The 57,671-nt window shown below is 32.8% G+C and carries 55 protein-coding genes, 3 pseudogenes and 2 riboswitches (1 of these 60 running past the window's edge); of the genes and pseudogenes, 10 read left to right on the top strand and 48 right to left on the bottom strand.

What is annotated here, in order from left to right; all coding sequences use genetic code 11:
- The 12 genes and pseudogenes from E2558_RS09945 to E2558_RS09890 form a co-directional block, all read right to left on the bottom strand.
- A protein-coding gene (locus tag E2558_RS09945) for a sulfite exporter TauE/SafE family protein (protein WP_126565686.1) crosses the window boundary here: on the bottom strand, positions 1 to 251 show its start. Its footprint begins 625 nt before the window's first position; the window shows 251 of its 876 coding nt (coding positions 1-251); the start codon lies at positions 249 to 251; its stop codon lies off the left edge, out of view.
- Between the two features lie 20 nt (positions 252 to 271).
- A complete protein-coding gene (locus E2558_RS09940; RefSeq protein WP_126565687.1) occupies positions 272 to 883 on the bottom strand; it encodes an NAD(P)-binding protein in 612 nt (203 codons plus the stop codon).
- A gap of 54 nt (positions 884 to 937) precedes the next feature.
- Positions 938 to 1,702, bottom strand: a complete 765-nt coding sequence (gene cobA / locus E2558_RS09935; RefSeq protein WP_126565688.1) for a uroporphyrinogen-III C-methyltransferase — start codon at positions 1,700 to 1,702, stop codon at positions 938 to 940.
- Positions 1,703 to 1,735: 33 nt separating this feature from the next.
- Positions 1,736 to 3,457 carry an assimilatory sulfite reductase (NADPH) hemoprotein subunit gene (gene cysI / locus E2558_RS09930; RefSeq protein ID WP_126565689.1) on the bottom strand — a complete coding sequence of 574 codons (1,722 nt, stop codon included), beginning with the start codon at positions 3,455 to 3,457 and terminating at the stop codon, positions 1,736 to 1,738.
- Between the two features lie 17 nt (positions 3,458 to 3,474).
- Positions 3,475 to 5,352 carry an assimilatory sulfite reductase (NADPH) flavoprotein subunit gene (locus tag E2558_RS09925; RefSeq protein ID WP_126565690.1) on the bottom strand — a complete coding sequence of 626 codons (1,878 nt, stop codon included), beginning with the start codon at positions 5,350 to 5,352 and terminating at the stop codon, positions 3,475 to 3,477.
- A gap of 168 nt (positions 5,353 to 5,520) precedes the next feature.
- A complete protein-coding gene (locus tag E2558_RS09920; protein WP_126565691.1) occupies positions 5,521 to 6,252 on the bottom strand; it encodes a phosphoadenylyl-sulfate reductase in 732 nt (243 codons plus the stop codon).
- 192 nt (positions 6,253 to 6,444) lie between these two features.
- Positions 6,445 to 6,720 (bottom strand): hypothetical protein, encoded by a 276-nt coding sequence (locus E2558_RS09915; RefSeq protein ID WP_126565692.1) that lies wholly within the window; start codon positions 6,718 to 6,720, stop codon positions 6,445 to 6,447.
- Between the two features lie 30 nt (positions 6,721 to 6,750).
- Positions 6,751 to 7,245 carry a zinc ribbon domain-containing protein gene (locus E2558_RS09910; RefSeq protein ID WP_126565693.1) on the bottom strand — a complete coding sequence of 165 codons (495 nt, stop codon included), beginning with the start codon at positions 7,243 to 7,245 and terminating at the stop codon, positions 6,751 to 6,753.
- A gap of 90 nt (positions 7,246 to 7,335) precedes the next feature.
- Positions 7,336 to 8,121, bottom strand: coding sequence for a zinc-ribbon domain-containing protein (locus E2558_RS09905; protein WP_168210244.1), 786 nt, complete (start codon positions 8,119 to 8,121; stop codon positions 7,336 to 7,338).
- 223 nt (positions 8,122 to 8,344) lie between these two features.
- Positions 8,345 to 9,460 (bottom strand): MFS transporter, encoded by a 1,116-nt coding sequence (locus E2558_RS09900; protein ID WP_126565695.1) that lies wholly within the window; start codon positions 9,458 to 9,460, stop codon positions 8,345 to 8,347.
- A complete protein-coding gene (locus E2558_RS09895; RefSeq protein ID WP_126565696.1) occupies positions 9,457 to 10,662 on the bottom strand; it encodes a 5,10-methylene-tetrahydrofolate dehydrogenase in 1,206 nt (401 codons plus the stop codon). The genes E2558_RS09900 and E2558_RS09895 overlap by 4 nt, the downstream gene beginning before the upstream one ends.
- A 96-nt stretch (positions 10,663 to 10,758) precedes the next feature.
- Positions 10,759 to 12,351: pseudogene (locus E2558_RS09890) on the bottom strand (solute:sodium symporter family transporter).
- A gap of 391 nt (positions 12,352 to 12,742) precedes the next feature.
- Positions 12,743 to 12,844: riboswitch (TPP riboswitch) on the top strand.
- Positions 12,845 to 12,972: 128 nt separating this feature from the next.
- On the opposite strand from E2558_RS09890, the gene E2558_RS09885 reads away from it, so the two are divergent.
- Together E2558_RS09885 and E2558_RS09880 are read left to right on the top strand one after the other, a co-directional pair.
- Positions 12,973 to 13,722, top strand: coding sequence for a 3-oxoacyl-ACP reductase (locus E2558_RS09885; RefSeq protein ID WP_126565697.1), 750 nt, complete (start codon positions 12,973 to 12,975; stop codon positions 13,720 to 13,722).
- Between the two features lie 93 nt (positions 13,723 to 13,815).
- A complete protein-coding gene (locus tag E2558_RS09880; protein ID WP_126565698.1) occupies positions 13,816 to 15,117 on the top strand; it encodes an LLM class flavin-dependent oxidoreductase in 1,302 nt (433 codons plus the stop codon).
- A 197-nt stretch (positions 15,118 to 15,314) separates the two neighbouring features.
- Here the strand turns inward: E2558_RS09880 and E2558_RS09875 are convergent, their stop codons facing one another.
- The 7 genes and pseudogenes from E2558_RS09875 to E2558_RS12370 form a co-directional block, all read right to left on the bottom strand.
- On the bottom strand, positions 15,315 to 16,640 hold the full coding sequence (locus E2558_RS09875; protein ID WP_126565699.1) for a DUF4064 domain-containing protein: 1,326 nt from the start codon (positions 16,638 to 16,640) through the stop codon (positions 15,315 to 15,317).
- Positions 16,641 to 16,730: 90 nt separating this feature from the next.
- Entirely contained in the window at positions 16,731 to 18,722 is a 1,992-nt protein-coding gene (locus E2558_RS09870; protein ID WP_126565700.1) for an FtsX-like permease family protein, read from the bottom strand.
- A gap of 1 nt (position 18,723) precedes the next feature.
- Positions 18,724 to 19,473: an ABC transporter ATP-binding protein gene (locus E2558_RS09865; protein WP_126565701.1), complete on the bottom strand. Its 750-nt coding sequence runs from the start codon at positions 19,471 to 19,473 to the stop codon at positions 18,724 to 18,726.
- Between the two features lie 421 nt (positions 19,474 to 19,894).
- A complete protein-coding gene (locus E2558_RS09860) occupies positions 19,895 to 20,791 on the bottom strand; it encodes a sensor histidine kinase (protein ID WP_126565702.1) in 897 nt (298 codons plus the stop codon).
- Positions 20,792 to 20,796: 5 nt separating this feature from the next.
- Positions 20,797 to 21,461, bottom strand: a pseudogene (locus tag E2558_RS09855) (response regulator transcription factor).
- 41 nt (positions 21,462 to 21,502) lie between these two features.
- On the bottom strand, positions 21,503 to 21,667 hold the full coding sequence (locus E2558_RS12375) for a hypothetical protein (protein WP_168210243.1): 165 nt from the start codon (positions 21,665 to 21,667) through the stop codon (positions 21,503 to 21,505).
- A 141-nt stretch (positions 21,668 to 21,808) separates the two neighbouring features.
- Complete coding sequence (locus E2558_RS12370) at positions 21,809 to 21,979, bottom strand: hypothetical protein (RefSeq protein ID WP_168210242.1); 171 nt, start codon at positions 21,977 to 21,979, stop codon at positions 21,809 to 21,811.
- Between the two features lie 73 nt (positions 21,980 to 22,052).
- A riboswitch (SAM riboswitch) is annotated at positions 22,053 to 22,153 on the bottom strand.
- A 215-nt stretch (positions 22,154 to 22,368) separates the two neighbouring features.
- On the opposite strand from E2558_RS12370, the gene E2558_RS09850 reads away from it, so the two are divergent.
- Entirely contained in the window at positions 22,369 to 23,838 is a 1,470-nt protein-coding gene (locus E2558_RS09850) for an alkaline phosphatase (RefSeq protein ID WP_126565704.1), read from the top strand.
- A gap of 106 nt (positions 23,839 to 23,944) precedes the next feature.
- Here E2558_RS09850 and E2558_RS09845 read toward each other — a convergent pair whose 3' ends face one another.
- The 19 genes from E2558_RS09845 to E2558_RS09755 form a co-directional block, all read right to left on the bottom strand.
- Positions 23,945 to 24,889 carry an LCP family protein gene (locus E2558_RS09845; protein ID WP_126565705.1) on the bottom strand — a complete coding sequence of 315 codons (945 nt, stop codon included), beginning with the start codon at positions 24,887 to 24,889 and terminating at the stop codon, positions 23,945 to 23,947.
- Positions 24,890 to 24,904: 15 nt separating this feature from the next.
- A complete protein-coding gene (locus tag E2558_RS09840; protein ID WP_126565706.1) occupies positions 24,905 to 26,035 on the bottom strand; it encodes a DegT/DnrJ/EryC1/StrS family aminotransferase in 1,131 nt (376 codons plus the stop codon).
- A 76-nt stretch (positions 26,036 to 26,111) separates the two neighbouring features.
- Positions 26,112 to 26,735, bottom strand: a complete 624-nt coding sequence (locus E2558_RS09835; RefSeq protein ID WP_126565707.1) for an acetyltransferase — start codon at positions 26,733 to 26,735, stop codon at positions 26,112 to 26,114.
- A complete protein-coding gene (locus E2558_RS09830; RefSeq protein WP_126565708.1) occupies positions 26,732 to 27,328 on the bottom strand; it encodes a sugar transferase in 597 nt (198 codons plus the stop codon). Before E2558_RS09830 ends, E2558_RS09835 begins: the two co-directional genes overlap by 4 nt.
- An 18-nt stretch (positions 27,329 to 27,346) precedes the next feature.
- The gene (locus E2558_RS09825) at positions 27,347 to 28,552 is read right to left on the bottom strand and encodes a glycosyltransferase family 4 protein (protein WP_168210241.1); all 1,206 of its coding nucleotides are present in this window, start codon (positions 28,550 to 28,552) and stop codon (positions 27,347 to 27,349) included.
- A gap of 73 nt (positions 28,553 to 28,625) precedes the next feature.
- On the bottom strand, positions 28,626 to 29,753 hold the full coding sequence (gene wecB / locus E2558_RS09820) for a non-hydrolyzing UDP-N-acetylglucosamine 2-epimerase (protein WP_126565710.1): 1,128 nt from the start codon (positions 29,751 to 29,753) through the stop codon (positions 28,626 to 28,628).
- A gap of 43 nt (positions 29,754 to 29,796) precedes the next feature.
- Positions 29,797 to 31,068 carry a nucleotide sugar dehydrogenase gene (locus tag E2558_RS09815; protein ID WP_126565711.1) on the bottom strand — a complete coding sequence of 424 codons (1,272 nt, stop codon included), beginning with the start codon at positions 31,066 to 31,068 and terminating at the stop codon, positions 29,797 to 29,799.
- Between the two features lie 68 nt (positions 31,069 to 31,136).
- Positions 31,137 to 32,333, bottom strand: coding sequence for a capsular biosynthesis protein (locus E2558_RS09810; protein WP_126565712.1), 1,197 nt, complete (start codon positions 32,331 to 32,333; stop codon positions 31,137 to 31,139).
- The gene (locus tag E2558_RS09805; protein WP_126565713.1) at positions 32,326 to 33,486 is read right to left on the bottom strand and encodes an O-antigen ligase family protein; all 1,161 of its coding nucleotides are present in this window, start codon (positions 33,484 to 33,486) and stop codon (positions 32,326 to 32,328) included. Before E2558_RS09805 ends, E2558_RS09810 begins: the two co-directional genes overlap by 8 nt.
- 16 nt (positions 33,487 to 33,502) lie before the next feature.
- Positions 33,503 to 34,615: a glycosyltransferase gene (locus tag E2558_RS09800; protein WP_126565714.1), complete on the bottom strand. Its 1,113-nt coding sequence runs from the start codon at positions 34,613 to 34,615 to the stop codon at positions 33,503 to 33,505.
- 10 nt (positions 34,616 to 34,625) lie between these two features.
- Entirely contained in the window at positions 34,626 to 35,249 is a 624-nt protein-coding gene (locus tag E2558_RS09795) for a CatB-related O-acetyltransferase (protein WP_126565715.1), read from the bottom strand.
- Positions 35,246 to 36,373 carry a non-hydrolyzing UDP-N-acetylglucosamine 2-epimerase gene (wecB, locus tag E2558_RS09790; protein WP_126565716.1) on the bottom strand — a complete coding sequence of 376 codons (1,128 nt, stop codon included), beginning with the start codon at positions 36,371 to 36,373 and terminating at the stop codon, positions 35,246 to 35,248. Before wecB (E2558_RS09790) ends, E2558_RS09795 begins: the two co-directional genes overlap by 4 nt.
- A gap of 3 nt (positions 36,374 to 36,376) precedes the next feature.
- Complete coding sequence (locus tag E2558_RS09785; RefSeq protein WP_126565717.1) at positions 36,377 to 37,486, bottom strand: polysaccharide biosynthesis C-terminal domain-containing protein; 1,110 nt, start codon at positions 37,484 to 37,486, stop codon at positions 36,377 to 36,379.
- A gap of 11 nt (positions 37,487 to 37,497) precedes the next feature.
- Positions 37,498 to 38,520: a nucleoside-diphosphate sugar epimerase/dehydratase gene (locus E2558_RS09780; RefSeq protein WP_126565718.1), complete on the bottom strand. Its 1,023-nt coding sequence runs from the start codon at positions 38,518 to 38,520 to the stop codon at positions 37,498 to 37,500.
- A gap of 10 nt (positions 38,521 to 38,530) precedes the next feature.
- Positions 38,531 to 40,330, bottom strand: a complete 1,800-nt coding sequence (locus E2558_RS09775; RefSeq protein ID WP_126565719.1) for a polysaccharide biosynthesis protein — start codon at positions 40,328 to 40,330, stop codon at positions 38,531 to 38,533.
- A 33-nt stretch (positions 40,331 to 40,363) separates the two neighbouring features.
- A complete protein-coding gene (locus E2558_RS09770; RefSeq protein WP_126565720.1) occupies positions 40,364 to 41,131 on the bottom strand; it encodes a tyrosine-protein phosphatase in 768 nt (255 codons plus the stop codon).
- A gap of 1 nt (position 41,132) precedes the next feature.
- Positions 41,133 to 41,831, bottom strand: a complete 699-nt coding sequence (locus E2558_RS09765) for a polysaccharide biosynthesis tyrosine autokinase (RefSeq protein ID WP_126565721.1) — start codon at positions 41,829 to 41,831, stop codon at positions 41,133 to 41,135.
- An 11-nt stretch (positions 41,832 to 41,842) separates the two neighbouring features.
- A complete protein-coding gene (locus E2558_RS09760; protein WP_126565722.1) occupies positions 41,843 to 42,505 on the bottom strand; it encodes a Wzz/FepE/Etk N-terminal domain-containing protein in 663 nt (220 codons plus the stop codon).
- Positions 42,506 to 43,032: 527 nt separating this feature from the next.
- A complete protein-coding gene (locus E2558_RS09755) occupies positions 43,033 to 43,134 on the bottom strand; it encodes an SE2200 family small protein (protein ID WP_126565723.1) in 102 nt (33 codons plus the stop codon).
- A gap of 221 nt (positions 43,135 to 43,355) precedes the next feature.
- Between E2558_RS09755 and E2558_RS09750 the strand changes: the two genes are divergently transcribed.
- Positions 43,356 to 43,982, top strand: coding sequence for an FMN-dependent NADH-azoreductase (locus E2558_RS09750; protein ID WP_126565724.1), 627 nt, complete (start codon positions 43,356 to 43,358; stop codon positions 43,980 to 43,982).
- Between the two features lie 73 nt (positions 43,983 to 44,055).
- On the opposite strand, the gene E2558_RS09745 is transcribed toward E2558_RS09750, so the two are convergent.
- The gene (locus E2558_RS09745) at positions 44,056 to 44,505 is read right to left on the bottom strand and encodes a MarR family winged helix-turn-helix transcriptional regulator (protein ID WP_126565725.1); all 450 of its coding nucleotides are present in this window, start codon (positions 44,503 to 44,505) and stop codon (positions 44,056 to 44,058) included.
- 148 nt (positions 44,506 to 44,653) lie between these two features.
- Between E2558_RS09745 and E2558_RS09740 the strand changes: the two genes are divergently transcribed.
- Entirely contained in the window at positions 44,654 to 46,294 is a 1,641-nt protein-coding gene (locus tag E2558_RS09740) for an alpha-keto acid decarboxylase family protein (RefSeq protein ID WP_126565726.1), read from the top strand.
- Positions 46,295 to 46,412: 118 nt separating this feature from the next.
- On the opposite strand, the gene E2558_RS09735 is transcribed toward E2558_RS09740, so the two are convergent.
- Positions 46,413 to 47,504 (bottom strand): CapA family protein, encoded by a 1,092-nt coding sequence (locus tag E2558_RS09735; RefSeq protein ID WP_413470813.1) that lies wholly within the window; start codon positions 47,502 to 47,504, stop codon positions 46,413 to 46,415.
- A gap of 236 nt (positions 47,505 to 47,740) precedes the next feature.
- Between E2558_RS09735 and E2558_RS09730 the strand changes: the two genes are divergently transcribed.
- Complete coding sequence (locus E2558_RS09730) at positions 47,741 to 48,040, top strand: SdpI family protein (RefSeq protein WP_126565728.1); 300 nt, start codon at positions 47,741 to 47,743, stop codon at positions 48,038 to 48,040.
- Positions 48,041 to 48,088: 48 nt separating this feature from the next.
- Here the strand turns inward: E2558_RS09730 and E2558_RS09725 are convergent, their stop codons facing one another.
- The 4 genes from E2558_RS09725 to E2558_RS12510 all read right to left on the bottom strand — a co-directional run bounded on the left by E2558_RS09725 (position 48,089) and on the right by E2558_RS12510 (position 50,342).
- The gene (locus E2558_RS09725) at positions 48,089 to 48,904 is read right to left on the bottom strand and encodes a poly-gamma-glutamate hydrolase family protein (RefSeq protein WP_226386165.1); all 816 of its coding nucleotides are present in this window, start codon (positions 48,902 to 48,904) and stop codon (positions 48,089 to 48,091) included.
- Positions 48,905 to 49,167: 263 nt separating this feature from the next.
- The gene (locus tag E2558_RS12365) at positions 49,168 to 49,320 is read right to left on the bottom strand and encodes a hypothetical protein (RefSeq protein ID WP_168210240.1); all 153 of its coding nucleotides are present in this window, start codon (positions 49,318 to 49,320) and stop codon (positions 49,168 to 49,170) included.
- Positions 49,321 to 49,382: 62 nt separating this feature from the next.
- Entirely contained in the window at positions 49,383 to 50,162 is a 780-nt protein-coding gene (locus tag E2558_RS09720) for a helix-turn-helix transcriptional regulator (RefSeq protein WP_229716417.1), read from the bottom strand.
- A gap of 21 nt (positions 50,163 to 50,183) precedes the next feature.
- Positions 50,184 to 50,342 (bottom strand): hypothetical protein, encoded by a 159-nt coding sequence (locus E2558_RS12510; protein WP_226386163.1) that lies wholly within the window; start codon positions 50,340 to 50,342, stop codon positions 50,184 to 50,186.
- Between the two features lie 256 nt (positions 50,343 to 50,598).
- Between E2558_RS12510 and E2558_RS12505 the strand changes: the two genes are divergently transcribed.
- A complete protein-coding gene (locus E2558_RS12505; RefSeq protein WP_226386278.1) occupies positions 50,599 to 50,880 on the top strand; it encodes a DUF4870 domain-containing protein in 282 nt (93 codons plus the stop codon).
- 55 nt (positions 50,881 to 50,935) lie between these two features.
- Here E2558_RS12505 and E2558_RS09710 read toward each other — a convergent pair whose 3' ends face one another.
- Positions 50,936 to 51,697 carry an alpha/beta hydrolase gene (locus tag E2558_RS09710; RefSeq protein WP_126565729.1) on the bottom strand — a complete coding sequence of 254 codons (762 nt, stop codon included), beginning with the start codon at positions 51,695 to 51,697 and terminating at the stop codon, positions 50,936 to 50,938.
- A gap of 349 nt (positions 51,698 to 52,046) precedes the next feature.
- Positions 52,047 to 53,282: pseudogene (gene arcA / locus E2558_RS09705) on the bottom strand (arginine deiminase).
- A 603-nt stretch (positions 53,283 to 53,885) separates the two neighbouring features.
- Here arcA and E2558_RS09700 point away from each other — a divergent pair.
- A complete protein-coding gene (locus tag E2558_RS09700) occupies positions 53,886 to 54,758 on the top strand; it encodes a hypothetical protein (RefSeq protein WP_126565730.1) in 873 nt (290 codons plus the stop codon).
- A gap of 93 nt (positions 54,759 to 54,851) precedes the next feature.
- Here E2558_RS09700 and isaB (E2558_RS09695) read toward each other — a convergent pair whose 3' ends face one another.
- Complete coding sequence (gene isaB / locus E2558_RS09695) at positions 54,852 to 55,379, bottom strand: immunodominant staphylococcal antigen IsaB family protein (protein ID WP_126565731.1); 528 nt, start codon at positions 55,377 to 55,379, stop codon at positions 54,852 to 54,854.
- 386 nt (positions 55,380 to 55,765) lie between these two features.
- On the opposite strand from isaB (E2558_RS09695), the gene E2558_RS09690 reads away from it, so the two are divergent.
- The gene (locus E2558_RS09690) at positions 55,766 to 56,164 is read left to right on the top strand and encodes a YolD-like family protein (protein WP_126565735.1); all 399 of its coding nucleotides are present in this window, start codon (positions 55,766 to 55,768) and stop codon (positions 56,162 to 56,164) included.
- An 80-nt stretch (positions 56,165 to 56,244) separates the two neighbouring features.
- Here E2558_RS09690 and isaB (E2558_RS09685) read toward each other — a convergent pair whose 3' ends face one another.
- Complete coding sequence (gene isaB / locus E2558_RS09685) at positions 56,245 to 56,766, bottom strand: immunodominant staphylococcal antigen IsaB family protein (RefSeq protein WP_126565732.1); 522 nt, start codon at positions 56,764 to 56,766, stop codon at positions 56,245 to 56,247.
- Positions 56,767 to 56,964: 198 nt separating this feature from the next.
- On the opposite strand from isaB (E2558_RS09685), the gene E2558_RS09680 reads away from it, so the two are divergent.
- Positions 56,965 to 57,546, top strand: coding sequence for a hypothetical protein (locus E2558_RS09680; protein ID WP_126565733.1), 582 nt, complete (start codon positions 56,965 to 56,967; stop codon positions 57,544 to 57,546).
- Positions 57,547 to 57,671 lie beyond the last annotated feature (125 nt).

Here is a 57,671-nt window from a genome sequence, read left to right as displayed (position 1 = left end):
CCACTGATTGCACCAGGAATCGCTAGCTTTAACATGGTCGGTTTATGTACATTTTCAAATTTCCAATGCGATGTCCCTGAAGCTGCTGTCGTTGCAATTTCAGAAAAGTGCACAGTGGCTGATACAATCGCAGGTGCAATACCATACGTTAACAAAATAGATGATGATGAGGCCCCGAAACCCATTCCGAGTGATCCATCAACAAGTTGGGCTAAAAATCCAGCTAATGCAAATATAAATAATTTCCTCATATATCACACGCCTCTTCATATTAAACTTGTGATTGGAGCCATCGCATGAATTCTCGTTGCTGATCTTCGTTTAAATATGTTTCAGATAATATCTGTTGTAATAAGTTTTGTTTTTCAGATGGCTCAATTGATAAAGCTTTAATGCGCTGTCTGCTTTGATACAAAAATTCTATATAGGTGTCATAACGTTCATCGTACATCTCACTTAATGTAGAGATGATGTGCGCCCCTAGTTTAGGACTTGCGCCGTTCGTTGAAACACTCATCGTCAGTCGTCCACGTTTTAAAATACTAGGAAATGTGACATCTCCTGCCTGTGCGTCTGCTGCATGATTAAGTAAGACGCCTTTAGGCAAACTTTCTTTCACTTGGGTGTTCACTTTAGGCTCATTTGTCGCAACGACTACAAGGTAAGCGCCCTCTAAGTCGCTTGGTTCAAAGGCTTTCTTACTCCATGAAATGCGATCTTCAGTCACTAAAGTATGTAAGGCTGGTGTAAGTGAAGGACTCACAATATGAATATTAGGACAATACGCTATTAATGTAGTGGCCCGTCTTGTTGCAACTTTTCCGCCACCAACAATAACAATATGTTTATCAGTTAAATCAATCATGAGTGGCATACTATTCATACTGTTTCCCCCATTCACTTCGCCTCTATGCCGATTTACTTACCTACATTATAACTAAGGTAAGGTCATTTCTAATTCAGCAACTTGTTCTTTAAACCAGCTAATCTTCTGTCTCATTTGCACTACATCGCCAATCACAATCATCGCCGGATTCTTGATTGAAGATGCTTGTTCGACGATGGTGCCTAATGTGCCGGTAACAGTCTTCTGGGAAGTAGTCGTTCCTAAATGTACTAACGCAACAGGTGTATCTATCGATTTACCATGACGGATAAGCAATTCACAAATTTCAGGTAAACGTTTCACACCCATATAAACGCATAATGTTTCTGGTCCATGTGCAAGATGTTCCCAGTACGCTTCCTTCGACATACCAGGCTTATTCACCGCCGTGACAAACGCCACGGAAGAGCTATAATCTCTATGCGTAACTGGAATGCCCGCATATGCTGGTGCTGCAATACCTGATGTGATACCGGGGACGATTTCAAACGGGATTTGGTGTTGCGCTAAGATTTCCGCTTCTTCACCACCACGACCGAAGACAAACGGGTCGCCCCCTTTTAGACGCGTAATCGTATGTCCTTTCTTAGCTAAACTGACTAACATTCGATTCGTTTCCTCTTGCGGTAAGGAATATTTATTCGGGTCTTTACCACAATAGAAGAATTTCGTTGATGGTTTCGCTAATTCTAAGATTTCTTTGTTCACTAAACGATCATACAGAATCACGTCTGCCGCTTGAATCGCCTTCATACCTTTAATCGTCAATAAATCAGGATCACCAGGTCCTGCGCCTACTAGATAAACATTTCCCATCCTGTCACCCCCCGTTTTTTCTTTTTTTGAAAATTAACTATGGAAATCTTGGCCACCATGAACCTTAGCTACTACACCAGAGCGAATCACGAAGTCGCCGAAATGTTCACCTTCAAGGCGTTCTTTACCATAATCAATAAGAATAGGACGTAAGCTTTCAAGAATTTCTTGTTCGCCAATATTCTCTTTATACAATTTATTTAAGCGTTCACCTTTAAAACCGCCACCTAAATACATGTTGTATTTACCAGGCGCTTTACCGATAAATGCAATTTCAGCAAGTGCTGGTCTAGCACAGCCATTTGGACAACCTGTCATACGAATCGTAATTTCCTCATCATTAAGACCCGCTTCATCCAATAAATCTTCAATCTTAGTAATTAATGATGGTAGGTAACGTTCTGATTCTGCCATGGCTAAGCCACATGTTGGAAAGGCTACACAAGCCATTGAATTACGTCGTAAGCCTGTATAATTCTTGCCATCTGTTAAACCATATTGGTCAATAAGACTTTGGATTTCTTCTTTTTTCTCAGAAGTTACATTTGCAATAATTAAATTTTGGTTTGGAGATAATCTGAAGTCGCCCGTATGTGTTTCTGCGATTTTTCGCAATGCCGTTTTTAATTGATAATCTTCGGTATCTTTGACGCGTCCATTTTGAATAAATAGCGCATAATTCCAAACGCCTTCTTCGCCTTCAATCCAACCTAAACGGTCGCCGTTATGTTCAAATTCAAAGTCACGTGCCTCTTCAATGTCCCATCCTAAGCGTGAATTAAGTTCTTCAACTACCTTTTCTACACCTAAGCGGTCCACAGTATATTTGAAACGTGCATTTTTACGATTCTCACGGTTACCGTAGTCACGTTGAATCGTTAAAATTTTCTCACAAACGTCAACAGCTTTATCTTTAGGGATAAATCCAGCTAAGCGTCCTACTTGAGGATACGTATCAGGATTACCATGCGTCATACCCATACCGCCACCAATTGTGACATTGAATCCGATAAGTTCTTCGTTCTCAACAATAGCGATAAGACCAATATCTTGAGAGTAGACGTCAATGTCATTTGAAGGTGGAACTGCGATACCAATTTTAAATTTACGTGGTAAATATTTCTTACCGTACATTGGTTCCACTTCTTCAGCTGAATCTAAAACTTTCTCTCCATCTAACCAAATTTCATGATAAGCATTTGTTTTAGGTAATAAATGATCACTAATTGCTGTCGCATAATCATTAATTTCTTTATGAATACTTGATTGATATGGGTTAGGGTTACACATCGTATTACGATTGACGTCCCCACACGCTGCAATTGTATCAAGTACTGCTTCATTAATCTTTTGCATTGAAGTTTTTAAATTACGTTTTAAAATACCATGGAATTGGAACGTTTGACGTGTCGTTAATTTCAACGTTTGATTGCCATAACGCTCTGAAATGTCATCCATTGCTAACCATTGTTCCGGTGTCGCTTTACCTCCTGGTAGACGAACACGAATCATAAAGCTGTATGCCGGTTCAAGCTTCTGTTTACGACGTTCGTCACGTATATCTCTATCGTCTTGTTGATAGCTACCATGGAACTTTAATAATTTCGTATCATCGTCAGAAATAGCACCAGTTAAAGGATCTGCTAAGCCTTGTTCAATCGTTCCACGTAAATAATTACTATCGTCTTTGAGATATTCTAAGGCATCAAGCTTTTGGTTTAATTCATCAGATAATTGCTTATTAGTTTTAGCCATTAAATACCACCCCTTCTTTAGTACACATCACGTTGATAACGTTTTTCTTTTTTCATTTGTTTAAGATATGCTTCAGCGTCTTCTTCAGATAAGTTTTGTTCTTTAATTAAGACGTTGCGAATCGCTTGATGTACGTCTTTAGCCATGTTTTTTTCATCGCCACAAATATAAATTGAAGCGCCATTTTGTAGCCATTCATTAAACTGTGCACTATGTTCTGAAATACGATGTTGCACATAAACTTTTTCATCTGTATCGCGTGAGAATGCGACATCCATCTTGCCTAATGTACCGTCTTTCAACCATTCTTGCCATTCAGTTTGATATAAGAAATCAGTTGTAAAGTGCTGATCGCCAAAGAATAACCAAGTATTGCCTTTATAGCCATTTTCTTCGCGTTCTTGCATATAAGCTCTAAATGGCGCAACACCTGTACCAGGACCAATCATAATCACTGGTGTGTCACCATCTGTTGGGAACTTAAAGTTTGGATTACGTTTTAAATAAATCGGTACTGTATCGCCTGGTTGAATACGTTCAGCGAATTGTACAGAACATACGCCCGAGCGATCACGGCCATGCGCATTGTATCTCACAGCACCTACTGTAATATGTACTTCATCTGGCAAAGCTTTATAACTACTTGAAATTGAGTATTCTCTTGGTGGTAATTTTCTAAGTAATTGATATAGATTTTCTGGTTGTAATTCTGTTGTATCGAAATCATTTAATAAGTCGATTAAGTCACGACCTTCGATATAACTTTGAACCCATTCGTTATCTTCTACTTTTTCTTTTAACTCATCATTATCAAATAATGTAGCTGCATTAATAAGTAGTGGTTTGGTTAATTTTGTGATTTCAAAATGAGTTGTTAAGGCATCTTCAAGTGATAAAGTATCACCTTCATCAGAAATTTGTACTTGGTCTTCTGGGTCCCAGCCTAATGTACTGATAAGTAAATCAACTAAAGCTGGATCGTTTTGTGGTAAGACGACTAAACAATCCCCTACTTCATATTCTTCACCAAAGTTATCTAATAAGAATTCAATATGACGTGTTTCTTTATTAGAACCTCGACCATTTAAGTTAATATTTTCTAATACTTCTGCTTGATACGGATTTGATTTTGAGAATTTCTTCTCTTTTGCCGATTTAATAGATTCACTTACAACTTGTTCATTTTGTGTGCCGTCTGGTGCTGTATCGATAGCATTAATAACGTTAGCCATCCACTTTTCAGCGTCTTCTTCATAATCAACATCGCAGTCTACACGATCATAAATTCTTTCAGCACCTAATTCGCCAAGCTTTCTATCAAAGTCACGACCTGTTTGACAGAAGAATTCATAAGTTTGATCACCAAGCGCTAATACAGAGAAGCGCACGCCTTCAAGCTTCGGTGCTTTGCGCCCATGAAGGAACTCATGAAGTTCAGCTGCGTTATCTGGTGGATCCCCTTCACCTTGTGTAGATGTAATAATAAATAAGTCTTCAACATTTTTAAGATTTTTAGGTTTAAATTCATCCATTGCTTTTAAAGTAACGTTATGACCAATGTTTGATAAACGTTCTTCAAAGATTTCTGCCAAACCTTGCGCATTACCTGTTTCTGAACCATAAAGTAATGTGATACTACGTTTCTCTGGTGTAATAGCAGGTTCTTTGTCTTGCAACATCGCTTCTGTGTTGGCAGATAGTTCGCCTTGAGCTGTTGCTTGATTTGATGCCGCAGTTTGAGATTGAGCTGGCGCACCATTCGCTGTAAACTGTTGATTCGCAACTAAGTAACCACTTAACCATACTTTTTGCTCTGGTGTAAGCGTCTGTAGTAATTCATTAATTTGTGTGGCTTGACCTTCTGTAAAAGGACTATTTGTGACACTTAAATTCAATGTTATCCACCTCTTGTTCCGTAAAAGTTCAATTCAAAATTATTTTAAATACTATCTTTATTATGTAAGAAATATATCCGGATTTACAATAAAATTCGGATATATTTTTGTTCCCAAAAACCTACCAAAACACTAGGCTTTATACTTAAAAAATTTTCACCTTAATGATTAAGGTTTATCTGCAACGTGAAGACCACATTCAGTCTTTTCAAAATTAGACCAACGACCTGTACGAGAATCTTCAGAATCAAAAACAGGTGCAGTACATGGAATACAACCAATACTTGGATAATGTTGATCATGTAATTCGTTGTATGGTAAATCATGCGCTTTGATATAATCCCAAACTTCATCTTCAGTCCAATAAATTAATGGACAAACTTTAATTGATTTAAAACGCTCATCTTTATTAATGAAATTAGTATGTGCACGTGTAGGAGATTGGTCACGACGTAGCCCTGAGATCCAAGCAACTGCGCCACCTAAAACCTCTTCTAACGGTTTAATCTTTCTAATGTAACAACATTGGTTAGGATTATTCTTCCAAAGTGCTGGATTATATTTCTCCGCTTGTTCTTCAAGTGTTAAATCCGGTTGTTTCATTTCAATACGAAGTTGTGGAAAGCGTTCTTTCACTCTATCAATTAAATCATACGTCTCTTGAAAATGTAGATTAGTATCTAAAAATACAATTTGAGCATCTGGTTTAATTTGTGAAATCAAATTAATAAGCACCATACTCTCTGCTCCGAAACTACATGAATAAACAATAGAGTCACCATATGTGCGGTATGCCCATTCTAAAATTTCGTAAACGCCCTTTGTAGCGTCATCTGTGGAAATAGAGTCAATAAATGGATCGCCATTAAAGCTCTCATATGTAATCTTCGGTACTGACATAAACTTATGGTCCCCCCTCAGTGTTCACAAATTTATTTATCTAATACCTATCGGAATTGTCAGAATAATATGTTAATACTTTATCGAGTTTTGCGTAGAAAGTCAAGGGAATTTAGGGAGTATCTTTGATAAAGAAGAAATGATAGATAAACAAAAACCACTTTAGCCTTAACCTAAAGTGGTTTCTAATTTTTAATATTCTGGAATACACTCTACTAATACAACTTTACCATTCTCTGGAGTTACTAAAATTTCAAAACCGTTATTTTTGACATTGTTGTAAATATACTGGCCTGAAGCTGAGTGTTGATCGTAATTATTATATTTACGTATAAATTCTTTTTCACTTACATTATCTGGAGCTATAGCTATACCCCATACTGTATTATCATGAGTTCTTGGATTATAAATGACAGCTATATTACCATATTTTATATAATCATCATCAAAACCATTAATATGAGGCATTATTTTTCCTTTTCCAAAACGTTTTTCTACTTAGTCTTTAGTCATCCCTATTTTTATCCCCATAAATGAATCTATATTGTTCTTTTGCATATATGTTGTTTGAAAGTCATCTGATAGGACGTCAATTTTAGGTGGTTGTGGTGCATTATCTTTATCTGTTTTCTCTTCTTTTTCTTGTTCGGCTCTTTGTTTTTCAGCTTTTTTAGGGTCGTTTGAAATTTTATGCTCACCTTGTTTCTCTTCTTCTTTGGCAACGTGTTGAGTAGTAGTTGGTTTACTTTGTGCTTGTTCATTCCCTTTTAAGAAAAAGTGATAATACGTGAAGCAACTACTTACTATAATCGCTATAACAAGTATAGCGATAACCACAAACGGCCAAATATGACGTTTCCGCTTCGGCTCTTGTGGAAAATAATGATTTTCTTGAGTATAGCCGTATTTAAAGTTTTGGATATCACATCCACATCGATTACAAAAATGTTGATTTTCTTTTAACGGGCTACCACATTGAGGACAATATTTCATATATTCATCTACCTTTCACTTTTCATGATTGAAGGACTAAGTTGCTTGTGAAATTTGAATATGAGTGAATTAAAATAGATACGCTATTATTTATTCAGCAAGACATTGAATTTTAGCGATATATCCGTGATCAATATCAACAGCGACTAAATAACCATTACCTTTAAAGTTGTTATAAACAATTTCTGAACCACTGTAATCGTCGTAAGCAGGATAACGATCAAGAAATTCACTTGTAGTGACATGATCTGGAGAAACACCAACTGCTATGACTTTACCATCCTCGCCTTTCGTATCATAATCCACGGTTAAATTACCATACTTTGTAGACTCCCATTTAAAGCCATCTACTTTTAAAGTACCGGTAGATTTTCCGACAAGTTTTTCAACTTCTGAACGTGTCATACCTTTGCGAATACCCATATATCCACCTAGATTATTACTTTGCATATATGTTCTTTCAAAATCTTCACTCATGACATCAATTTTTGGAGATTTAACTTTATTTTCTTTATCTTTTTCTGATTCATGTTTTTCAGATTTTTTATGGTCATTGGATGATTTTTGTTCATCTTTTTGTTTTTCAGTTTTTGAAGTATGTTGTGTAGTAGTAGACTCATTTGACGTTTGATGGTCGTCTTTAATAAAGAAGAAATAATATGTAAGACAGCTTGCTATGATAATAGCAATTATAAGCGCACCTATAACAACCCACGGCCAAACTTTACGCTGTAGTTGTGGTGGTTCTGGTGATTGAGGTTGGAAATAAATTCCGCTATCCCGATACTGTTCAAATGCTTTGATATCATGACCGCATTTGTTACAGAAACGTTGATTAGCGTTGAGTTGACTTCCACATTGAGGACAATATTTCATAAATGACCTTCCTTTCACTTCTTGATGAGAGTAATAACAATGATGAGTGTGAAATAAGGTTTTTCTATTTTTAATGTATACACACATAGTATTTACGCTTAATTTTAAATGACTTTTTTGAAATTTTCTATAATTATTTTCTCGAAAAATAATTATAAAAAATAAAGCCAATTGAAGCACTGACACTTCCACTGGCTTTAGCAAACCTAATCCTACTAAATGCTTATTGATTTCTATCATTATAACGCATTTGTTGACGATAACCATACGTACTTTCTTTAATGAGTTGATCATTCAATAGACCAGCGCCAATTGCACCTGCAACAGTAGAAATTGAAGCAGCGAACCACGGAATACTAAGATATAAATCTATACCTGCAGGTCCTTTCAATCCTATTTGCTGGCCTAAGAAATTAGCCGGTAATAGCACGAGTTCTGCAATTAAGAATAATAAATACAAGATAATATAATAAATAATAATAGCAATCAATAACGTCATAACAGTTGTTAAATTGTATAACCACGTAATACGTTTATTCTTACCTTTCTTTACAGGTTCCCATAAATCATGGGATAACATAATCCATATCAACATACCTAACACCGCAATGATTGATATGCCAAAGAGGCGCCACATTGAGAATTCCATACTCATTTGCCACATAGTTGTAAATATCAAACCAAAGGCGCCCGTAGTAAAAGCAATCGCAACGATATTGCTTAAACTTGCCATCATGTTTAATGGATTGTTCGCAAAAGTCATACCACTGACTAAACGCAACATACCTGTGGTACGTGAGTTAGATAAATAACGTAAATGCTTCGTTTCTGTTTCATCTAAATAAACTTCTGTCTTTTTAATATTTGAAAAAGGAAACTGCTTACCCAACATGTGTTGAATACTATTATCATCATCGTATGATTTGTTTTGTTCTTCTGAACGATGTACTTCATTAATAATAGAGACAATAGCATTTTTAAAACGATTCTTAACTGGTCGCCAGCCAAATGCTGGATATGAAAAAATGGCTGCCCCGTTCTTTTTGTTAATATCTAAAGCGAGTACATGTTGCTGATAAAACATAGGTAAATCGGTAAGCCCTACTACATAATCCCATTGTCTCTCATCATGATAATCATGAATTTTCTTGAAGATTTCTTCTACAGATTCTGCGAAACCAGTCAGAGGATCAACCACGAGATCGATTTTCCAATTGTGTTGGTTGTTAGGTTGTTGCGACAAGATGTTTGGTAAATCATCTATTAAACTTTTGCCTAACGTTTCAGTAACGCCCGGAGCAACTACTAAACCAATCACTTTTTCATCTTTGTTACTCATGAATTATCCTCCTCTCTGTGATCTTGTTTCTTACCTTCGTATTGTTCTTCATCTTTATCTTCATTATTTGAAGCGGATTGTTCTACTTGTTGTTGCGACTCATCTTGAGACGCAGATTGTTGTTTTTCTTCCTCTTCTTGTTGTTCTTGTTCCACTTCTTTATAACGATGGTACTGACGATAAGAATACGTAATACGTCGAATTTTTTCTTCGTCTTCGACTGTAGACCCCATCGCTCCAGCTAATAAACCTAATGATGATACAAACCATAGTAGTCTTAAATAATTTCGAATAGTAAAATCTGGGTTCGCACTTGTCCAATTATTAAATAAGCTTACAGGTACAAATAATGAAATACTAATTGATAATAAGACATATAAAATGACATAGTTCATCAATGTAATTACGATTAATGTAAGCATTGTCGTAGCATTGTAGATATAGCGATAGACACGTTGAGATTTCGATGTTTTACGTTCAAATAGTTGGTGCGCATAAAGTAACCAACCTGCCATACCAATAACAGCAATCATCATTAACACAATAAAACGATAAATAGAATATTGCACACTTAATTCCCATGGCATTGAGAAGATAGATACATAAGTTCCTGTCGCAAATGCTACGGAAATAATCTTTTTAAAGTTAAAGATATTCTTCCACGGTTCATTCGCCCGCGTTAATCCTAGTATAAGTTGAATCCATCCTAATACGATGAAAGGATTGATATAACGTTGTTTTGTACTGTCATCCTCACTAGGCTCTACCGCTTTCGGACGGATAAAAAGTGACACATTCGGATGTGATTTAGGCTTATTGTAGTACAACTGTTCAATTAATGAGGTAATACTTTTAACTAATTTGCGTTCTAAATTGACCCAGCCTAATGAAGGCATCGATAACATGGCAACCTGTTGTTCATTGTCAAAGTCACTAATTACAACTTTGTTACCTGAGATACTTGGTAAGTCGGTAATACACACAACGATATCCCATTCATATTGCTTTTTTAACTCGATAGCTTTGTCTATACTTTCGTGTACATCCTCTGCTGAGCCGATTAATAAATCAACCTTGGTTTCGAAATGCCACTCAGTGTTGCTATCAATATGTTGTTGCAGTAAGGCTTGTATCTTGGGTATCGCACGGTCGACATGTTTGCGTGCCACACCTGGCGAAGGTACGAGTCCAATTGTGTACATTAGGTTGACTCCCTCCTTTTTCAAAAAAATAAACGAAAGGTGTACGTTTAAAGGTAAATTGCATCTTTAAACGTACACGCTATACATGAATGTGCTTTATTTAGCTAGCACTAATGGTGAGAAGATGATATAAATAATCACGACTAAAGCTAAAATGATACTACCGGCAATATAGCGATATTTCCAAGGTGTGATGTCCACTTTAGCGTTATTAGTATTTTAGTCAAATTCGTTAGATGGTTTCAATTTATTGAAAATAAGTACAATGATTAAATCAATAAAGAAGATGACACTAAATGTATAGAGATAATTAATTTGTGGGAATGCCAAACTTACAATGACATATAAAATAATATGTGTAAACAGTGCTATTTTAGCACCTAACTTAGAGGTACGTCTAGAGAAAAATGCTACGAGTACTAATGCAAGCACAGGCATACTATAAACACCATTAAATTGTTGAACAATCGCATATAAACCACTTGGGAATAATGAAATGAATGGTGACAGACCAACACAGATAGCACCAATAACAACTGTCGCTACGTGCCCTACGCGGGCAATGTGTTTATCTGATGCTTTCTTACCAAAGATGGGTTGATAGAAATCGTATGTGAATAATGTCGTTGTACTATTTAATGAACCAACAAATGAACTTAGTATTGCACCAAAGATTACGGCACCAAAGAGACCTAATGACCAATCTGGTAAAATGCTTTGGATAAGTGCTGGGTAGGCATTATCGTTTTTATCAATACCACCATTGAAATAATTATATGCAATGATACCAGGAATCACTGTGAAGATAGGTCCAAATATTTTAAAGATACTTAAGTAAATGGCACCTTTTTGTGATTCTTTTAAGTTTTTAGCGGCTAGTGCTTTTTGAACAATCATTTGATTTGCGCACCAGAAGAATAAGTTATTGAAAAACATACCAAAGAATAATGTTGGCCATGGTACGATATTTGAATTTACTGCTCCGAATGCATTCAGTTTCTCTGGAGTATGTTGAACGATATGATCGAAACCTTTGACGAATCCACCATCGCCCACGTGATGTAAACCAATTAACGTTACGATTAAACCGCCAACGATTAAGCCGATACCGTAAATGGAATCACTGAATGCGCTAATAGATAAACCACCTACAAAGAGGTAAAGTACCCCAATAATACCGATTGTTAGTGAAATAATAATCGTCGCTGTTGTGTCACTTACGCCTAAATAATCTCCCACGTAGAACATTTTATTAAATACTAAAGAACCTGAGTATAAGACAACTGGCATAAATGACACTACATGCGTAAAGATAAATAGGATGGATACAAAGCGTTTCGTAAATGTATCGTATCTCATCTCTAAGAATTCAGAAATGGTAGAAACACCATAGCGTAAATATTTAGGAAGGAAGACCCATGCTAGTAAGACGACCGCTACGGCAGCAGTAATCTCCCACGCCATTACCTCCATGCCTTTACCATAACTTTGACCATTTTGACCCACTAGTTGTTCCGTCGATAGGTTGGTCATGATAATCGTTGAAGCAATGGTGAAACCTGTTAAGGTATTGCCTCCCATAAAATAACCGTCTGCGCTATCGGTTTGTACTTTTTTCGAGCGCCAATACGCATAAATACTAATGCCGATAACTACGCCTAAGAATAATAGGACTGCTAGCCAATTCATACTTCTTTCTCTCTCCTTATAAAAAATTTATAAATTGCAATCATCATTCATTCTTTGCAATAAAAAAACGTTAAATCCTCACTTGCATTCAACGTTTATATTTCCTTTTTTAGATTGAAAAATGAATAAATCTTACTATATGGCGCACATATACATTAAAATAATTTCCAATACTTTTTTTAATCATAAAACTTGTTCGTTTTTAATTTTAATAACTTTTGATAAAATTTACAAATCAACTTTTAATTAATTTAGATTAATTAACCTATGAAATTTATAATACGACGCTCATTTTTCGGTTGAAAATGAAAAACTGGAGCAAGATGACCTACTATATACAATTGCCTTGACTTCTAAATTTAAAAATTATACATTGTAAATATAGTATTAATATATGCACTAGGGGTGTTTTTTAACTGAGATGAGGCATGTCCTCGAACCCTTTGAACCTGAACTAGTTCATACTAGCGTAGGAAAGTGTGGGATAAATTTTAGATGATAATAGGGATAACACGTGTGTTAATCTCTTGCTTATATATACATATCTATTATTTACGCAACTTTCCTAACGAAGGTTGCGTATTTTTTTACTGTAAAATCAAAGTGATGGAGGCTCGTGCAATGGCAAGAACAGTATTAGTAACAGGCGGCGGCCGTGGTTTAGGCGCAGTCATCGCAAGAACATTAGTGTCACAAGGATTTCAAGTTGTCATTAATTACAATAAGAGTAAAGAAGCTGCTGAACAGTTAGCAACCAAATTAGGCGACAACGCAATCACACTACAAGCAGACGTGACACAACGTGAAGAAGTGGACCGTTTAGTGAAAGAAGCAACAGCTCACTTCGGACAAATCGATGTAGTAGTGAACAATGCATTAGTTAACTTCAAGTTCGATCCCGTTGCTCAAAAAGCATTCAAAGACTTAAGCTGGGAAGATTACCAACAACAAATTGATGGTACGTTAAAAGCAGCATTTAACGTTGCTCAAAGTGTAGTTCCTCAATTTATCGAACGTAACGCTGGTAGCATCATCAGTATTGGTACAAACTTATTCCAAAATCCTGTTGTCCCATATCATGAATATACAACTGCAAAAGCAGGTTTAATTGGTTTCACACGTAATATCGCTGCTGAATTAGGTCAATATGGTATTACAGCTAATATGGTTTCTGGTGGTTTATTAAAGACAACTGACGCCAGTGCAGTAACCACACCAGAAGTATTTGACTTAATCGCTCAAACAACACCTTTACGTAAAGTGACAACACCTCAAGATGTGGCAAATATGGTAGCGTACTTAAGTTCTGAAGCAGCCAACGGTATTACAGGACAAAACATTACAGTTGATGGCGGTTTAACAATGAACTAAACCACTTAGAGTTAAATGCGACGTTTTCATTAAGCGCATTATTCTCTATTTAATCAAAATCCCAACAACAAACTGGAGTGTTAGTGATTCATTATGACGAAAGAGAAACAGCAATTACACATTGGTATTTTAATTTATGGGTGTGGTCACCATCAGGCAGCTTGGCAACAACCTTACTCAAGTGTTGAACGTCTTGGTGATATTACCTATTATCAAGAGCTAGCTCAACTTTCTGAGCAAGGACTATTTGACGTCGTCTTCTTTGCGGATAATCAGGCCTTCAATCCAGGTTTCACCACGATGCCGAGTTTCTGGTTTGACCCCCTCATTAACTTAACAGCTATTTCCCAAGTGACACATCATGTCGGTTTGGTGCCCACTATCTCGAGTACATTTTCAAATCCATTCACGGCAGCGCGTCAGTTATTAAGCTTGGACCATATCACTGGCGGCCGTGTCGGTTGGAATTTAGTAACTTCTATGACAGACGTGGAGGCTCAGAACCATAGTATGGAGGCATTGCCTGAGCATGCTGTTCGCTATGAAAAGGCGGACGAATTCGCCCGCGTCGTTAATGGATTGTTTGAGTCATGGACTACGGAAGACTTTCAACCTCATCGTGAAGCTGGGACGTTGATGGATACGACAACGATACAACCGCTTCACCATAAAGGTAAATATTTCCAAGTACGTGGGCCACTAACAACACCACAAAGCCCACAAGGAAAGCCAGTTGCTATGCAAGCAGGCGCATCTGACCAAGGTATTGCGTTGGCTACGAAATATGCAGATGCCGTTTATTCAGTATCATGGAATTTGAAACAAGCTCAACGCTACCGTGAAAGATTAGATGCTCAAATGAAACAAAACACAGATAACCCAAGATACATTAAAGTCTTTCCTGGATTAGTAACGTATGTAGGGCGTACACGTGAAGAAGCGGAAGCTAAGAAAGCAGAGCTAGATGCTTTACTTCCCGTTGAAACGGCTTTGAAACAGTTAAGTTTCTTTGTTCAACAAGATTGTAGTAATTGGGAACTAGACCAACCCGTTCCCGAATTACCCCCACTTGAGGAATTTAGTGGACCAAAGGGTCGTTACGAAACTATCCTTGAAATCATTAATGATAAACAACCGACTGTTCGTGAATTACTTGGCTATTTAAATGCTGGAGGCGGACATTTAACCTTAGTAGGCACACCTGAAGACATCGTAGACGAAATGGAACATTGGTTCAACGAAGGTGTCGCAGATGGCTTTAATTTAATGCCACCTTCCCTCCCACATAGTTTAGAAGACTTTGTAGATTTAATCGTTCCTGAATTACAACGTCGTGGTTTATATCGCACAACGTATACAGGACATACCCTGAGAGATCACTTAGGGCTAAATTAGAAATAAAAAAGACATTCATTATTATCTATATCATTTAATTCAAATTCATTTATATCCAATACCCAATTTATTAATCCATATAATAGAAATTAACGTATAAAGGCGATGATGCTAACTTAGGAGCACCATCGCCTTATTTAATTCATATAAAAAAGCGAACCTGAAAGACAGGCTCGCTCCTTTACTGATAACAACACTTAATATTTGTAAGGGTCATTATCTTTCTTATCTTGTAATTTTTTAGCTTCATCTTTTAAGAAATCATCGTTATGGTGTTCCTTTTCAAGATCTTTATTTAAGCCAATTGAATCATTATTATTATTGTGATTATATCTATCACTACGACGATAGTTGTTATCGTTGTCATGATGATTATCTTCATCATTCGTTAATGTTCTACCAATATTATTATGATCATCGTTACCGTTATCTGCTGACCACTCTACATCATTACGACGATTAAAGTCATCATCAAAATGGTTTAAATCATCACGGTGATTTGATGAACGATACTCATGACGGTCTGTATCATGGTTATAATTACGGTCATCGTCACGACGGTAACCATTATCATCATATAAATGGTCACGATTATGACGCTCATTGTCATTGCTATGACTAGAATTATGACTGCCCTCATGTACATCGTGTTCATCATCGTTTGAATAATGTTCTTTAATATAGTCCTGTTCTTTAGCTTTATCTTCTTCATCTAAAATGAAGGCATTGTTACTAGCATTTACATCTTTACGATCACTATCATGTCTGTCATGGTTGTCTCTATCGTTACGATTATCATTTCTATCATTGTGGTAATCATTGCCATGTTGACCTTGATTTGTCACGTTAGCATAACCACTGTTTTGGTTGTCATGATTGTTGCGACGACTGTCATCATTATTATCATGATGATGATTGTAATCATCTCTATTATGACCTTGATTAGTTACATTCGCATAACCATTATTTCGGTTGTTATTGTCGTTATCGTAACTATTGTTACGATTGTCATAACGGTTGTCACGGTGGTTATCATAGTGATTATTACCATAATAATTGTTGTCATGATCATTATGTTTTTTAGCTTTTCTTACTAATAACATAATACCTGCGATTAACCATAAGATAGCGCTAATCCAGTTTGTTGCTAGCGCTAAAACACCTGCGATAAGAATTAAAATACCTGCAACTTTATGTTTTTTACTAATTAAAAAGCCACCAATAATTGCTAAGATTAAAGGAATAATTGAACCCCAAGTAAGGAAATCAATAAATTTACTTAACGCATTAACACCGTTATTAATTTCATTTGTTGATACTTGGTTACCTTGTCTTTGTGTTTCAGTTATGACTTGTTCTCGGAAATCTCCATTCCCTACGAAAGGACGAATTAATAGAAATACAATTGCAAGTAACGCTTGAATTGCTACACCGACCCAAGTCAGTATGTGTTCACCAATTCGGCTCACTTTGTTATGTTCATGTCCGTTCTTCGTTGAATAATCATATGTTTGATTCGCCATAATTACGCCTCCTTTTTTTGTCCTATACCCTGATGACAATGACGTTACTCTTATTTTTTGAAAAGTATCCCCAATTTCCTTTTCAAAAAATTAAAACTGGCGATGGACAATGAGGTAGTAAATGCGAGACGTAACCCAATACATCAAGGCGTAAATAGCGATAACCGTGATAAATACACCAATATAACTTGTCGCGAATTCACCCATATTCGTTATGCTTAAAATACCTAATAGAGTAAAAATATATTTAAATGCGACTGCGACATGAACCATCGCTACTAAAATTGGTAAAGCAAAAATCCAAATAATTTGATGATTGATGGTCGATTTAATACGTTCGTCTTCGATTCCGACTTTCTTCATAATTTGATAATTACGACGATCTTCATAACCTTCTGCAATATTTTTATAATACATCATCAAGAAAGTACCGAGCAGCAATATAATTGAAACAATGATACCAATAAATATCAATCCACCATTTAATTCATATAACATGGTTGCCGTTTCATCTCTACTTTGAATATCAACTTTATATTTGTCCTCTAAATGATTCATTATTTTATTAAAATGAGAAACATCCTTAGTCATAATATTAAAATTAATAAATGTCGTTTCATAAGTACTAAGATGACGACTTGATGAATAAAGTCCATCCATATAATAATTTGCTATTTGATTGTAACGTTGATCACTCGGCGTTATGACCATTAACCCTTCTGGCATCTGATACGTATAGCTAAGCTCGTCTACTTGTTTCGCTTTAAATTGAGTATCCATTAAGTTAATCTTTTTTAATTTTTTTAATATCAGACTAGAACTAGCTAGGCCTACTTCATTGTCATTTAAGTTCACTTTATGGGTAGCTACCTTATTATAATCCTCTTGAGTCATCAATATTAAATAAGGATTACTAATGTGAAATCTTGCTGTATTCGTTTCTTCTTTATTAAATGTATTAGGAGACTGATACGTACTAGCAATCATAGCTACTGGAATCTCTTTAAAGAAATCTATTTTTGCGTTATTTTTAATCTCATGCTTTAAACCATGTACTTTATGTTGTACCGTCTTATCCGTTTTCACATTACCTTGAACTGAAATCTTATATTGATCAGGCATCAATGTAGTGATACGTTGATCTATACCACGATATGTTGTAATCGTCATGCCCAAAGTGACGATTAAAAATGTGCATAGGATAGAAATACTCGCGAGTCCGATAGCATTTGTATTAATTCGAGACCTTAAACCAGAAATAACGAAAAAGTATTTCGGATGATAATATAGTTTCGGAATTTTTTGTAGCCATTCAAGTAATAAAACGCCTAATGAGATAAATAAACAATAGGTTCCTAACATGACTAGAAAGACGGCATTAAACAGTTGAAAAATTGATTGTGTTAATAACGCATCACTTAACGCAATGTTATAGCTTACAGCTATTGCAATAATACCAATAACTAATAATATATAGAGAATAGGTTTAGGCAACCGCTTCTCCGTTACTTGTTGTTGTTGAATTAACTTAATCGGACTTTGAAATAATACTCTAATATTGTTCATTATAAATAAAAATAACATCAACCCTGCTAACATTAATAATGTAATAAGCATCGATGTAGTGTTAAATGGGTAGTCTATCAACGACATATTGGTTTGGTGTAGCAATTTATTTAACAACATAAAGGTTAAGGCGCCGAACAAATAGCCCCCTGAAATACTTAGTATGCCGACAACGATATATTGATAAACCATTTCTACCAACATAATAAGCTGGAAATGTTTCTTCTCCATACCTAATATCATATACATGGCTAGTTCTCGTTGACACCGTTTCATCATGAATCGATTCGCATACAAAATAAATATGAAACCTAATACACTCATAAAGAAGTTACCTATCGCTATAAACGCCGGTAATGTGTCACTTCGATGTTGAACGTAATCATTCATGTACAAAGATAGTAGTATAAATTCAATTCCAAATATCACACTTAGCGCCAGTATAAACGGTATCATGACATGTCGTTGCATTTTGAAGTTTTGACCAACCATTGTCCATAGCATACGAAATGGCATCTCAATCACCTCTTTCATTCAGAATAGCTAAACTATCTGCAATACGCTTCTGGAAATCTTGTTGCGATTCCTCTCCACGATAAATTTCATGATATAAACGTCCATCTTTAATAAACAATACGCGCTTTGCATAAGAGGCATCCACTGCAGAATGTGTCACCATTAAGATGGTTTGATGATTGTCATTAATTTTTCTGAAAAGATTCATAATATTCTTCGAAGTCTTTGAATCTAGCGCGCCAGTTGGTTCATCGGCAAGTAACAAATTGGGTTCATTCATGAGCGCTCGTCCAATAGCAATACGTTGCTGTTCTCCGCCAGAAATTTGATATGGATATTTATCTAGTAATTTCTCAATACCGAGTTCCGTACTGATTTGGTTTAAACGCTGTTCCATAATTTTATGAGAACGATTAGCTAAGACAAGTGGCATGAGTATGTTATCTTTATTAGTCATAGTTGGTAGGACATTAAAGTCTTGGAAGACGAAGCCTAAATTATCACGACGGAAGTGTGCAATTTGTTTGTTACGTAATTTGCGGATGTCTTGGTTGTTGATGGTAATAACGCCTTCTGTGGCTTTATCGAATGTGGCGATGAGGTTAAGGAGTGTGGATTTACCTGAGCCTGATTCACCCATGATGGCGACGAATTCGCCGTTATCTACAGTTAGGGAAATGCCGTTGAGGGCTGTGGTTGCATTTAATCCTCTGCCGAATGTTTTCTTTATATTTTTCACGTCTAATAACATGTCTTCATTCTTCCTTTCTTTGAAAATGATTTTTGATATGTATATATAACTGTCACTCATTCTGTTGTGTGCTTGCCTAGGGGATGGGTTGAGCCTTGGTCTTATAAAGCAGTTCTTAGGTAGATATTTACTTGTTTAAGTTGTGCGCTTTCCTGTGGGAAAGGCTCGTGCCTGTAGTCACTCGACACTTTCTTTTCCACTAGGAGTCGTCACAACTACACTTCGTAATCTATCTTAGAACTACTTACTTAAGTATGAAAAGATTTAAATCAATTTACCCAAGAATCTCATTAATTTCTTCTATATTTAATAAACCTAAAACTAGAATATTTTCATGTTAATTCTATGATAAAACAAAAAAGGACCAACAACATTGATATTTTCTTACAAATGTTGTTGGCTGGCTTACAATTTTGAAAGTTTAGTTTGATTGTGGGAAATGAATGTGGAAGGTTGCTCCTGCTCCAAGTTCTGATTCGACATCCACTTTGTGATGGAGATGTTGTGAAATATGTTTCACGATAAAAAGGCCAATGCCACTTGATTGATCATTAAGACGACCATTATAACCTGAATACCCTTTATCGAATATTTTCGGCTGGTCAGCTTGGCTAATTCCCACGCCATTATCACGAATGGATAGTACTTTTGTATTGTTATCAAATGCAATCCAAATATCTTTTCCTCGGGCATATTTCAATGCATTATTTAGAATTTGTTCAATCATGATGCTACACCACTGGACATCGGTCAATACTTCATCTTCACAACGTTCATAATGAATTTTTGTTTTTTGATCTATAAATTGAATCGAATATTTCATAATTAATGGACGTACGAGTTCATTAATCGTTACTTTGGAAAAGGACATGTCCGTCTCTTCATTCATCAATTTTAAATAACTTAGCGCAAGACTCGTATAGTTATCAATTTGAATGATTTCCTGACGCATACGATTAACTACATTATCTTCATTACGTTCTAATAATAGCTTCGAAGCGGTAATCGGTGTCTTGATTTGATGAACCCATGTTAAGAAATAGTTCTCCACATTGGCTTGATACTCAGTTTGACTACTCTTAACTTGTTGTAATTCATCTTCAAGATGCTCGATGGTTTCTTTCATATTTTCTTGTTCTTTAAAGCCACTCAATTGAATCAGCCAATAAATAATCATGACAAATAAAATAATCGCCATACCTAACATGAACGCACTTAAAGGTAAGCTAAATAAAAAGAATATTAGTAGAAACAATAATATTATGGTAATCACGATGATAAGTTCATTTAATATTGATTTCATAAATGCTTTAAACATAACACTTACACCTTATATCCAACATTTTTCTTTGTTTCTATCAAATCTTTTACGCCAATCGATTGTAACTTCTTACGTAAACGTGTCATATTCACAGCAAGTGTATTATCATCAATGAAATTTTCTGATTCCCAACATTTTTCAATTAGAGACGTACGACTGACATATTTGCCTTCGTTACGAAATAGCATATGCAGAATTTGAAGTTCCGTAAAAGATAATTGCACAGATTCATCATTATGGTAAAGCGTCGCTTCATCAATAATCAATTTACAATCACGCACTATAATTTCATTATTGGAAACCGCTAAATCATACGTGCGTCTAGCAATGCTTGAATCTTTGCTACGGTTAAAGATAAGTTAAACGGCTTTTCGATAAAGTCATCGCCGCCCATTTGAATTGCCATGATCTGATCCATATTATCCGTACGTGAACTAATGAAGATAATCGGCACATTTGACGTCTTTCGAATTTCTTGGCACCAATGATAGCCATTAAACGTTGGTAAATTTATATCCAATAATACCAATTGCGGTTGATGGGTGTTAAATAAATCAAGAATATTATCAAACTGTTTCGCTACTACAACTTCGTAATTCCATTGAGATAGCTCACGTTCTAAGCTTTCTGCAATCACTAAGTCATCTTCCACAATAAGAACTTTCATATTGCTCACCTTTCGTAACTGAATTTCTACGTTTTAGTAAATTACTCTTTTTCTTTCTCATCATAATCTGGATTTGAGATTTTGTTTTTCTCTTTTTCCATTTCAGCTTTTTTCTCTTGTGTTTTTTTACTACGTTTTCTTTCTTCCCTAATTGATAATGCGATAAATCCTATAATCAATAATGGAGATAACATAATTAATATCACAGGTGTTCACCTCTATTTTTTTAATGATATTTGCTAATTACTTAGCCTCTATTTTACATCTTTTTCTTGAAAATGAATATGCATACAGTATGAGTCATATTAAAAACCCCATCACAACAGTATGATGAGGTTTGTAACCAATTACTTCCTATTTAATATATACTTTCTAATATCTTCAACCGTAATACTTTTGAAGATTTGATTTTTGACTTCTCCTATTTTACCTACTCGCAGCATACCACCACTATAACTTCTCGGTGAATAGTTCTCCCAGTAGTCTAATTGCTCAAATAGTTCTTTTAATGTTGCCATACGTTTTACCACCTTTTCAAAAAATTGGGTAAATAAAATAGCCCTCCTTAAATAAGAAGCGCTTCCAGACATCTTCTTATCTCTCAGGAATTCCTGTTGGATTTAGCACCTCACGATGAACGCAGTTGCTGGAGCTTCATAGGGCCAAGTCCCTCCACTCACTCTTAATAAGACGAACTATTTTATTTATAAATATTATAACCCACTTTCTTATTTCTGAAAAGGATTATGAAATTAATTCAAATGGAAAATATTATTAATTCTACAAATTAATAATTGTTTACAATACCTTTACTTAAAAATAACTTTATAATCATCTTAAATCAAATAAAGTTTCTTAATATAAATATGTAACAACTACTTTATACATATTAGGGGGCTTTTTAAAAATGAGTTTCATCAACAAATTTGGTAAAACTACTGTTGCAGGTTCAATTTTAGCTGCTTCTGTATTGGGAACTACACATGTTTCATTCGCATCTGGTGCGGGTGAAGGAAATCAAGGTCAACAAGGTGAAAATGGCGCTGTCGCGTTTGGTAACACTGAAAATCCTAAAAACGTTATCTTCATGGTTGGCGATGGTATGGGACCTTCTTATAACTCAGCTTACCGTTATTTCGCAGATAACCCAGACACTAAAGAATTAGATCAAACTGCATTCGATAAATATTTAAAAGGTACAAACCGTACAAATCCAGACGACCCTAAAGAAAACGTAACTGACTCAGCTGCAGGTGGTACTGCTTTCGCAACTGGTCACAAAACTTATAACGGTGCTATCTCAGTAGACACTAATAAAAATCCTGTTAAATCTGTATTAGAACAAGCTAAAGAAGATGGTAAATCAACTGGTATCGTTACAACAGCCGAAGTAACTGATGCTACTCCAGCTGTTTATGCAGCTCACGTTGATAGCCGTGATAAAAAAGATGAAATCGCTCAACAATTCTTTAACGATAAAATTAATGGCCAACACAAAGCAGACGTTATCTTAGGTGGCGGTTCTAAATACTTCGGTAAAGAAAATGGTAACTTAACTGAGAAATTCCAACAAGACGGTTACGATTATGTCACTAATAAAGATGAATTAGCAAACTCTCAAAGCGATCAAGTATTAGGTTTATTCTCTGAAAAAGATATGCCATTACAAATCGATGCACCTCAAGAAAATCCATTATTAGTTGATATGGAAAATAGTGCATTATCTAAATTAGAAAAAAATAACAAAGGCTTCTTCTTAATGGTAGAAGGTGCGTCAATCGACAAATCTGGCCACCCTAACGACATCACTGGTGTTATGTCAGAAATGAGCGGTTTCGAAAAAGCTTTCCAAAACGCTATCGATTACGCAAATACACATAAAGATACTTTAGTTGTTGCTACAGCTGACCACTCAACTGGTGGTTTATCAATCGCTAAAGGTAAAGACTACGTTTGGAATCCTGAAGCAATTCATAAAATGAAACACTCTGGTAGCTACATGACAAAACAAATTGCTGAAGGTAAAGACCCTGAACAAGTTATCAATGATGGTTATGGAATCGACTTCCCTAGTGACCAATTAGATAAAGTTAAAGAAGCGGCGAAAGAATTAAAAGATGCTAAAGCTAATGCTAAAGACGACAAAGACCCTAAAGTCGCTGAAGCAACTACAAAATTACAAGATGCTATCCAAAAACCAATTAACGATGAATCTCACACTGGTTGGACTACATACGGCCACACAGGTGAAGACGTAAACACTTACGCACACGGTCCTGGTGAAGATAAATTCGCTGGTAACATGGACAACACTCAAAGCGCTAAAAACATCTTCGACTTCTTCGCAAATGACGTAGCAAGCCAACAAAACCAATAATATTTCATATTGAAACAGGCGCTCTCTTATGTGAGAGCGCCTGTTTTTAGTTTATATATATCAAAAAAGTGCTTCATCCACTATCGGATAAAGCACTCTTTGATGTTTAGTTAATTTCTAAATTGTCTTTAATTTTCTTTTCAACTTCATTCATGCTATTTTTATCTGGATAGAAGTAATATAATCCATCGTCGCCAACTTTATTTTGCCCGTCAATTGTTAAACGTTCAACATTATCTTGAGCTTTGTCGTAATCAGATTTGAAACTATTTAACTGTACAAAGCTTAAGTCAGTTTTCAAGTTATCTTGAGCTGCTTTAAAGATACCATTTAATTTAGTAATAGAGTTAATTGAGAATGCTTCTTTAGCTACTGCAGTAATGACTTGTTGCTGACGTAATTGACGACCTTCGTCTCCTCCAGCCCCTTCATCTTTACGACTTCTCATATATGCTAAAGCTTCTTCTCCATCCATATTATATTCTTTACCTTGTTCAAATTTGTAGTCTTTTTTTGAATCTGTAGTATTAAACGTTGCATTACTTGCTACAGTCACTCCACCTATTTCATCAACTACTGTTTTAACACCATCCATATTTATAGCTATGTAATGATCTACTGGTACATTCATTAATTTTTCCAATGAATTAACAGCCATTTTGGGTCCACCGTAAGCATAAGCATGATTAATCTTTTCAGTAGTATTTCTACCTACCATTTCAGCTCGCGTATCTCTGGGTACACTTACCATTACAGTTTTTTTATCTTTAGGATTAATAGACATTAATACAATCGAATCACTTCTTTGACCCATATTTTCTTGATGTCGTCTAGAATCATCATCAATACCATAAAGCACTACTGTCATTGGGTCCCCATCTTTTAATGATTTCTGTCTTAGTTGGGAATGATCTCTATTAAGAGGGTGATTAATAGAATTGTTCAATGAATGAAGTTTCGAAAAAACAAATATTCCTGCAGCAATAATAAGAACAATTAATACAATTAAAATTGTAATAATTACTTTAAAAGCTGTTGATTTTTTCTTCATTTATCATCACTCTTTTTATAAACTTTTAATTATTTCAATTACGCGTTCTTGTTGTTCATTCGTTATATCAGAACCTGAAGGTAAACATACTCCATGTTCAAATAAATATGCACTATTATCCTTGTTTTCAGCAATATAATCATAAGACTCAAAATATGGTTGCAAGTGCATTGGTTTCCAAACTGGACGTGCTTCAATATTATTTTCTAGCAATGTTTCTATTAATTTTAATGCGGTGAAATTTGTTTTACTTTCATCAATTGTTAAAGCTGTTAACCAACGATTTGACCTAGAATTAGGTAATTCAGGTTGGAATTTAAAACCATCAATGTCACCAAATGCTTTATTATATTTATCGAAAATTTCACGTCGACGTTTAACACGTTGATCTAAAATTTCCATTTGTCCTCTACCTATTCCTGCAGAAATATTACTTAATCGATAATTAAAGCCTAATTCGCTATGTTGATAATGTAAGGCTTTATCTCTTGACTGGGTTGATAAGAATAACGCATGTGCTATGCTTTTTTCATCATTAGAAATTAGCATACCTCCACCACTAGTAGTTATAATTTTATTACCATTAAATGAGTAAATACCAAATTTACCAAAAGTACCACTTTTTTTTCCTTTATATTCTGCGCCAAGTGATTCTGCAGCGTCTTCAATAAGAATTGAACCATATTGATCACAAATCTCTTTAATTTCATCCATTTTAGCAGATTGACCATATAGATTAACAGATACTACAGCTTTAGGTTTGATGCCTCTTTCAGCATATTTCTCAAACGCTTTACGCAAAGCTATAGGTGACATGTTCCAAGTATCCATATCTGAATCAATAAAGACAGGTATAGCATCTTGATAAATTATTGGATTAGCCGAAGCACTAAAAGTTAATGAACTACAAAATACAACATCACCTTTTCGTACACCACTCTCAATTAAAGCTAAATGAATAGCAGCTGTTCCGCTTGTCAATGCTAAAGCAGATTTAATTCCAGTGTAATTTTTTACGCTATTTTCAAATTCAGTTACATTTTCTCCTAAAGGTGCTACCCAATTTTTTTCAAATGCATCATGGATATAATCAAGTTCTGTACCTCCCATGTGAGGTCTTGATAAAAAGATTCTTTCATTTTCCATTCAAATCTACTCCTTAAATCTAAATTCATTATATTTTATATTCGAAAAGTTTATTATTACTAACAAATATTAGTCATTAGATTTCTTTTTTCACTTTCGCTGGACTGCCTACGACTAATTTATTATCTGGAACATTGTTCACCACTGTAGCACCAGCTCCAACTAAACAATTTTTACCAATTTGTATACATGGAATTAGGCAAGCACCAGCTCCAATTTGTGTACCTTCATTGATTATTGATCCTCCAGTAAGAGTTGAGTTTGGAGAGATATGGACAAAATCATTTATATTAATATCATGTCCTACACTTGCTAATGTATTTATAATGCATTGATTACCAATATTTGTACTAGCATTAATAACCGCATTTCCCATAACAACAGTGCCATGACCTATATGTACATCTGAACCTATGACAACAGATGGATGAATTAAGGTTACATACTTTTCTTTAGGCAAGTTTAAAGTTTCATAAATCTTTTTTCTAATTTTGTTATTCCCTATTGCAATAAAAAAATGATATTCTTTTACATATTTTTTAAAATTACTGATACTATCATATATTAATCCATTAGAAACTTCTTTATGTTCAAATTTTTGATCTAAATAACCACAAAGCTTACAATCATCAGATAATTTAATAATATCTGCTATAACTTTAGAATGTCCCCCATTACCTATTAATATCACTTTTTTCATTTTTTATTTCCCTCAAATCTCTTCATAGAAACTGTCTCACTTGCATTTATGTCTTTTCTTTTTAAAACATTTAAAATTGTTTTATAAAGTATATAAATATCCAATTTTAGAGATTGATTTTCGACGTATAATACGTCCAATTTAAATTTTTGTTCCCAAGAAATAGCATTTCTACCATTTATTTGGGCCCAACCTGTTATACCAGGTTTAACATCGTGACGTTTTTTTTGTTCTTCATTGTAAAGAGATAAATATTCCATTAACAAAGGTCTAGGACCCACTAAACTTATATCACCTTTTAAAACATTAATAAGTTGTGGAATTTCATCGATGCTTGTTTTTCTTACTAATCTCCCAAAATCCGTCATCCTTTCAGAATTAGGAAGCAATTGACCTTTTTCATCTCTTGCATCAGTCATTGTTCTAAATTTGTAGATTTCAAAAGGTTTACCATTTATTCCTGGTCGTATCTGTTTAAACAGTACAGGTTTTCCTAGTTTTTTTGAGATAAGTATAGCAGTAGTCAATGTAATTGGCGCGGAAATAATTAATCCTATTGAACTTACTGATATATCTAGTAATCTTTTTAACATTTTTACACCTCGCAAACTTTAATAACGATAAATAAAGTCCATCATATTTTTTACGTTGTTTTCAATTTTAAAATAATTGTTGAACATTAATTTGGAATTATTACCCATCTTTGTTCGTAACTCATGATTATTAGAAATCTCGACAGCTTTATCGATAAAATTATCAACGTTGCCATCATTAATCCAATAGCCACATTGATTATTCACTATTTCTAAGCCAATATCTGTGTTAGGATCAGTCATAGCTAATATTGGTTTACTTAACATCAAATAACTTGATAATCTAGAAGGATAATTAGGTATAGTAAATCTCTTATCTAAGAAGATTAAACCTACATCGCTAACTTTTAACAGTTCATCGTAATCATTTTTTGGTAATTGATTAAAAATATGGACATTATCAATTTTTTCTCCATAATTTTGTATTTCAGCAAATTTTGTTCCACTTCCGACAATAACCAATTGCCCATTTTCAACTTTATTAAAGTTTTTTATTACTTCTTTAATATTTTCTGCTCCTTGTGGAGCTCCCAAATTTCCTCCATAAATGAATGTTACTTTATTAGTATTTAAGTTGTACTTGGTATATAATTTCTCTTTATTAATTTCAATTTCTTTTGAAGTATCATATAACGCGTTTCTAAATATATGAACTTTATTTTTATCAATAAATTTATTATGTTTAAGTATGAATTCTTTATTCTTCGGAGACATAACACCTATATAATCAGAAATTCTATAAGTTTTTTTCTCTTTAATTCTGAAAAAGCTATAAAAAGGACTAGTTTTCTTAAACATATTTAAATCTATAGCATTTTGTGGGAAAATATCTTTCAACATTAAATATGTGGTAGCATTATTACGTTTTTTCAAATTACTAATTAGGTTTGGAAACGTAATAGGTGGAGTAGAATAAAATATTGTGTCAAAATTCTCTTTACTATAAAATTTTTTTAAGGCTTTATCATATAAACTTTCAATTAATACTGTACTTATTCCTTTTTCAATTACATTCGTTTTTGTAATATTAGGAATTTTAACTCTTAAAATATTTATATTTTTAAATTCTTTAATATGAGTTTTACTTTTATTTCTTCTTTGTATTGGGGATACAACTAAAACTTTATCATAGTATTTACCTAACTCATTTATAAAATCATGATAAATTCCTGTTTCATTTATACTGTCCATTTCTTTGATAGTCAAAAAAATCGCACTTTTCATATTATCTCTCCTAAAAATTTTAGATAAATACACTTCCATACTAATTTCTTAGTATAGAAATGTATCTATTTATTTAAAAAGAGGTTGGCTTATCTGCTCTTAATTTAAAATAATATTCAATATTTTCACAAATACGTTTTGAAGCTTTACCATCACCATAAGGGTTGCTAGCTTTGCTCATTTTTAAATATTCATCTTTATTCTCTAATAAGTTTCTTGTTTCTTCTAAAACTGACTTAAAATCAGTACCAATTACTTTTAGGGTACCAGCTTGAACACCTTCAGGACGTTCAGTTGTATCTCGTAATACTAATACTGGTTTACCTAGAGAAGGGGCTTCTTCTTGTACGCCGCCTGAATCAGTCAGTATTAAATGAGATTGATTTGCGAAATTATGAAAATCTACTACATCGAGCGGTTCAATAAGCTCAATTCTCGAATGATTTTCTAAATACTTACTAGCAATATCTCTAACTTTAGGATTTTTATGCATAGGATAAACCACTACAATATCTTCATATTCATCCACTAGTCGTTTCACTGCTTTGAAAATATTATGCATTGGTTCTCCAGTATTTTCTCTTCTGTGAGCTGTTAATAAAATAATTTTCTTATCACTATGTTTTTGAAGAATATCTGAATGATAATCTTCTTTAATAGTTGTCTTCATTGCATCAATGGCAGTATTACCAGTAACTACAATACTTTCATCAGATTTATTTTCATTTCTCAAATTATCTGCAGCATTATTAGTTGGTGCAAAATTCAAATCTGCTAGATTTCCTACCATAACTCGATTCATTTCCTCGGGGAATGGTGAATACTTATTCCACGTTCTTAATCCCGCTTCAACATGACCTATAGGCGTTTGATTATAAAATGCAGTTAATCCACCTACAAATGTAGAAGTTGTATCTCCATGAACTAGTACCATGTCTGGTTGTTCTTTTTTTATTACTTCATCTAATTTAGTGGTAATTCTGGATGTAAGTTCAGCTAAAGTTTGGTTTGCTTTCATAATATTTAAGTCATGATCGGGTTTAACATCAAAAATTTGCAATACACTATCCAACATCTCTCTATGTTGAGCAGTAATTACAACAATTGGTTCAAGATTTTCATTTTTTTCTAACTCTTTTACTAAAGGCGCCATCTTGATTGCTTCAGGACGAGTTCCAAAAATAGTCATTATTTTCTTCATTTTATACCCCTTACATATTGAATATTGTAACTGTTATACTAAATTACTTTTTTAGTTCAATATTTTTAGTTTCATATAAATTGCCATAATTAAAGTAAGAAACCTTATCAAATTTAGACTTAACAACATTTTTTGTATCAAAAATGATTTTATTTTTCATATTTTCAAATTCACTATCATCAAACGATTTAAATTCTGAATGGTCAGTAAGTATTAAAACAAGTGATGAATCTTTAGTTGCTTTTTTAATATCTTTTTCTACAAAATCTAATTCTACGTGTGGATCATAAGCAGTTACTTCTAGATTTTCTTCCTGTAATAATTTATAAATATCAAATGCTGGTGATTCGCGAATATCATCTACATCCCCTTTATATGTTAGACCAAACACTGTAACTTTAGGATTATTTATTTCTGATAAAATACGTTTAACATTTTCAACTACATATTTAGGCATAGAACGGTTAATTTTTCGTCCAGTTTGAATTAATGGTGAGTTTTCAGGATCTTTAGCAATGATGAAATATGGATCCACTGCTAAACAGTGTCCCCCAACTCCTGGCCCTGGAGAATGAATATTTACACGTGGATGTTTATTAGCCATTTCAATAACATCTAAAACATTAATACCTAAATTATTACTAATTTTAGTTAATTCATTAGCCAATGAGATATTTAAATCACGATAAGTATTTTCCATTAGTTTACTCATTTCAGCAGTACGCGCATTCGTTTCAATCATTTCTCCCTTTACAAAAGTACTATATACACGTTTACCTGCTTCAACACAGTTTTGAGTGACACCACCAATAATTCGATTGTTGTACACTAATTCCTCTAAAATTTTTCCTGGTAAAACACGTTCTGGACAATGAACTAAATAAACGTCTTCACCAATAGTAAATCCTTCTTTTTCAATAAGAGGTTTTACATGATCATCCATTGTACGTGGTGCAATTGTAGACTCGACAATAATCGTATCTCCTTTTTTTAGAGAAGGAAGAATGCTATTTACTGCACTTAATACAATTGATATATCACAAGATTCATACTCATCATCATTATTTGGTGTTGGAACTGAAATGATGAAAGCATCGGCTTCTGCCGGTTTAGTTGATATTTTTAATTTTCCTTTGTCAAGTACTTCTTCAAAAACTTCTTGTAGTCCTGGTTCTTCAATATTCACCCTACCATTTTGTAAACTGTCAATTGTCTTTTGGTTAATATCTACACCTAATACATCTACACCGTGTTTTGCAAACATAATTGAAGTCGGTAATCCAATATATCCTAATCCTACTACTGTTAATTTCAATTTCAAATCCTCCATATTTAAAGTGTATTTTGTGTGTTTATTACATGTAAAATTTTAAAATAAATTTATTAAACTGTGCTCTTTTTTGCATTTCTAAAACCAATTGTATTTAATACTAGAAATTTAATTAAATTTAAAATAAGCATTGTTCCAAAAAAGCCTGCCAAGCCATAAATATTAGTAAAGAATATACTTAACAAAATGTAAATAACAGTATGCACACCTATGTAATTAGCTTGTTTTGTAATTGATGCATATCGCGTATTAAGAGCTTGTATAGCTATAGTAACTGAATTAATTAAAACACCCAAATTTCCTATAATAATAAAGCTTTTAATATTATTTACATCTGTTTGATATAATTTAGAAACTACAAAGATAGTTAATGGATAACTTATTATCAATACTATTAGCATAGCTGCAAAACTAATGAGGTTTACATTAACGTATTGCTTAAACTTATTTAAGTTAGAATTTACTGAGATATAAGATAATAGTACATTATTAATTGGAGACATAAACGTAGCTAACATTTTCCCAATAAATGTTGCTAAAAAGGCTAATGTTACAGCTTTCCCTCCAATAATTGGCAAAATTATTAAACGATCTAAATACAAATTAATATTATTTAGGCCATTTGTACTAAATAACATAATAAAGTCTTTTACTATTGGCTTTGAATTAGAATCTTGAGATTTAGCTTTAACCTTTCTCAACTCATAAAATGTATATAATAGAGCGAAAGATTCACTAACTAAAAATATAAGAACCCAATAATGAATTAAGAAAAAGATTAAAAGTCCAATCATCATACCTACAAATTGAATAATAGCAACATACAATATTTTATTGTAATCAAGCTTCATTCTAAAAAAGACATTTAAGTATACTCTTAAGCACATCAAATAGTTAACTACTAATATTAATATTGTTTCTAAAATCCCTAAATTAAAAAACAATTGAAAAATAATGAACAAAATTAATGTTTCAATTAATACTGAAATGTGTAATACTTTGCGAAACTTCGAATAGTAATAATCAGCGGAATAATAATCGACATTAATTAATCGAATATTATTAAGCGTATTTCCTAGAACTACACTACTAATAGTGATTATTGTGTATATTGTTAGTATTTGTCCAAAACTTTTATCACCAAGTATTCTATGAATAAATGGATAAGAAATAAATTGTAAGCCTAGTGCAATCAATAACGAACTTGAAATAGTTTTTAAAGTGTCGATTATAAATAATTTCTTAGACATTTTGATTCCGTTCCTTAGTTAAAAAGTAAAATACAGCAAACCATAATTCACCCACTACTAAATAATTTGTACTAAACATTAACATTGTTATAGGGTAAATAGTAATAAAAACGACTAATAAGTCTATTGAGTTTTTATCGTAATGAGTAAAGAATTTTATAAGAACTAAAATTATTAGAAAAACTAAAATTATTAGTCCTAGAAATCCATACGATAATAACATTTCTAAAACAATATTGTGTGGTATATTATCAATCAAATGATAATAATTAAATGGGCCATACCCTATTAATGGTTTTTCAGAAATATAATGTAAACTCATTTCATAGATTGGTCCTCTGCCAGAAGTTCCATTAATATCAAAGCTACCGTTTTTTATATAAGAAAAAGTCCTATTATCTCCATTACTAACAAAAATTAGTAATGCAGCACTAGCTAAAAAAGCTACCGTGTAAATTGCGATTTTAAGATAAAAAGAGATATTTCTTTTAAATGTTATAAGTACAATTGTTAATAGAGAGTAAAGTATTAATAGAATTGCTCCTCCTCTACCTCCAGGGATAAAAACAGAAGGAAATGTAATAATTGTCATAAAAACATAAAAATTTCTGTGCTTTAAATCGCCTTTTAAAATAAGATAACATCCTAATCCAACAGTAAATGCAGATATGTATGACGCATTTTGATAATTCATTAACCCAAAAACTACTGGAGTAGGTAATTTACCAAGTAAATATGGAATTAAGATTACAAATAAAAACGTCATTGAAAAAATAATAAATATTATCTTAAAAAAACTTTCCACTTTTTTTCTAGAGATACTTTTAATGTAAATACCAGCTATTGAGGCACTAACACACCATAATATAAAAAATCTTATAGTATTTTTGGATAATCTTTCCGAATTATGTGGCGATACAAAATACGCTATTAAAATCAGAATAGATATTGTTAATAATACTATTACTCCAATAGGAAGTTTTTTAGATAATAGTATATTAAATATACAATATCCAATAGTACCAACTGTTACTAAAATCATGACTGGATAATACAACATAATTATATTTAAGTGAAAGACTTGGCTAAATAAAGTTGATACTACAATAAATAAGTTCATACTTATTATTGAGCATAGCATAAAATATTTCATTCTACTCCTTCTTTCACTAAACTGATTTTCTATACAATTCAACTAATTTTTTGCTTTCATTTTGCCAATTCAATTTTTGAGAAGCCTCAATTGCATTTTTTCTTAGTTTATTATACAAACTTTTATCATTTATTAAGCTTTGAACTGCTTCAAAAATATTTTGTGGTGTAACTTCTTCAATAACTATCCCGAAATTATATTCATTATTGAGATAATGATGCTCTTTTACAGGGGATAATATCACTGGAAGACCAGCATGTATACATTCAAATATTTTATTAGATACAGTATATTCATAATTAATAGATATTGGCTTAGTAAGTACTACACCGATATCACTTTCAGTTAATTTATCTACTAATTCTTTCACTTCAACAGGATCATCGATTTTAGCATGAGCATTTGTACTTTCAATTAAATGCTTAATCTCACTCTCTAATGGACCAAATCCTCTTACTATATATAAGGGTCCATCTCTATGATATGTAGCAGCTTTTACAAATTCTTCATATCCTCTATTAGCTACTATTTGGCCTTGATATACTATTTCATTTATCTTTTCTTTTTCCTCAAAAACCCTATTTTCTTTAATAATAGGCGCATTAGTTATAACATACGGGGTTTTTTTATAGCCTTTTTTTTCATAGTATAATTTTGCAGCATGACTAACAGTTATAAATGAATTTACTCTTTTATCAATTATGAACTTTTCAATTATTTCAACAGTTTTAGAAATAATTGAAAATTTATTGATAAAAGAATTTTTTGCATAAATTTCATGCGCATCAAAAATGATATTCGCCTTTTTATAACCACTTAAATAAACCATTAATAATACGTCAAAATCATTTGCATGAATAACATCAGGTTTATATCTTTTAATTTGTCTAATAACTCCTCTGGCAAAATTTATTCTCTTTAACAATTTACTAAAGATTGAATTGTTATCACTTTTTTCTCCAAGCAATTTATATTTAAAATCTAAATTTTTTAAACGCTCTTCAGTAACATTTTTATTATTCATACCAACCATTAAATGAGTGTTAGTAATATTTTTAATAGTTTCCATTTGTTTCAAAATTCTAGGGTCTTGAACAATGTTACTAGATACTATATTTAAAATTTTCATTAATCTCTTCCTATTCCTTTGAAACTTTTAAATTATTTAGAGTAAAGTTTTCGTTTTTTAAAGTTTTAGGATTCATAGTCCACCATTTGCTTTCAAGTAACTGGGCGATAGTATCTTCATCAAATCTTTTTTTTATTATCTTTGCAGGCACCCCACCTACGACTTCATAAGGAGCAATATCTTTTGTAACTACAGAGCCTGTGGCTACTATAGCTCCGGTTCCGATTCTTACTCCATCAAGAATAATAACGTTAGCTCCAATCCAAACATCATGTTCAATAATTGTTTTTTTAGGATTTTCATCGAATTTTAAATATGCTTCTTTAGTTCCAAAAGGATTATTATTCGAATAAAATACCGGTGAACTACTGAAATAATCGACTGGATGCTTTCCTAAGCCCATCTTTACATCAGAAGAGATTGAGCAATAGTTCCCAATCTCTACATTATTAAAGTCACTACCAAAACCAATGTAACTATATTTCCCTATAGATGAATTTCTTATTTTACAAAATCGGTCTATATAATTATTTCCTTCAAAAGTTGAATTTTTAACGTAAGCTAATCTATTAACTCTTATATTTTTTTCTTTTGAAGATGGAGATTTTAATAAACCTAATACTTTATTAATCATGATTTTCTCCAAGTATTACGATTAATAATGTCTTTGTAACTTTGGATGATTTTTACCACTTTAGTTGATACATTCGTATCTTTATAATCAATAGCATCAATCATTGGTTCATCATTTTCTTGCATAGATTTAGCTAATTCAACAGATTGAACAAGGTTATCATATGAAATACCACCTACAATTACTGTACCTTTATCAAGTACTTCGGGTCTTTCAGTTGAAGTACGTATTAAAACTCCTGGGAATTTTAAAATTGATGATTCTTCAGATAAAGTCCCGCTATCAGATAAAACTACAAATGCATTTTTTTGAAGTGCATTATAATCAAAGAAACCAAATGGTTTTAATTGTCTAACTAATGGATGGAATTTAAAGTTTCTTTCCTCAATTTTTTTCCAACTTCTAGGGTGTGTAGAATAAATAACTGGAATTTGATATTTTTCAGCAATATCATTAATTGCATTCATTAATGATAAGAAATTTTTCTCATTATCAATATTTTCTTCACGATGAGCTGAAACTAAAATGTATTTTTGAGATTCTAATTCTAATTTATTTAAAATATCGCTTTCATTAATTTTATAAGCATATTCATCTAAAACTTCTTTCATAGGTGAACCAGTAACAAAAATATTTTGTTTTTGGAAACCTTCATCCAATAAGTAACGTCTACTATGTTCTGTGTATGGTAAGTTCACATCACTTACATGGTCAACAATTTTACGATTAATTTCTTCAGGTACATTTTGGTCAAAGCATCTATTACCTGCTTCCATATGGAATACAGGAATTTTAAGTCTTTTTGCTGATACTGCTGCTAAACAACTATTTGTATCACCTAAAATTAATAATGCATCTGGTTGTTCCTCAGCTAATACTTCGTATGATTTAGCCAAGATATTTCCCATAGTTTCGCCTAAATGACTACCCACAGCTTCTAAATAATGATCAGGCTCTCTTAATTCTAAATCCTCAAAGAACACTTGATTTAATGTATAATCATAGTTTTGCCCAGTATGCACTAATACTTGATTAAAATATTTGTCACAAGCTTTAATTGTTGCTGACAATCTAATAATTTCTGGTCTTGTACCAACAATTGTCATTAATTTTAACTTTTTCATTATTTAGACCTCCAAAAAGTATGTGTCTGGATTATTTGGATCAAAGATTTCGTTTACCCACATGATTGTTACCATGTCAGTATCACCTAAGTTTTCAATATTATGTGTGTAACCAACTGGAATATCAACTACTTCTAGATTATCGCCAGAAACATGATATTCAATTATTTCATTACTTCCAATTTTTCTAAAGCGTATTACACCTTTTCCAGATACTACTAAGAATTTTTCATTTTTAGTATGATGCCAATGATTACCCTTAACTATGCCAGGTTTAGAAATATTTACTGAAAATTGTCCTCTGTCAGGCGTCTTAAAAATCTCAGTAAATGAACCCCTATTATCAACATTCATCTTTAATGGATAACTAAAGCCATCTTCTGGAAGATAACTTAAATATGTACTATATAATGCTTTCTCAAATGGCTCCTTAGTATTAGGTAATGATTTTTTATTCGCAATATCTTTAAACTCATATAATAATTTAGCAATGTTACCTAGTTTCACTTCAAAGACATTTGGTACTTTTGGTTCTCCGTCTTCAATATTTGGATGACCATCAATGGCATTTTTAAACTCTTTTATAACATCATCAATATAATTTAATTGGAGAACTACATTTTCATCGTTAACTTGAATTTCTTCATCTCTAGCAATTTTATGGCAAAACGTTGCGATGACTGAGTTATAATTTGGTTTACACCATTTACCGAATAAATTAGGTAAACGATAAATTAATACTTTATTACCATTTTCTTTTGAAAATTGTTCAAGTACATCTTCACCTTGTCGTTTACTATTTCCATACGGATTATCGTTAGCAGCTTGAATTGAAGATGATAAAATCACATCTGGTTTTTTCGGGTTTTCTTTTAGAATTTCTAAAACTTTGCTTAAGAAATCTACGTTACCCTCTTTAAATTCTTCTTCTCTTTGAGGACGGTTAATTCCAGCTAAATGTACTACTGAATTAGCTTCTAATAAGTGTTTTTTTAAATCTTCAGAGCTAGTTTGTCTATTTATTTCAAGAATTTCATTATCCGTAGTCGCTTTCAAATCTTCTTTAAGGTTTTTACCTACAAATCCGTTTGAGCCTGTTATAACGATTTTCAATATAAACTCTCCTAACCTTTTTTATAATTATTTAATTCAGTTCTTACATATTCTAAAGATAACAATTTTTCTTTAATTTCTTCTACAGTTAAGATGTTAGTGTTATCTGAGTTGTATTCATAAGCTTCTGTAATTTTTTCACTGCCATTTTCATAATATTTACTGTAGTTTAAATCTCTAGAATCTGCTGGTACACGGAAGTAATCCCCCATATCTTCACATTGAGCATATTCTTCTCTAGTTAATAATGTTTCTGCTTTTTTCTCACCATGTCTTGTTCCGATAATTTTAATTTCATTATCAGCCTCAAATAATTGTAGAAGCGCTTCTGCTAAGTCTCCTACAGTTGAACTTGGTGCTTTTTGAACCATAATATCGCCAGTTTTAGCATGCTTAAATGCATGGACAACTAATTCAACTGCTTCTTCTAAACTCATTAAAAATCTAGTCATATTTGGATCAGTAACTGTTAATGGTTCCCCTGCTTTAATTTTATCAATAAACAATGGAATTACTGAACCTCTAGATGCCATCACATTACCATATCTCGTACCACAAATTAACGTTTGATCGCTATCTACATTTCTAGATTTAGCTACGAAGACTTTCTCCATCATTGATTTAGAAATTCCCATTGCATTAATAGGATAGGCAGCTTTATCTGTTGATAAACAAATCACTTTTTTAACATTATTACGTATCGCATTTTGTAAAACATTTTCTGTACCGATAATATTTGTTTTGACAGCTTCCATTGGGAAAAATTCGCATGAAGGGACTTGTTTAAGAGCAGCTGCATGAAATACATAATCAACTTCTCTCATCGCTGTTTCTACACTATGAGAATCTCTAACGTCACCTAAATAAAATTTTAATTTAGGGTTATTATATTTCTTTCTCATATCATCTTGTTTTTTTTCATCTCTTGAAAACACTCTAATTTCTTTAATATCTGTGTCTAGAAATCTTTCCATAACAGCGTTCCCGAATGATCCTGTCCCACCAGTAATTAATAATACTTTATCTTTAAACATATTAACTCTCCTATTCATTAGCTATCTTAATAATTTTTTCTTTTTTAAAGTCATTTGCTAAATCACTAACAATCGCATCTACTTCTTCTTTTGAGAAATCCCTTACTTTACCACGGTAGATTTTTTCGTATACTTGTTCAGGATGTATTTCGTTTTCGTTTAATAATTCTTCATACATCTTTTCACCTGGTCTGATACCACTAAACTTAATTGGAATTTCTTCTTCAGTTTTCCCACTGAGTCTAATTAAGTTTCTTGCTAAATCAACAATTTTAACTGGTTCTCCCATATCTAATACGAATACTTCTCCACCTTTCGCTAAGGCTCCCGCTTGAAGTACTAATCTTGATGCTTCTGGAATAGTCATAAAATATCTAGTCATATCTGGGTGTGTTACAGTTACCGGTCCGCCTGCAGCAATTTGTTTCTTAAATAAAGGAATTACTGAACCACGGGATCCTAAAACATTTCCGAAACGTACAGCAACAAAATCAGTTACACATTTTTCAGCATTTAAACTTTGGACTACCATTTCTGCTACACGTTTAGAGGCACCCATTACATTTGGCGGATTAACTGCTTTATCAGTCGATACCATTACAAACTTTCTTACACCTACATTTTTAGCTGCAGTTGCAACATTTCTTGTACCTAATACGTTATTTTTGAATGCTTCTATAGGATTGTATTCCATCAATGGAACATGTTTATGTGCGGCTGCATGATAAACAGCATATGGTTTATATGTATCCATTACTTCTTGAATACGATCTCCATTTTGTACATCCGCTATAATAGGTATAACTTCAATTTTATCTTTATACATATTTGTTAATTCTTGGTGAATAAGATAAATACTATTTTCTCCGTGTCCCAATAAAATAATTTTTTCTGGTTGGAACTTGCAAACTTGTCGACATATTTCAGAACCTATGGAACCCCCGGCTCCTGTAACCATAACTGTTTTATGAGTAAGTTCTTTAGAAATCATTGCCATATCCAATTCTACTGGCTCACGGCCAAGTAAATCTTCAACCTCAACTCGTTTTAATTGATTAACTTCGAGTTCTCCAGCTAATACTTGTTCAATATTTGGCATTTTAAATAATTCAATACCAGTACTATTACAAATATTATTAATTTCTTTTAAACGTTCTGGTTTAAGAGTAGGTATAGCAATAATTATTCTTTTAATTCTAAATCTATTTACTAAATTAGGAATGTCGTTAATTGTACCTTGTACTTTAACTCCTCCAGCTATAGTTAATTTACGCTTTTTAGGATCATCATCAACCGCTAAAACGGGTTCTAACCCCATTTCTGGACTTCTTAACATTTGTCGAATTAATAATGAACCCCCGCGCCCAGCACCTACAACTAATGTAGGCTTTTTCTTTTCTTGTTTTCCAACTACAAAACCACGCGCAACTCTCCAAGAAATACGTGAACCACCAATTAAAATTAAATGCATCATCCAAGTTATTAAATACAATCTGAAGAATGGTGGGTGGCCAGTAAATATAGGCACTAAAACCATAGTAATTAAAATTGAACAAGTCACTGCCTCAACAATAAGTAGTAATTCATTAACGCTCGCATATTCCCAAGCTCGGTGATATAAATTAAATATATATGCAAAAACATGATGCGATATTAATAATATAATTGCTGTTAGAATCAAAATTTTATTAGAGTATCCGTCGAAAAAAGGTTCTAAAATGTTATAACAAATGAAAACCGAGAACGCTACGATTAATGAATCGATTAAAATTAATATAAGTAAACGTCCTCTTGCGCTTAACTTATCCACGCATCTATCCCCCTAACTTACTTTCCTAAATTATTAAAATAAGCCAAATAATTTTTTTTGCTTAAAATCTTGAGTTGGTTGTTTTTTTGCAAAATCATCATTATTAATTACAAATTTTGCATTATTCATATACTCTTTTATGTTTTCTTCATATTTTTGTATTTTTTTATCTTTCATTAAACTGTTCATAATAAATGGCCTATTAGATTCATGATGAGCATCTGATGCTATAAAATGAGTTAAGTTATTTTCAATCATTTGCATCGAAATTTTCTGTAATTTTTTTCCATGTTTACCAATTAATGATGCGGAAGTTAATTGACTCAATGCACCGGCATTAACAAGATCGAATAACAAATCTAAATTTTGGCTGATTTCTTTATTCCTCTCAGGATGAGCTATTATTGGAACATAGCCTTTAGCTTGTAATTCAAAAAAAAGGCGATTCGTATAGTGTGGAACGCCTCTTGATGGTAGCTCAATTAATAAGTACTTAGAGTGATTCAACCCAATAGCCTCGCCTTTGTCTAATTGTGGAATTATTTGGTCGCTTATTCTTATTTCTTGACCTGGATAAAGGTTTATTCCTAATTTTTTCACTTCATCCATATCTAAAAGTTGTTGTAGTTTTTCTTTGACATTTCCGTATTCATTATCAAAACCTGGGCTAAGATGATGGGGAGTCGCAAAAATATGCGAAACTCCCTCGCTTTTAGCTTGTTTTAATAAAGCTATTGCGTCTTCTTTAGTTTTAGGACCATCATCTACATCAATTAAAATATGATTATGTATATCAATCATTTTAATTGTCCTCTCCATAATAATAATAATAACTTGATGATTTATCCTTTGGCGTTTTATTAAGCACAGCACCTAGTAAATGACCATCAGCTTGATCAATTAGTTGTTTTGCTTTCTTCAGTTCGTTTTTATTATTTCTTTCTGAATCGATGATAATAACACAGTCTCTTACATTTCTAAGGTAAACTTGAGCATCTGTAACCGAAATTACCGGTGGTGTGTCAATTAAGATAAAATCGTATATATCTCCTAATTTTTCTAAGATTTTTTCAAACTGCTTTGATGCAATTAACTCTGACGGATTAGGCGGTACTGGTCCAGATGTCAATAAATCTAAATTTTCAACTCTTGTAGCTCTAATTGCCTTGTCAAAATCAGATTTTCCGATTATTAAATTAGATAATCCATCGTAATTTGAAGTTTCAAAATGATAATGTTGAGTAGGTTTACGCATATCTCCATCGATTATTAATGTTTTATATCCAGCTTGTGCATATGTGATTGCAATATTCGCTGATAAAATACTTTTGCCTGCTGCTGGCTTCTCAGATGTCACTATAATACTTTTAATTTCTTCAACACCAGAAAACATAATATTTGATCTTATTCCTCGAACCTTTTCACTTACAATTGATTTAGGCTTATCTTCAACAAATAATGGTGTTTGTAGTTTTTTACGTTTTTCAATTTTTTTAGTCATAAAAATTACTCCTATTTCAGTTTTTGAATTGATCCTAATACTGGAATATTTAATTCTCTAGTTACATCTTCTTCTGTTCTGATTCTTCTATCAAATAATTGCTTAACAACAATTAATAATATCGCTAAAAGTAATCCAAGCACTAAACCAATAACAATGTTTTGAGCTGGTTTTGGTGAAACTTTTTTAGCTGTTCCATCAGCTTTTGATAGTACTGAAACATTATCAACGTTCATAATTTTAGGCATATCTTTACTAAAAACTTGTGCTATATCATTTGCAACTGTTTCCGCATCTTTTTTGCTTTCACTTTTAACATTAATATTTAAAATTTGAGTATCAGTTCCAGTTGTAACCTCTAACATTTCTTTTATGTCTGAAGCCGAATATTTTTCATTCTTTTCAGCAACATCGTCGATTATACGAGGACTTTTTAAAATTTCAGCGTATGTATTAACTAATTGCAAATTACTTTGAACTTCTTGCGCCATATATTCATTACTTTTATCTTTTTGGTTAACTAATACTTGAGTATTTGCTTCATACTCGGGTTTCATTAAAAATAAAGTAATTAATAAACTGATAAGCATAAAAATAATCGGAAGAATTACAAGTAGTTTCCAATTATTTTTAATAGCATCTATAAATTTTGATAAATCCAGTGAATTTTCCATATTTACCTCCAATGATTGATTTCGATATTAATTTTATATTTATATATATATGTTTTTACAACATAATTTCAAAAATATAAAAGTGTATTATATTGAGATTTTCACTTTAGAAATTTAATCAATTATTAATTTTCTAATTTAATATTATAATGCAATTAAAAAAACATTACAGTTCATCTTATCTAAAGTTTTAGAAATAACATTTAAAATTGTGTAAATATCATGTAAATTTTCGTATTTCACTAAACCTCCATTTTACTTATCCAATTAATCCGAGTGGAATAATTGGATAAGTACCTCCCGTCATTATATAATATTGCCCGGTCATCATGTGTCGTTTTAAAAGAAAATCATTAATTATTTCAATATATATAAATAAAATTAATTTGACTTTTTAGAAATATATACACGCTTTAATTCAGTTAATAATTTTTCAATTACACTAAATTTAATAAATAATATGTATATTTCACAAAATATAAAAAGCCAAGACATTTTCCATATGAAAATATCTTGACTCATTATTTTTAATATTCAATATTAGGCATTTCATTAACTTTATTTTGATATTTCTTGAAACCGACAAATGCAGCTACACCTAAAACTAATGTAATTAGTAATCCTCTCATGTCTATCACTCCTTTAAGGTTCTACACTAATTAGATCTCTTCTTTATGTAGTGAATCTAAATATATCTCTATTATACACTTACTTAGTATCTTTTTTAAAGATGCCTAAAAGAATTACATACCCCATTGGACTGATTTTTTTATGAAAGTATTGTAATAATTTAAAAATCGAATATATTAATTATATCGATTTCGAAATAATTATTTGTAGGAGAACTATTATGACTAAATTATTATATATTATAGCACACCCTTTAGATGAATTAGCTTCTAATTCTATGGCTGCTGGTAAAGCATTTACTGATGCTTACAAAGAGAACCATTTTAATGATGAAGTAAAACACATCGACTTATTCAAAGAAGATATTCCTATGATTGATAAAGATGTATTAACTGGTTGGGGTAAATTACGTAACGGTGATGAATTAACTAGTGATGAACAACAAAAAGTGAATCGTTTAAGTGAAATTCTAGATGAGTTTTTAGCAGCTGATAAATATGTATTTGTATCACCAATGTGGAACTTATCATTTCCTCCTGTATTGAAAGCATATATTGATGCGATTTCAATTGCTGGTAAAACTTTCAAATATACAGCTGAAGGTCCTCAAGGTCTTTTAACTGATAAAAAAGCATTACACATTCAATCACGTGGTGGTTATTACACAGAAGGCCCAGACGCTGAAGTTGAAAGTGGTGATCGCTACTTAAGAAATATTATGACATTCTTAGGCGTTCCTTCATATGAAACAATTATCATTGAAGGTCATAATGCTGAACCTGAGAAAACTGAAGAAATTAAAGCAGCATCAATTGCTGAAGCTAAAGAATTAGCTAAAACATTCTAATTATTATAACTAAAGGCGAGAAACTGAAATTAATCTAGTTTCTCGCCCTTATTATTTCATCTAGTATTCAAAGTCATTCTTCATTTTTTAAGTGTTGGATGCCTTGGAAGCCTTCGCGACGGTTAGACAGTTCTTCCATAATGGCGTACCAGTCGTGCCCTACTTTTTGAAAGGTGCTTTGCATCAAATCATCTTGCGCTTTGTTTAATTTATCAATTAACTTACTTCCTTTTGGCGTCGGAAATAATTGTTTAACGCGACGATCTTCTTCTGAAGTTTGTTCAATGATTAACCCTTCTTCTTTTAATTTGCGCAATGTCGCATGTGAACCCTGTTTTGAAATTTCCAATGTTTTCAATAATTGTTTAATTGTAATGCCAGGCAATTTATTTATGAAAAACAAAAATCGATGGTGTTGTCGACTCATGCCATACTTTTCAATAATTTCATCAGCCGTGGTAATGAATGTCTTGTATGCGAAATAAAACAACATATGTTCATAATCTTTTTTATTACTATCCATAGACTTCTTTCCTTTGTATTGGGAATTATTATCCATATTATAAACAATTTTCAGAAAAAGGTCATTAAAAGGTCAAGTTTATTGACTTTAATTTAAGTACAGATTATAGTGTAAGTGTATTCTAAATATAGAAAAAGGTGGAATGAATATGAAACGACGTGTAGGACAATATTTAATGGATTCAGTACATGCAGCAGGGGTAGATAAAATATTTGGTGTGCCTGGAGATTTCAACTTAGCTTTCTTAGATGACATTGTACGTCATGATGGCGTGGAATGGATTGGCACTACAAACGAATTAAATGGTAGTTATGCAGCAGATGGTTATGCACGTATTCATGGACTTGGCGTCCTTGTTACTACATTTGGTGTAGGTGAATTAAGTGCAGTGAACGGTATCGCAGGTTCATATGCAGAGCGTGTTCCTGTTATCGCTTTAACTGGTGCGCCTACAAGAGCAGTTGAAAATGCTGGCAAATACGTTCACCACTCACTTGGTGAAGGCAAATTTGATAGTTATCGCAAAATGTTTGAACCTATTACTACAGCGCAAGCGTACATTACACCTGAGAATGCGACAATCGAAATTCCTAGAGTGATTAATGCAGCGATTCGCGAACGTCGTCCTGTTCACATTCACTTACCAATCGATGTTGCAATGGAAGAAATTGAAATTAGCAAACCATATGAAGTGGCATTAACTCCTAAACAAGATTTAAGTCGCTATGTAGATATGGTTGCAGATAAATTAAATAACGCGAAACAACCTGTCATTATCGCAGGTCATGAAATTAATAGTTTCCATTTACATGATGAATTAGAACAATTTGTAAATAAAACGAATATTCCAGTTGTACAATTATCATTAGGTAAAGGTGCTTTTAATGAAGAAAATGAACACTACATTGGCATCTTTGACGGTAAAATTGCTGACGAAGATATTAAAGATTATGTAAATAACAGCGATGCGATTTTAAATATTGGGGCTAAATTAACAGATTCAGCGACTGCAGGTTTCGCTTATGAGTTTAATATTGATGAAGTGGTAATGCTTAACCACCGTCATTTCAAATTAGACAATATTGTTGAAGAAGATGTCACATTACCTAATTTATTGGCTGATTTAAGTAATATAGATTATCATTATGACGGTACGTTCCCTACTTTTAAAAAAGCAGAAGAAGGCAATTATGATTTAACTGACGATGCTTTAACACAAGAGACATACTTCAAAATGATGCAAGAATTCATTGGTGGCGATGACATCCTAATCGCTGAACAAGGTACATCATTCTTTGGGTCATACGAATTAGCTTTACCTCAAGGTATGTCATTTATCGGTCAACCGTTATGGGGCTCAATTGGCTACACATTACCATCAACACTAGGTACTCAAATGGCTGACGCGTCACGTCGTAACATCTTATTAATTGGCGATGGTTCATTACAATTAACCGTTCAAGAATTATCAACAATGATTCGCCACAATATTAAACCAATCATCTTCGTTATTAATAATGACGGATACACAGTTGAACGCTTAATTCATGGTATGGAAGAGCCTTACAACGATATTCGTATGTGGGATTACAAAGCGTTACCTAAAGTATTTGGCGGAGATAATGTTGCAGTGCATGATGTTAAAACATCAAATGACTTGAAACGCGTGTTTGACGAAATTAATGATGCACCTGATCAAATGCATTTCACTGAAGTTAGAATGAATTGGGATGATGCACCAGAAAAATTACGTGACATCTCAAAAGCTTTCGCAGAACAAAATAAATAGTTAGAAGCGCGTGGGGCGAGTGTCTAATTGAGCGCTTAAAAGAAGAAAAGCTAATGTGTAGAGATAAGTTTCTGCACATTAGCTTTTTTGTGTTTCTGTGAAGTAATTGCGTGTTGTCTTAAATGCTTTTTTCATTTAATAATTGATTATCAATCACCTGTTTAGTGATATCTTGTAGATGATGAATATTCCATTCGCTTTGCGGGTCATTTTGTAAACCATGTTTTCGGACAAGTTGGTCATTATAATCATCTAAATTGTAGATACGGAAGTTCTGTCGTGTGTTTTTATTGTAAGGATTAGCTTGCTCATAGTGATTAACCATACTCGTCCACGTTACATGATCTACATGCACATCTTTAGGCGTCTTCACAATATCGAAATTAATACGTCCTAACAATTGGTTATTTTCATTGCCTCCATATTGCCCATTCAGAAAATTACCTAATGAATAAGCCACAAGTGTTTTATGATGGGAAGTCTGACTTTTAACCCATTCAACAGGTTGTATCACATGGGGATGTGTACCTATCACGATATCGACACCTTCATTAGCGAAGAGTTGCGCATACTTTTGTTGTGTTTTATTTGGTTGTAAGTGATTCTCGTTACCCCAATGCGCTGATACCATGACAACATCGCTTTCTTTCTTAGCTTTGCGTACATCACGTTTAATCGTTTGTTCATCAAACGTTTTAACTGTATAAGGATATTGCGACGTCATATCATTCGTACCATATGTGTAACTTAGCACACTCACTTTAATACCATTTGATGTTATCGTATGTATATCTTGTGCTTCCTTTTCTGAATCATAAATGCCAGTGAACAAAGACTTATCTTTATAATGCTTCCAAGTTTGAATATGATTATGAACACCATCATCACCTTGATCGAGCGTATGATTATTCGCACCGTTAACTATATCAAAGCCAGTACTTATAACGTCATGGGCAATTTGACTTGGCGTATTAAACTGCTTAAACCCTGAAAACGGACGATCATCTCCACCAAGCGGAGATTCTTGATTCACAAAAGCTAAATCAGGTTGTTGAATGTCCTTCTTAACGTGTTCATACATCGGAGTAAAATCAAAAGTGCCATCTTGGCGTTGCGCATCATTATAAACTACGGGATGAATAAGATTATCACCGACTGCCACAACCGATGCTTTCTCACTAGTATCGGTCGCTAATGCCATGCCACCCATTACCACAAAAATTAAAAAAAGAGCAATGCAACTAAAGTAATACTTGAACAATTGAAAAACGCCTCTTTCTTGATGAAATAGAAATAAAGCACCTTTTATATTCAGAACAATATTTTAAAGTTTATCTATATAATACTATTTATTAATTTTAAAACAGTTACATTTTATATTCAATTTAATATAAATGATGAAATGTTATAATTAAGAAAAATCGATAAATAAATGGAGTTTACATAATGTTATTATTGCCACTAGGTATTATGATGGGAATTTTTGGCTATATTTTCAAAAATTCTCCGCCAAAAGAAAGAAATTTATTATATGGATATCGTACTAAAAAAGCATTAGCAAATGATGAAAATTGGATGAAAGCTCAAATTTTATTTTCTAAATATACCTTGAAGTATTTATCAATAGTTATTGTGAGTGGAATTTTTGATAGAAATAATCTTTTTTATGTTTTATTAATAATTGAAATTGTTATTATGGTTTGGTATTTATTTATCATTTATTTTAAAGTAGAAAAAAAGCTATAGTTTTCAAACTAATTTAAAACAAGACTGCCCTGCTGGCAGCCTTGTTTATTATCTATCCCTACCTGAATCGTCCACTTGTTTAATTGCTTTATCCAATGCTTCTGAGAATTTATACATCACTGGTGACCAGTTCTGCTTATTTGCTCTAGATTTCGGTGACATATTTTCATTAATAAAAAGTGACTTTCTAAACGCAGTTGTCAATTCTAATTGCACGCCTTTATCTTTAAAATCGCGATTCACAAAATTTTGTTTCAAATCGCCACCAAGGTAAGATGGCGCAATTTTCACTGTAAAATGTTGCTTTAATAACTGTTGTTTTATCGCTTCTTTTAATTCTGTATCTAATCCACCTAAATAAATGATCGGTTTATCACCTTTCGCACCATGAATTGATACAGCAAAATCTTTTGATTTTACCATATTCAGTAATGTAGGATCATTATAATGCGAAGAAGTCACATGAAATTTTTCAGGATTCTGTTGATTTAAGACAGTGAACGAATAATAGTCATAATGATTATGGTTCGCCACCATTTTTGTTAATTCGGTTGTGCCCTTTTCAATATTACCCCCGCGAGGCGCAACAATGATGACATTACTGCCTACTCTCTTAATCTCTTTCTTCCAATCGACACCTTCCTGGCTATTCGCAAAGAGCTGCGTCATTGAATGGAAATGGTCTTTATGTGGAATCTTTGGCACAATCGGTGTAGCGGGCTCCAAATTGATATTCTCCTCTTTCCCCTTTTCATTTTCATGATTAAGAGGATGAGGTAACTTGTGCTTAGTCTCCTCTTTATGTGGCACACCTTGATGCCCCTCCTCTATAGCTTCCGCTTCCTTATGAAAAAGGCCAACCACTAACACTACCACCAATAAACTGACTACCAAGATTACCCAATTCTTCAAATACGAGAAATTGCGTGCACCTTTCATTCTCAAATTAAACATTTCCCTTCTACAATTAATAATTAAATTTGGACAATAGCCGTAAATTAAATGTCATACACATCCATATCTTCATTAATTAATATAGAAAGTATTCTCCTATTTGAAATCATCCTTAAGACTTATTATTTCAAATAGTTGAATTTAGTATTTACAATTTAATTATGAACGAACAATTACATTAAATACTTTTTACCTTTATGTATTTTCATCCATATAGTGCGACTATATATCATAGCCATGGCGTGTTCTTCGGGACTTCTTAAAAATGATGGTTTTAATAAAGCTTTAATTGCTATTTTCTTAGCTTTGTTATCTAATTTAATCATGAGAACGCCTCCGCTCGACTTATTTGTTACATATCATAACCCACTACACAGACAATTTTTGTCTATTCATAGTTAGCCATAATCCTTTTCACTTCTGCTATATGTTTTTCTTTCAAACTATTAGGTGAGATGACTTTCACTCGTGCACCTTGTGATAATAGCCACATTAAGATACCATCACCTATGACTTCGATTTCAACTACAAAGCGATTGTTTGCGTAGTCCTTTTTCAATAAGCGAGCAGTAGGAAATCTATCTAACACTGATTCAATAATGCCTCCATTAAATTCAAAGCTGACCTTCTTCCATTCGCCACCATACATGAAATAAATACGCTGCTTCAAGGCACCCTCTCTAAAATAAGGTGAATTAGGTTCCTTAAATTTATCTTCAACTTTCATATAATCTTGAATACGATCTATTCTGAAAATGAGTACTTGTTCCTTATCATTCACACCTACTAAGTAAAAATAAAGTTCAGAAAATGTAATATACATCGGCTTAATTGTATGAATACGTCCTTGGTTCATTGCATTAAAATATTCAAATTTAATCGTTTTATTCTGTTGAATGAGTAAGTTAATCTCCCATAATTTATTTAATAATGGCTCACCGTGATTCATAGGTTCATAATGAACTAATTCAGATTGAATCGCTTTTTCAATAATACGTTGATTCTCTTCAGTAATATGATTCGTTAAGTTATTAATAATTAGATGTATTTCCTCTTCAGATAATCCTCTTGTTGAAATCAGTATTTTTAAGATTGCTAAGATTTGCGTAGCATCAAATGTTTCATTCTGTAAACGTGTCATTTCATATTTACGATCAGTCTGATTCATGACTATTCTTAAGTGTTCTATTTATTGTCTTGTATCAAAAAAGTCATTCAAGCTCGCTATGTAACGTTGTACTGTACGATCTGATTTCTTACCAATAATTTCTCCAATTTGTGTTTTAGTAAAGCGTTCGCCTGACATGAATCTAAAATATAAATCAAGCATATCTGTCGCTTTTGCCATGATATCGCCCCTTCATTTTCAAAAAGTGTTCTTTAATAATTCTATTTAATTAAACTATAACTCTTTAAAAAATGTAAGATGCATATTTAGTGAAAATGACAAAAATTGTCGTACACATTGGATATACTAAGGTCAAGAAGTTCAAAACACGTAGAAAGTTGGGAATTGAATAATGAATTTGCAAAACCAGTCTAAAAACCCTCATGCATTTGGCGACGTATCACAGAATGATAGAAACATGGCAATGTTAATATGAATCCTATCTTTATTAACAAGTTTTATCGGTCCTTTGGTGATTTGGTTAATGAAAAAAGAGGAATCTGAGTATATTAACCAACAAGGCAAGAATTACTTTAATTACGCGATTAGTTACGCTATTTATGGTATCGCGAGTTACATCTTAATTATTGTGTTAATCGGTTACTTGGCATTATTTGTTGTTGCCATCGCAAGCTTGATTTATTGCATTTTAGGCATTATTGCCATGAATAAAGGTGAAGATTACGTCGTGCCATTTAGTTTACAACTTATTAAATAGATAAAGTTAACCCTCTAATGTGAAGTCGTCTCACATTAGAGGGTTTTTTCTAGCATTATTCTTCTACTAACCATTCAATTGTGCGCTTAATCGCTTTATCCCAGAATGCATAGTCATGATCGCCAGGGCCTTCTTCATATTGATATTTAATGCCTTTGTCATCTAAATATTTCATAAACTGTTGATTATCATCGTATAAGAAATCTTCGGTACCACATTGAATCAATAGTTGCGGTAGGTCGACCCCATTTTCAACCGCTTCATCTACTAGATGATATGTATCTAATTCAGTTCCTTTAAAGGTTGTATCTTGCCCAGTGACCGCTTGTGGTGAGAAGTCTGTCCACTCAAGATCTATTAACCCTTGCGCCTCGAATACAGCTGACAATGGTGCTGCCTTTGAAAATAACTCACTCTGTGTCAAAACGAATTTCATCGTGCCATAACCACCCATCGAATGACCTGCTATGAAGTTGTCTTCACGCTTAGTAGATAATGGAAAAACTTGATGCGCATAATTGTAAATTTCCAAAATATAATCATAATAACTATGACCATACGTCATATTAGCATATCCACTATGGTCCGCATTCGGCATAATCACTGCCAATTGATGTTCTTCAGCATAACGCTCAATACTTGTAAAACGCGTATAAGATGTCGCATCACTCGATAAACCATGTAATAACAATAATGTCTTTAGTGGCTTCGCAGATTGTGATCGACTAAAAAAGCTATCATCCTCTGGAATAATCGCCATAAACGATTGATTCATCCCAATTGTCGGAGATTTATAATTAATAGTCATTAACGCCATGTTGCTTCTCTTCCCTTCAATATAAACTAGAGTATTATCACTATTTTACACTTTTTTGCCATTATTGATAATCTTAAAACACCTAAATAGAAAAGACGTTAGTAACCATACTAACGTCTAAAGTAGTAATTTAAATTTATACAGAGTTTGGTAGATTAACACTTTCCATATTCCTAACGTACTCACAATATCTCCTCGTTGTTTCACGTGAAATCCTAGACAAATCACTTAGCATATGAAACAGTTGCGTCACTTTTCTCATTGAATGTTTCACGCAAAACATTTCCCGATGACAACCAAATATATAGGTAAATTGATCCGAGGTATAATATAGCCCTTGCCCTTTTCCCTAAATGTCTTCTCTAAATAATGGTTGGCTCATACATCTCGGACCCCCACGTCCACGCACTAACTCACTACCCGTAATTTCAATTACTTTAATTCCTTTATCACGTAACAATTGGTTAGACACATAGTTACGGTCATACGTTACAACTACCCCTGGACGAATACATAATGTGTTTGAACCATCATTCCATTGTTCACGGGCGCCATCAATGACGTCTCCATTACCAGTTGGAATAAATTCGATGTGATCGACACCTAATACATCCGCCAATGTCTCACGTAACTGATGTGATTGTGTAATTTTGATATCATCTTTCGCTTCATCATATTCAATGGTAAAGATGTTCATATTATTTTCTTCCTTAAAGATAGCTGCATGCACTGTGAATTTATCATAGTCAATCATTGTAAATACCGTATCTAAGTGCATAAATGAACGACTATTCGGAATCTCTATCGCAATGACTTTCTTGAATGTTGTAGACCCATCTTTGAAAATGTTGCGAGCCAAACGTTCGATGGCTTGTGCTGACGTACGTTCAGAAATACCGATCGCTAATGCCTCTTTAGATAAAATTAATTGATCGCCACCTTCGATATTGAATGGTGAATGACGATCTAACCATACAGATATATCTGCATCTTTAAAACGTGGATGATGTTTTAAAATATATGTGAAGAACAGTGATTCTCTACGACGTGCTCTCCAATACATACGATTAATGGTCATTCCTCTACCTACAGATGCTTGAGGGTCACGTGTGAAATACAAATTTGGCATAGGGTCTAAATAGAATGGGTATCGATCATCTAAATATTCCACTAAATGTGTTGTTTCTAATTTAATTTCTTCTTTACGAATACCAGCCATAATTTTATCGATCAACTCTTGATCTGATAATGTGTCGAATTATTTTTTTATTTCTTCTTCATGACCTAGAATCGTTTTTTGAGATTCTGCTAAAATATCGTCAATAAATTGTTCGCGTACCGCTTTATCCGCAATCGCTTCAGTTGCAAGTTTTTCTAAATAAACAACTTCCACGCCTTCATCTCTAAGTGTTTGCGCGAACTTATCATGCTCTTCTTGCGCTACTTTTAAATAAGGAATATCATCGAATAACAACCCACTTAAGTGATCTGGCACTAAATTTTCTAATTCTTTACCAGGTCGTTTTAACAACACTGTTTTTAATTTACCGATTTCACTGTTTACTTGAATTGGTCCTTGCGTCATATCCATTTCCTCCTTTATTTATCTCTAATCAAAATTATAAAGCGCTTTCATTTTTGCATATATGATTTATTTGTATTATCAATTTTCATACTTTTTGACTATTCAATATGCCTGTCCATTAGAATATACAGTTTTACATAGTATTAACTGTGTATATTTCATTCATCTGTCTATTACTATTGGCACTGGGAATTTTTTATTCAATAATTTGCATATATAATCATTCTCGATTTTTAAGTTTCTTTTTGAAAATGAAAATATTAGAAATACTTATTTAACAGTATTTCATAAATAAGTATAAAGAAGATTAATTTATAATTCCACCAAAAATATTATGCATTAATTCGTATATTTATAACAAAATAACTTATATTATATATTGTGTGCTTTATCATGTGACGAAATCAGTGTCATTTTGCATGTAATTACTTATCCATTTCATGAACGGTTAGTTCAAATTTAGATTTATTTAACATTTAACAAATTTTACACAAACTAAACGAAAGTAATATTGCACTTTTGTAATATAAATGTAATATTGCAATCAAATAGTAATAATTTTCAAAAGACCTACTATTTAAATTATATAAAGGAGGTTTGACTATGCACAAATTCACTAAAATTACTTTGCCATCTGTTATTGCACTTGGAACTGTATTAGGAGCTGGATATCCAACTGAAACAATTCATTCAAACGAAGCACATGCTGCACAAAAACAATTATCAAATACTCAAATTGAAAACATCGTTAGACAATACTTTAAACAACGTCACATTGAAACAGACAACAGTTTTGGTATTAAAGTAGTTAAAAACCCTTCTCTTTATACTGATTTACCTAAAGGTTATGTTCCTGTTATCTACGCTGAAAGAGGCGCTAATAGTTCAGCAGCAGTTTATGTTAATAAAACAACTGGTAAAATCATCGATCGCAACACGCATAATATCGGTAATTACGATAAAAAAAGACAACTTTCTAATGCTGAATTAGTAAATATTGCGAATCTATATTTTAATGTTCATCAAATTAAATTAAATAAAAGTGTAGGCGTTAAAGTGGATAAAGAGACATTCCTTTATAACGATCTGCCTAAAGGCTATATTCCAGTCATGTATGGTGAACAAGGCGGTAATGGTTTATCAGCCATTTACATCAATAAAACAACCGGTAAAATTATTGACCATAACATTCATAACTCAAGCAACTTTAACCATACAAGACAACTTTCTGATGTTGAAATTATTAGTGTCGCGAAACAATACTTCAATAGCCACAATATAAAAATCGAAAATAGTATGGGTCTTAAAGTAGATAAAAATGTATCACGCTATAGCGATTTACCTAAAGGTTACGTTCCTGTAGTATACGCGGAACAAGGAAGCAACGGTGCATCAGTCATTTATGTCAACAAAACAACTGGTAAAGTGATTGATCACAATACGCATAATGTAGGTCATTACGGTAATAAAAAATAACATTAAATATGCATTTTCCACGCATTATTTATGGAATTAAAAAAGACAAATCTAATGACAGTTTCATTCGTCTTAGATTTGTCTCTCTTTTATTTAGTTCTTTTTCATTGCTTGTTGTGTAGTGCTATAACCCATCACTACTCGATCAACTTTGCCTTCATTTAAATCAAACCATACTGTCATGCCATTTTGATTAGGTTGATAGAAATAAATTCCCGTAGTATTGTTTTTGCCATTATCAATTTTTTGTAAGTCTTTGCCGTATAATTTATTAAGTTGTGCAAGTGACATATGACCTGTTACTTTCATATCAAGTAAAGATGCTGTCTTCCCATCTTTAGATACGTTTCTGAAATATTGATCGTATTTCTTAACATTTTTTGTCGAATTTGTATTTTTTAATTTAATACCGTTAAACGTTACATTTTCAGCTTTAACTGCATTTTTGAAGTTTTTGTCTAATACGAATGACACATCATGCCCAGCGTAACCGTTATAGTTATAATATGCTGAAGTTGCTGCGTGCGCAGTATGTTGCGTCACTTCTCCAGTTGCACCCATACCAAATAACGTACCGAATGCCAACGTTGTTGCTACTAAAGTTTTTGTTGTTTTTTTCATCACTTTCGCCTTCTCTCTCTTTAACTACTCAATATAGTACTCCATAACTCATATTTAGACAATTTTTATTATTTTTGAAAATGGAAACCAAATACTTAGTTATATCATTTTATTAAATTCCACAATGAAAACAATATTTTTTTATATAAGTTGTGCTATACTAAATGTAGGAGTAATATCCCCATTAACTCCTTCACAAAAAGTTATATTATGTAATGACTACAGGTCATAAGTTTACTTCCCCTTTGTTAGACTTATGACCTTATTTTTTTATTTTCAAATAAAAATTCATTATATTCTAGAAAATATATAAAATTTATTTATAGTATAGGAAACCTCTTCAAACATGCGAACATATGTTCTATAATAACGATGAGGTGGTTAAAATGATTCCAGAACAATACAAAAATGAAACAGATTATCGGAAAATTCCTAGAGAGTACCTAGACCCTAATATCCCCCAAGGTCGAGGTATGGTAAAGTGGGCGCCTTTTGCGACAATGCCTGAACAATACGAGCGTTTACGTGAATTTATTGAAGAACAGAATAAAATCAGTATGCCCTCCCTGTCAGAAGATCAGCTGGATACTTTGAATCGTCAGTTAACTCAGAAATACACGCAACGCCAACTTGCTATGATTAGTTATTGGAGAAATGGCTATATCCATTCAATTGCAGCATACATTCATCGCATTGATATGTTAAACCAATGCATTACTATTAGTAATGAAAATGGCACCCAAACCATGAAACTCGAATTTGGAGTTATTTGTAATGTGGAATAACCACTAAATGAAAAACAGCAATGTCTATGATATAAAATAGACATTGCTGTTTTATTCATTTTTACTTTTTCAAAATAATATTATTTACTAGTTGTAAAGCCAGCATAACTAATATCTACTTCTACTACGTGCCCATTGTTGACAACAAATGTAGTAACTAAACCGTCTTGAACAGGTCTATATTCAAAAATACCACCTGTTTTGTCATTTACGTTTCCACTAACTTTCTTCAAATCTTTACCATATGCTTTTTTAATTTGCTTTAATGATAAGTCCCCTTTAACTATAAATTGAACTTTATTTGCTTTCTTACCGTCTTTAGTTACGCCCGTAAATTTTTGATTATACTTTTCAACCACTTTCGTAGCTTTAGTAGGTGCAAGTTTAATTCCACTAAATGTTACATTCTCATGTTTAACAGCATTCACAAAGTTTTTATCTGTTAAAAATTTAGCATCTTTGTCGATGTAACCGTTATACGAATAATACGGTTTAACTGCAGCGTGTGCTGTGTGTTCTACTGGTAATACCGTTGCGCTAACGCCTAAAAGTGTTCCAAATGCTAGAGTTGTTGAAGCAATAGTTTTTACTACTTTATTCATGATAGTCCTTCTTTCTGTATTGGATTTATATTACATCTTTATTATCGCATAATACTCATAAGCAGACACTGTACTTTGGATGTATTTAGCATAAATTTTAGTAAACAAAATGTAATATTATAAAAATGTGTATATACTATCTATTTTATGAAATTTCATTATAATAAAATAAATGAAAGAAAAACGGAGGACCATATTTTGAAAAAGGTATTGGCAGGTATCGTCATCGTATTACTTATTGTTGCTTTAGGTTTCTCAATATTCTTCGCAACAACACATAAAACTTCAAATACAAAAGATGACAATCCAACTGAAAAACGCGAAACAAAAGAGAAAAAACATAAAAAAGAAAGTATTACAGAAGAACGTACACAAGAGCAAGACAACACAACAGATAATGGCGAAAACGCTCAAACAGAACCAGCAACACAAAATATACAAAACACACAACAGAATTATTCAAACCAAGATAATTCTAATAATACTAAAGCAGAGAAAACACAAGAAACACCAAAAACGCAAGAGCAATCCAGCACAGAGAATAAAACAAACAATTCAAGACAAAATAGCTCAGAAAGCGCAACAACAGAAAAAAATACAAACCAGCCTTCAACATCTCAACAACAAAGTACACAACAAAACAGCACACAGCAGAACAGCCAACAAAGCAAGCCACAAAACAACTCAACACAGACGAATTCAACTCAAAACAGCAGTGGTTCAACTCAAAACAGCAGTGGTTCAACTCAAAGTAGCAACCCAAACAACAAAACCAATTAAAAACGGCTCTATAATAAATTGGACTGATGACTAAAAATCATCAGTCCAATTTTTATGTTTTGAATACAAAAATAGCGCAATTACCTCTATAATTATTAGCTACCACACCAAATAAAAAAGAAAGG

The sequence above is a fragment of the Staphylococcus pragensis genome (genome assembly GCF_004785665.1).
Classification (GTDB): domain Bacteria; phylum Bacillota; class Bacilli; order Staphylococcales; family Staphylococcaceae; genus Staphylococcus; species Staphylococcus pragensis.
Note: the sequence above shows the minus strand (reverse complement) of the source record. Positions and strands in the feature narration are given on the sequence as shown.

Excerpts from the sequence above, each read along its gene's own strand:
- E2558_RS09870 (WP_126565700.1), bottom strand. The coding sequence starts at position 18,722 with ATGCCATTTCGTATGCTATGGACAATGGTTGGTCAAAACTTCAAAATG.
- E2558_RS09795 (WP_126565715.1), bottom strand. The coding sequence starts at position 35,249 with ATGATTAATAAAGTATTAGGTTTATTAAAATCTCCATCTTCAAAAGAA.
- E2558_RS09770 (WP_126565720.1), bottom strand. The coding sequence starts at position 41,131 with ATGATTGATATACATAATCATATTTTAATTGATGTAGATGATGGTCCT.
- wecB (WP_126565710.1), bottom strand. The coding sequence starts at position 29,753 with ATGAAGAAAATAATGACTATTTTTGGAACTCGTCCTGAAGCAATCAAG.
- E2558_RS09910 (WP_126565693.1), bottom strand. The coding sequence starts at position 7,245 with ATGAAATATTGTCCTCAATGTGGTAGCCCGTTAAAAGAAAATCAACAT.
- E2558_RS09720 (WP_229716417.1), bottom strand. The coding sequence starts at position 50,162 with ATGAATCAGACTGATCGTAAATATGAAATGACACGTTTACAGAATGAA.
- E2558_RS09755 (WP_126565723.1), bottom strand. The coding sequence starts at position 43,134 with ATGAGAGGATTACTAATTACATTAGTTTTAGGTGTAGCTGCATTTGTC.
- E2558_RS09940 (WP_126565687.1), bottom strand. The coding sequence starts at position 883 with ATGAATAGTATGCCACTCATGATTGATTTAACTGATAAACATATTGTT.
- E2558_RS09810 (WP_126565712.1), bottom strand. The coding sequence starts at position 32,333 with ATGTCTAAGAAATTATTTATAATCGACACTTTAAAAACTATTTCAAGT.
- E2558_RS09875 (WP_126565699.1), bottom strand. The coding sequence starts at position 16,640 with ATGGCGAATCAAACATATGATTATTCAACGAAGAACGGACATGAACAT.
- E2558_RS12510 (WP_226386163.1), bottom strand. The coding sequence starts at position 50,342 with ATGGCAAAAGCGACAGATATGCTTGATTTATATTTTAGATTCATGTCA.
- E2558_RS09835 (WP_126565707.1), bottom strand. The coding sequence starts at position 26,735 with ATGAAAAAAGTGATATTAATAGGTAATGGGGGACATTCTAAAGTTATA.
- E2558_RS09915 (WP_126565692.1), bottom strand. The coding sequence starts at position 6,720 with ATGCCTCATATTAATGGTTTTGATGATGATTATATAAAATATGGTAAT.
- E2558_RS09845 (WP_126565705.1), bottom strand. The coding sequence starts at position 24,889 with ATGAAGAAAAAATCAACAGCTTTTAAAGTAATTATTACAATTTTAATT.
- E2558_RS09830 (WP_126565708.1), bottom strand. The coding sequence starts at position 27,328 with ATGTTAAAAAGATTACTAGATATATCAGTAAGTTCAATAGGATTAATT.
- E2558_RS09920 (WP_126565691.1), bottom strand. The coding sequence starts at position 6,252 with ATGTCAGTACCGAAGATTACATATGAGAGCTTTAATGGCGATCCATTT.
- E2558_RS09905 (WP_168210244.1), bottom strand. The coding sequence starts at position 8,121 with ATGAAATATTGTCCTCAATGTGGAAGTCAACTCAACGCTAATCAACGT.
- E2558_RS09825 (WP_168210241.1), bottom strand. The coding sequence starts at position 28,552 with ATGAAAAGTGCGATTTTTTTGACTATCAAAGAAATGGACAGTATAAAT.
- wecB (WP_126565716.1), bottom strand. The coding sequence starts at position 36,373 with ATGAAAAAGTTAAAATTAATGACAATTGTTGGTACAAGACCAGAAATT.
- E2558_RS09745 (WP_126565725.1), bottom strand. The coding sequence starts at position 44,505 with ATGGATAGTAATAAAAAAGATTATGAACATATGTTGTTTTATTTCGCA.
- E2558_RS12365 (WP_168210240.1), bottom strand. The coding sequence starts at position 49,320 with ATGATTAAATTAGATAACAAAGCTAAGAAAATAGCAATTAAAGCTTTA.
- E2558_RS09850 (WP_126565704.1), top strand. The coding sequence starts at position 22,369 with ATGAGTTTCATCAACAAATTTGGTAAAACTACTGTTGCAGGTTCAATT.
- E2558_RS09880 (WP_126565698.1), top strand. The coding sequence starts at position 13,816 with ATGACGAAAGAGAAACAGCAATTACACATTGGTATTTTAATTTATGGG.
- E2558_RS09860 (WP_126565702.1), bottom strand. The coding sequence starts at position 20,791 with ATGTTTAAAGCATTTATGAAATCAATATTAAATGAACTTATCATCGTG.
- isaB (WP_126565732.1), bottom strand. The coding sequence starts at position 56,766 with ATGAATAAAGTAGTAAAAACTATTGCTTCAACAACTCTAGCATTTGGA.
- E2558_RS09885 (WP_126565697.1), top strand. The coding sequence starts at position 12,973 with ATGGCAAGAACAGTATTAGTAACAGGCGGCGGCCGTGGTTTAGGCGCA.
- E2558_RS09805 (WP_126565713.1), bottom strand. The coding sequence starts at position 33,486 with ATGAAATATTTTATGCTATGCTCAATAATAAGTATGAACTTATTTATT.
- cobA (WP_126565688.1), bottom strand. The coding sequence starts at position 1,702 with ATGGGAAATGTTTATCTAGTAGGCGCAGGACCTGGTGATCCTGATTTA.
- E2558_RS09800 (WP_126565714.1), bottom strand. The coding sequence starts at position 34,615 with ATGAAAATTTTAAATATAGTATCTAGTAACATTGTTCAAGACCCTAGA.
- isaB (WP_126565731.1), bottom strand. The coding sequence starts at position 55,379 with ATGAAAAAAACAACAAAAACTTTAGTAGCAACAACGTTGGCATTCGGT.
- E2558_RS09710 (WP_126565729.1), bottom strand. The coding sequence starts at position 51,697 with ATGGCGTTAATGACTATTAATTATAAATCTCCGACAATTGGGATGAAT.
- E2558_RS09735 (WP_413470813.1), bottom strand. The coding sequence starts at position 47,504 with ATGGGTGGCATGGCATTAGCGACCGATACTAGTGAGAAAGCATCGGTT.
- E2558_RS09900 (WP_126565695.1), bottom strand. The coding sequence starts at position 9,460 with ATGAGTAACAAAGATGAAAAAGTGATTGGTTTAGTAGTTGCTCCGGGC.
- cysI (WP_126565689.1), bottom strand. The coding sequence starts at position 3,457 with ATGGCTAAAACTAATAAGCAATTATCTGATGAATTAAACCAAAAGCTT.
- E2558_RS09760 (WP_126565722.1), bottom strand. The coding sequence starts at position 42,505 with ATGGAAAATTCACTGGATTTATCAAAATTTATAGATGCTATTAAAAAT.
- E2558_RS09730 (WP_126565728.1), top strand. The coding sequence starts at position 47,741 with ATGTTATTATTGCCACTAGGTATTATGATGGGAATTTTTGGCTATATT.
- E2558_RS09780 (WP_126565718.1), bottom strand. The coding sequence starts at position 38,520 with ATGTTTAAAGATAAAGTATTATTAATTACTGGTGGGACAGGATCATTC.
- E2558_RS09750 (WP_126565724.1), top strand. The coding sequence starts at position 43,356 with ATGACTAAATTATTATATATTATAGCACACCCTTTAGATGAATTAGCT.
- E2558_RS09840 (WP_126565706.1), bottom strand. The coding sequence starts at position 26,035 with ATGGAAAATGAAAGAATCTTTTTATCAAGACCTCACATGGGAGGTACA.
- E2558_RS09740 (WP_126565726.1), top strand. The coding sequence starts at position 44,654 with ATGAAACGACGTGTAGGACAATATTTAATGGATTCAGTACATGCAGCA.
- E2558_RS09895 (WP_126565696.1), bottom strand. The coding sequence starts at position 10,662 with ATGTACACAATTGGACTCGTACCTTCGCCAGGTGTGGCACGCAAACAT.
- E2558_RS09865 (WP_126565701.1), bottom strand. The coding sequence starts at position 19,473 with ATGTTATTAGACGTGAAAAATATAAAGAAAACATTCGGCAGAGGATTA.
- E2558_RS09700 (WP_126565730.1), top strand. The coding sequence starts at position 53,886 with ATGCACAAATTCACTAAAATTACTTTGCCATCTGTTATTGCACTTGGA.
- E2558_RS09690 (WP_126565735.1), top strand. The coding sequence starts at position 55,766 with ATGATTCCAGAACAATACAAAAATGAAACAGATTATCGGAAAATTCCT.
- E2558_RS12370 (WP_168210242.1), bottom strand. The coding sequence starts at position 21,979 with ATGGCAACATTAAAAGAACTATTTGAGCAATTAGACTACTGGGAGAAC.
- E2558_RS09765 (WP_126565721.1), bottom strand. The coding sequence starts at position 41,831 with ATGACTAAAAAAATTGAAAAACGTAAAAAACTACAAACACCATTATTT.